This window comes from Bradyrhizobium forestalis, assembly GCF_002795245.1.
Classification (GTDB): domain Bacteria; phylum Pseudomonadota; class Alphaproteobacteria; order Rhizobiales; family Xanthobacteraceae; genus Bradyrhizobium; species Bradyrhizobium forestalis.
In genome coordinates, this window is the sequence record NZ_PGVG01000001.1 from 456,886 (window position 1) to 504,910 (window position 48,025).

Genomic DNA, 48,025 nt, shown 5'->3' on the forward strand with positions numbered 1-48,025 from the left:
TGTCGGCGTGCGCAGCTTCACGGTCGGCGCCAGCTTTGCACGGCGGCGCAATTTCTCCGCGCAGGCGATCCCTTACTTGCGCAAGCTGCGCGATCTCACCCGCGAGACCGCCAATCTCGCCGTGGTCGACGATGAGTTCATCATCGTGCTGACCCGCATGGAAAGCCGCGAGATCATGCGCTCGCTGACCAAGGTCGGCGGGCGTGTCCCCATGGTGACGTCAGGTGTCGGCAAAGCGGTGCTCGCAACCTATTCAGATGAGGACGTCGGCGCCGTCATCCGCCATCACGGCATGCCCCGCCTGACCGAGAAGTCGATCGTGCGGCCGAGTGATCTGTTCAAGGAGCTCGAAAAGATCCGCAAGCAGGGCTTTGCGGTCGATGATGAGGAGGCGCAGGTCGGCCTGCGCTGCGTGGCTGCCGTGGTATACAACGCGCTCGCCGAACCGCTTGCCGCGATCTCCGTATCCGGCATGACCAGTCGGGTCACCGACGAACGGTTGCCGGAGATCGGGCAAATCGTCCGGGATGTCGCCGCCGAACTGACGGCCGCGCTTGGCGGGGTGATCCCGGCGCCCCGCTAACCGAAGACTCTGGAGGGATCTCACTGGACAGCATCGGCCGTTTTGGTTGATATGCGACCAAACGACACAATGCGGCAAACGTCCGCATGAGCCTGGAGATGCCCCCATGTTTCGATTTCCCGTGCGCCTTGTCGGCGCAGCTGTCGCGCTGACCCTGGCGGCAGCCAATCCGGCCTTTGCCCAGCAGCTCGAGCTCAAGCTGATGGCGCCGGCGGCCCCGGGCGGGGGATGGGACCAGACGGCGCGCTCGATGCAGCAGGCGCTGGTGGCTTCGGGCGTCGCCCGCAGCGTGCAGGTCACCAATGTTCCCGGTGCCGGAGGCAGCGTCGGCATCGCGCAGTTCGTCAACGGCGCCAAGGGCGATGGCAACCAGATGATGGTCAACGGCTTCGTCATGGTTGGCGCGCTCGCCATGAACAAGTCGCCGGTGACGCTGGAGCAGGTGACGCCGATCGCGCGCCTCACCGAGGAAATCCAGGTGATCGTGGTTCCCGCGAATTCGCCGATCAAGAATGCGCAGGATCTGGCCACCGCCGTGAAGGCCGATATCGCCAAGGTGACCTTTGCCGGCGGTTCAGCCGGCGGCGTCGATCATGTGATGGCCGCGTTGTTCGCCAGCGCGGTCGGCGCCGATGCGAAGAAGATCAACTACATCCCGTTCTCCGGCGGCGGCGAGTCGCTGGCTGCGATCCTCGGCGGCAAGGTCACCGCGGGCATTTCGGGCTTGAGCGAATATGAAGGGCAGATCAAGTCCGGCAAGCTGCGCGCGATCGGCGTGACCTCGGAGAAGCGCATCGCAGGCAGCGACATCCCGACCTTTAGGGAGCAAGGCATCGACCTCGTGATCGCGAACTGGCGCTCGGTGGTGGCGCCTCCCGGCATCACGCCGGAGCAGCGCAAGACCCTGAGCGATGCGGTCGAGAAGATGGTGAAGTCTGACGCCTGGAAGGAGATCCTCAAGCAGAAGGGCTGGGAGGACGCCTATCTCGGCGGCGACGCCTTCGCCGACTTCCTGAAGAAGGAAACCGTGCGCGTCACCGACGTGCTGAAATCGGTCGGCCTGGTCAAGTCATGACCTCAGGCGATCCCGTCCAGCCGCCGCGGCGCGTCGACCGCGCCGGCCTCGTCATCGCGGCATTGCTTGCGGCACTCGCCGCGGTGCTGGTCTGGGACTCGCGCGGCCTGCAATCTGCCGCCATGTACGGGATGGGGCCGGAGGCGATGCCCGTCGTGGTCGCCAGCGGCCTTGCGCTGCTCGCGATCGGCAATTTCATCGACGCGCTGCGCGGCAATCTGCCGGCGCGTGAGAGTTCCGATCCCGTGCCGGTGGTCTTGATCCTCATTGGCCTTGCGCTTCTGATCGCCATCATCGGCTTCGGCGGCGGCTTCATCCTGGCGACGTCGGCGCTGTTCGTGACGACGTCGGCGGCTTTCGGACGCCGTGCCATCCTCATCGACGCCATCATCGCCCTCGCGATGTCGACCCTCATCTATCTCGCGTTCGACCGGTTGTTGACGCTGAGCCTGCCTGCCGGCCCGCTGGAGCGATTGCTGTGATGGATACCTTTGCGGCGCTGGCGCATGGCATGGCAGTCGCCGTCCAGCCGATGAACCTGCTTTACGCGCTGATCGGCGTGTTCCTCGGCACGGCTGTGGGCGTGCTGCCCGGCATCGGCCCGGCCCTGACGGTCGCATTGCTGCTGCCGGTGACCTACAAGCTCGATCCCGGCGGCTCGCTGATCATGTTCGCCGGCATCTATTATGGCGGCATGTATGGTGGCTCGACCACCGCGATCCTCATCAACACGCCCGGCGAAAGTGCCTCGATGGCGACCGCGCTCGAGGGCAACAAGATGGCCAAGGCCGGCCGCGGCGGCCCGGCGCTTGCGACCTCTGCGATCGGCTCCTTCGTCGCCGGCACCATTGCCACCATCGGGCTGGCGTTCCTCGCGCCATGGCTGGTCGATTTCGCCGTGCGCTTTGGCCCGGAGGATTACTTCGCGCTGATGTGCGTCGCCTTCGTGACGGTGTCGGCGACCTTCGGCGATTCCCCAGTCCGCGGCCTGACGAGCCTGTTCATCGGCCTGACGCTCGGCCTCGTCGGCATCGACAAGCTCACCGGCCAGGCGCGGCTTGCGTTTGGCGTCCCCGAACTGCTCGACGGCGTCGAGGTGACGACGCTTGCGGTCGGCCTGTTCGCGGTCGGCGAGGCGCTCTACGTCGCATCGCGCCGCCACCACACCGAGGAGAAGCTCGAGCCGGTGCGCGGCTCACTGTGGATGACGAGGGAAGACTGGAAGCGGTCGTGGAAGCCATGGCTGCGCGGCACCATGTTCGGCTTCCCGATCGGCGCGCTGCCCGCCGGCGGCGCCGAGATCCCGACCTTCCTGTCCTATTCGACTGAGAAGCGTCTGACGAACCATCCGGAGGAATTCGGCAAGGGCGCGATCGAAGGTGTCGCCGGACCGGAAGCCGCCAACAACGCCTCCGCCGCCGGCACGCTGGTGCCGCTGCTGACGCTGGGACTGCCGACCTCGGCGACCGCCGCGATGATGCTGGCGGGCTTCCAGCAATACGGCCTCAACCCGGGCCCGCTGCTGTTCGCCGAGCGGCCCGACCTGGTGTGGGGCCTGATCGCCAGCCTGTTCATCGCCAACATGATGCTGCTGGTGCTCAACCTGCCGCTGGTCGGCTTGTGGGTGCGGCTGCTCGCCATCCCGCAGCCGTGGCTCTATGCCGGCATCCTCGTGTTCGCAACCATGGGCACGATCGCGGCAAAGCCGTCGGTGGTCGAATTGTCGATGCTGGCCGGCTTCGGTGTGCTCGGCTTCCTGATGCGCCGGTTCGATTTCCCGATCGCGCCGGTCGTGGTCGGCCTGATCCTCGGCCCGATCGCCGAGAGCCAGCTCCGCCGCGCGCTCGCGATCAGCCTCGGCGATCCCATGACGCTGCTGCAGAGCCCGATCTCGGCGACGCTGCTCGGTGTCGCGCTGATCGCGCTATTGGCGCCGTTCGTGCTGAAGGGGCTCGGCCGGTTCAAGGCGAATGAGGATTAGATGTTCCGACGCACGCATGTTCTAATGCTGCGTCCATCCCGTGGGGAACGCCATGCCGTCGGAAATTCGCTCGCCCCGTCTCGCCGTCCTAATCGACGCTGACAATACGTCGGCGAAAATCGCAGATGGGCTGTTCGAGGAAATTGCAAAGATCGGCGAGGCCAGCGTTCGCCGCATCTACGGCGATTTCTCCAATGCCCGCTCGAAGGCCTGGGCCGACATTTTGGCGAAGCACGCCATCATCCCGCAGCAGCAATTCGCTTATACGACCGGCAAGAATGCGTCCGACATCACGCTCGTGATCGACGCGATGGATCTGCTGCATAGCGGCCGCTTCGATGGCTTCTGCCTCGTCTCCTCGGACAGCGATTTTACCCGTCTGGCGTCACGCATCCGCGAGCACGGCATCGACGTGTTCGGGTTCGGCGAGCAGAAGACGCCGGAAAGTTTTCGGCAGGCGTGCCGCAAATTCGTCTACACCGAGAATTTGCGGGGCGGCGCGCCGAATTCGCAGGATGCGGCTGCTCGTCCGAATTCGCTCCAGTCTCCCGAAGCCGTGACCCCTCTCATCAAGAAGGTCATCGCCCAAATGGAAAGCGAAGATGGATGGGTGTCGCTCGGCGAAGTTGGAACACATCTCGTCAATCTTGCGTCCGACTTCGATCCGAGAACTTACGGCTCGCGCAAGCTGAGCGATCTGGTGCGGAAGACGAACGCTTTCGAAATCGACAAGCCCAATGGCGGCGCAGGTGGCTCCCTGCGAATTCGCGTCAAGCCTGCGGCCGAGCCGGCGCCGAAACGACGATCCTCTCGAAAGCCGGCGGCCGCGAGCGAGTAAGGTGCTGAGGACCTCGTCCTTTTCCGTCGCGTTCGGCCATAGTCCCGGCTCGCTGCCAGCGTCACACGGCCAACCTTACCCAATGCGTAAGCAAAGGTGCCGTTTTATTTGATCTTGCCCCTCGTACACGCACTGCGCAACCATCGCTGGGCTGTCTCTGTTTCGCGAGAACTCCGATGACCAAACTCACCCGTTTCTCCGTCGCACCGCTGCACGCGGTGACGCGTCGCCTGGCCGACGTCGCCTCGGGACGCGCGGCGCCCGATCTCGTCATCACTGGCGCTCGGGTGCTCTCGACCTATTCGGAGCGTATCCATGCGAACCGCGAGGTCTGGATCACCGGTGGCCGCATTGCCGCCGTGAAGCCGACCGGAGCAGCGAAGAAGACTTGGAGCAGTGTGTCACTCTACGACGCCGCAGGCGGCATCATCGCGCCGGGGCTGGTCGATCCGCACATCCATATCGAATCCTCGATGGTCACGGCCTGCGCCTATGCCGAGGCCGCGCTGCTCAACGGCACCACCACGATCTTCTGTGATAGCCACGAGATCGGTAATGTCATGGACGTCGCCGGCGTTGAGGCGATGCTGGAGGACGCGCGCGAGGCGCCGCTCTCGATCTTCCTGACGGTGCCGAGCACGGTGCCGGCGACATCCGCGGAGCTGGAGACGGCGGGCGGCGATCTCACGCCGGACAAGATCGCCGGCCTGTTCGACCGCTGGCCCGAAGCGGTGGCGCTCGGCGAGAAAATGGACTTTGTCCCGGTTACGATGGGCGACGAGCGCAGCCACGCCATTCTCGCGGCCGCTTTGAAGCGGGGACGTCCGGTATCCGGCCATGTCTACGGCCGCGAATTCGTCGCGGCCTACGCGGCAAGCGGCGTCACCGACACCCATGAGGCGATCGACCGCGACATCGCCGACGATCTGCTCGATGCCGGCGTCTGGGTGTTTTTGCGCGGCGGGCCGCCAACGACGCCCTGGCACTCGCTGCCGCAGGCGATCCGGACGATCACCGAGCTCGGGGCCTCGCACAAGCGCACGGCCGTGTGCACCGACGATCGCGACGCCGACGATTTGCTTCTGTTCGGCCTCGATTGGGTCGTGCGGGAGGCAGTGAAGGCGGGGATGTCGCCGGAGCAGGCGTGGTCAATGGGCTCGCTGCATGGCGCCACGCGCTTCGGCATGGAGGGCGATATCGGCGGGCTCGGCGGCGGCCGCCGCGCCGATCTCGTGCTGATGGACGACCAGCTCAAGCCGCAATGCACCTGGTACGGCGGTGAGCTCGTGGTCGAGCACCGCAAGATCACGCCGCGTCTCGATCAGGCGTTGTCGCAGCGCTATCAATATCCCAGGGCGGCCTACGCGACGGTGAAACTGCCGGAGAAGATGAAGCTGACGCCGGAGCTGCCGGCGAAGGCCTGCACCGTCAACGCGATCAAGACCGCGCTCCCCGGCATCACGCTGATCCATGAGAAGGTCGCGATCGAACCGGCCAAGGACTGGCCGTCGCTATTCGCACGCTACGGCCTGTGCTTCGTTACCGTGGTCGAGCGCCATGGCAAATCTGCGGGCAACGTCGCCTACGGCCTGCTCAAGGATTTCGGCCTTAAGCGCGGCGCGGTCGCCTCCAGCGTCGGGCATGACAGCCACAACCTCATCGTCGCCGGTACGAACGAGGACGATATGCAGGTCGCTATAGCTGCGATCAAGGAGCAGCAGGGCGGCGTTTGCGTCGTCGCCGACGGCGAGGTGAGGGCGCTGGTCCCGCTGCCGATCGCGGGCCTGCTCTCCGACAAGCGCGTCACGGAAGTGGCCGAAGAGGTCAAGGCGCTGAAGAAGGAATGGGCCGAGGCTGGCTGCACCATCCCCTACATGGGCTTCAATTTGATTCCGCTATCGGTCATTCCGGAAATTCGCATCACCGACAAGGGACTCGTGCTGGTGCCGCAGATGGAATTGGCGCCGCTGTTCGAGTGATCCGCTTTCACGCGTTCCTCGATCTAACCGATTGAGAACGGCGTGGTTTTTCCACGGCTGCCGCATCGTGGAAAATAAAATCGATCTCGTTGAGATCGGCTTCTGCGCACCTGATGATCTCGCTCGCTGACGCAATTGAGCGAGGTCCGATATGGCGAAAATGCGAGCTGTCGATGCGGCCGTGCGTATCCTGGAGAAGGAAGGCATCTCGACCGCCTTCGGAGTTCCCGGCGCTGCGATCAATCCGCTTTACTCTGCGCTGAAGAAGCGCGGCTCGATCCGCCACATCCTGGCGCGTCATGTCGAGGGCGCCTCGCACATGGCCGAGGGCTATACCCGAGCGAAGGCCGGCAATATCGGCGTTTGCATCGGCACCTCGGGGCCGGCCGGCACCGACATGATCACCGGGCTCTATTCGGCGATTGCCGATTCCATTCCGATCCTCTGCATCACCGGTCAGGCGCCGCGGGCGCGGCTCTACAAGGAAGACTTCCAGGCCGTCGACATCGAGGCGATCGCAAAGCCCGTGACCAAATGGGCGGTGACGGTGCGTGAGCCGGCGCTGGTGCCGCGCGTGTTCAGCCAGGCCTTTCATGTGATGCGGTCGGGCCGGCCGGGGCCGGTGCTGATCGACATGCCGCTCGACGTGCAGCTCGCCGAGATCGAGTTCGACGACGAGACCTATGAGCCGTTGCCGGTCTACAAGCCCACAGCCACGCGCAAGCAAGTCGAGAAGGCGTTGGAGATGCTCAACGCGGCCGAGCGGCCGCTGATCGTCGCGGGCGGCGGCATCATCAACGCCGATGCCTCGGATCTGTTGGTCGAATTCGCCGAGATCGCCAACGTGCCTGTCGTGCCAACGCTGATGGGGTGGGGCGCGATCCCCGACGATCACGTGCTGATGGCCGGCATGGTCGGCCTTCAGACCAGCCATCGCTACGGCAACGCCACGCTGCTCGAATCCGACTTCGTGCTCGGCATCGGCAACCGCTGGGCCAACCGCCACACCGGCTCGGTCGAAACCTACACCAAGGGCCGCAAATTCGTTCACGTGGACATCGAGCCGACCCAGATCGGGCGCGTGTTCAATCCCGATCTCGGCATCGTCTCGGACGCCAAGGCCGCGCTGGAACTGTTCGTCACCGTCGCCAGGGAGTGGCGCCGGTCAGGCAGGCTCCGCGAGCGCCAGGCGTGGCCGGCGGCCTGCCGCGATCGCAAGAAGACGATGCTGCGCAAGAGCCATTTCGATAACGTTCCGATCAAGCCGCAGCGCGTCTATGAGGAGATGAACAAGGCGTTCGGCCGCGACACCACCTATGTCACCGTGATCGGCCTGTCGCAGATTGCCGGCGCGCAATTTTTGGGCGTCTACAAGCCGCGCAACTGGATCAACGCGGGGCAGGCAGGCCCGCTCGGCTGGACGCTGCCCGCTGCGCTCGGTGTGCGGGCGGCATGTCCGGATCGCGAGATCGTCGCGCTTTCCGGCGACTACGACTTCCAGTTCCTGATCGAGGAGCTCGCGGTCGGCGCGCAGTTCAATCTGCCCTACATCCACGTCGTTGTGAACAATTCCTATCTGGGGCTGATCCGCCAGGCCCAGCGCGGCTTCGACATGGATTACCATGTCCAGCTCTCTTTCGAGAACATCAACGCGCCGGAGATCGGCGTTTACGGCGTCGACCATGTCGCGGTCGCCGAAGGCCTCGGCTGCAAGGCAATCCGCGTCACCGACCCGAAGGACACGCAGGCGGCGTTCGCCACCGCGCGCGAACTGATGGCCAAGCACCGCGTGCCCGTGGTGGTCGAGTTCATCCTCGAACGCGTCACCAACATCGCGATGGGCACCGAGATCGACAACATCGTCGAGTTCGAGGAGGTGCTGGATCTGGCGCTCGACGAGGTCGGGACCACACGCGTGTTGCAACCGGCGGAATGAGGGAGAGCGTCATGCCGAAATTCGCCGCCAACCTCACCATGCTCTTCAACGAGATGCCGTTCCTCGACCGCTTCGCTGCGGCGAAAGCGGCGGGTTTTGCCGGGGTTGAATATCTCTTCCCCTATGATTTCGACAAGGCGCAGCTGCGCGAGCAGCTCGAGGCCCACGGCCTGACGCAGGTGCTGCACAATCTGCCGGCGGGCAACTGGGCGGGGGGCGAACGCGGCATCGCGATCCTGCCCGACCGCGCCGCCGAATTCCGCGACGGCGTGTTCCGCGCCATCGACTACGCCAAGGCGCTCGATTGCGACCAGCTCAACTGCCTCGTCGGCATCGCGTCTGCTGAGGCCGATCCGCGCGAGCTTCAGGAGACGCTGGTCGGAAACCTGCGCTTTGCCGCCTCGACGCTGGCGCGGGAGAACATCAAGCTGCTGGTCGAGCCGATCAACACGCTCGACATTCCCGGCTTCTATCTGAGCGGCACCGAGCAGGCAGTGCAGCTGATCTCGGAAGTGCGCTCGAACAACCTCTTCATCCAGTACGACATCTATCACATGCAGATCATGGAGGGCGATCTCGCCCGCACCATGCAGGAATATCTACCCCAGATCGCCCACATCCAGCTCGCCGACAATCCCGGCCGCCAGGAGCCCGGCACCGGCGAGATCAACTATCCCTTCCTGTTCCGCCATCTCGATGCGATCGGTTATCGCGGCTGGATCGGCTGCGAATACAAGCCACGCACAACCACGCTGGAAGGCCTGTCGTGGCACGCAGCACAGACGTTTGAGACGTAGAGGATATCGAAGCCGCGGTGACGGTGCGCTCCCTCTCCCGCTTGCGGGAGAGGGCTGGGGAGAGGGTGTCTCCGCAATGGGACTTTTGCGGTGGAAATCCCAACGCGGAGAGAGTCCTCACCCGGCACTGCGTGCCGACCTCTCCCGCAAGCGGGAGAGGTGAGCGGAGCCCGCGGATCGACCTAACAAATCGAGAGGAAACAACTGACATGACCAACATCGGCTTCATCGGACTTGGCACCATGGGACGGCCGATGGCCGGCCACCTCCTGGCCGCGGGCCATCGCGTTCTCCTGCATGACGTTGCGCCGATCGCGCCTGAGCTGATTGCCGCGGGCGGCATCGCCTGCAAGTCGGCGAGGGAGGTCGCGGAGGAGGCGAATGCCGTGATCATCATGGTGCCGGATACGCCGCATGTCGAAGCGGTTCTGTTCGGCAAGGACGGCGTCGCGAGCGGCATCTCCAAGGGCAAGATCGTCGTCGACATGAGCTCGATCTCGCCGCTGGCGACGAAGGAGTTCGCCAAGAAGATCGAGGCGCTCGGCGCCGATTATCTCGATGCGCCGGTGTCGGGCGGGGAGGTCGGGGCCAAGGCTGCGAGCCTCACCATCATGGTCGGCGGGCCGGAGCGGGCGTTTGGCACCATGAAGCCGATCTTCGACAAGATGGGCAAGAACGTCACCCATGTCGGCGCCAATGGTGACGGGCAGACGACGAAGGTCGCCAACCAGATCATCGTCGCGCTCACGATCGAGGCGGTGAGCGAAGCGCTGTTGTTCGCATCCAAGGCCGGCGCGAACCCGGCGCTGGTGCGCAAGGCGTTGATGGGCGGTTTTGCCTCATCGCGGATTCTCGAAGTGCATGGCGAGCGCATGGTGAAGCGCAATTTCGATCCGGGCTTTCGCATCGAGCTGCACCAGAAAGATCTCAACCTCGCGCTCGAAGGCGCGCGTGCGCTCGGCCTGTCGCTGCCGAGCACGGCGGTGGCGCAGCAATTGTTCTCGTCCTGCACCGCGCATGGCGGCAAGGCCTGGGATCATTCAGCCATGGTGCGGGCGCTGGAACTGATGGCGGGACACGAGATCGCAGCTAGCTGAACTGTTACGCGGTAACACTCTCCAGATGTGTGATGCATCTTTCGTCGCGGGGGAACCGGAACAATGCTCGGGCCCCGCGGGTTGAGATACATAACAATCACTGGAGGCGTAAGGACATGAAAACCCGTCTTGCGATTACGTTGGCTGCCGCGTCGCTGCTGGCGTCGAGTGCAGCCTTTGCCCAGTCGACGACCGAACAGGGCGCCAGGGAAGGCGCGCGCGCGGGCGGTGACATCGGCGGGCCGGTCGGCGCGATGGTCGGCGGCACCGTCGGTGCGGCCGTTGGCGCGGGTCTCGAAATTCCGAATGCGATTCTCGGCGGAATCCCGCGCAGCGACTCCGTCGTGATCCGCGAGCGCGTGGTGGTCGGCGAGCCGCTGCCGCCGACGGTGGTGTTGCGCCCGGTGCCGAACTACACCGAATATCACTACGCGGTCGTGAACGATCGGCGCGTGATCGTCGAGCCGCGCACACGCCGCGTCGTCAAGATCATCGACTGATTTCGCGCAAGCTATCCGTTGAAAACATGGGCCCTGCGGCGCGTCACTCCGCGGGGCCTTCGCTCGTCAAGGCCGAATTTGTGCGAAGCCAGGCTATGGCCCAATCGGTAGCGGCCGCGAGTGCAAAGCCGATACAGGCGGTGAGCGCGTCGACCAGAAAATCCTCCAGCCGCGCATGGCGGCCGGGTGCCCAAAATTGCATCAGTTCGAGCACGCCGATCAGGACGACCGCTGCCCCCGCGGTCAGCAGGCGTCGCTGCCGATAGGCGAGGCCGAAGGCCAATCCCACCAGGATGAAGGCAAGCGCATGTTCGCCGTCCTGGCCGAGGGCGGAATGAGGCCGCAGGCCGGGGGGACCTAGAGTGGCGAAAGTGACGGCGGCCGCGAGCAGCCAGGCAAAGGTACGAATGAAAGAGGACATCCGGACCGCTTAGCACGGATTTGGTCGGGTTGTCGCGAGGCTGGTATCAGATCGCCGTGTAGTTAATGATAAAATGTTAGAGCGGCTCGCGCACGCCCAGGCCGTGCATGAAGCGTTCCCGGATCTGCACGGGATCGCGGCGGGTGGTGCCCACGCCCGGCTTATCGTCGATCCTGACGGCGATCAGGCTGGGCTCCGAGGCAGCCATCGCATCGTCCACCAGCCGCTCGAAATCCTCCTCGTCCGCGGCCCAGGCGCTGTTGGCAAGACCGGAGCCGATGGCGATGGCGACGATGTCGGCAACGTTCGCTGCCGGTGTCGGCTGCGCGCCGGTGATTTGGTAGATGCCGTTGTCCATCACGATCATCGTGAGGTTCTTCGGCTTCAGGGTTGCAATCGTCGACAGTGCGCCGAGCTGCATCAGCAGCGAGCCATCGCCTTCGAGGGCGAAGACGCGGCGGTCGGGCTGCGCCAGCGCCACGCCGAGCGCGATCGGAAAGGCGAGCCCCATGCTGCCCAGCATGTAGAAGTTCTGCGGGCGGTGGCCGGCGGCCCAGAGATCGAAATTGGTGTTGCCGATGCCGCCGATCACGGCTTCCTCGTCCCTGAGCTTGGCGATCAGGCGCGAGGTGACGTCGAACCGGTTCATCACCTTGGTGTTGCGATTGTCCAATTCTTGATTCATTTGGCTGGCCTCACTTCTCGAAGACCTTGCCGCCCGTGAGCAGCGGGTTGAGAATCAGCGCCACCGGCGCCTGCGTGGTGACGGCCTGCTTGATCGAGCGGTCGGCGATGAATTCGAGCTCGTCGAGCCGGGTGATGGTGTGATGCTCCAGCGCCAGCGAGTCCAGCACCGGGCGCATGGTGCGGCAGACCAGCGACTGGCCGTAGTTGAACTCGCCGAGCGTGCCGCGCTCGGACACGAACATGATCAGCGGAATCTGGTAGGGCACCGCGAGCGAGGCCAGCACGTTGGCGAGCGTGGCAAAGCCGGAGGTTTGCATCAGCACCGCGCCGCGCCGTCCACCCATCCAGGCGCCCGAGACGATACCGACCGCTTCCTCCTCGCGGGCGGTGGCGAAGGTGGTGAAGAAGGGATCGGCGTGCAGGTTCTTGATCAGCGGCGTCAGCACGCGGTCGGGCACGTAAGGGATCAGGCTGACATCGTTCCGCTTTAGGGTCTGCAGGACGATGCTGTGCCAGCTTCTGTCGCTGCTCCCCTGCGTCTGCTGTTCCGCAATCGCCATTGCGTTCTCCCTTGCGCCGCGCATGCTTCTTGGCTCTGGCGGTCGCGGCGGTCTGCCGAACTTGACGCGGGCAGCGGGATTGTCAACATGTCCGGGCCGGTACCGTGATCTGCGCCAGATGGCCTGCCGTGGCCGGCGCCGCCATGGCATAAGCCGTCATAACCAGAAAACGGGAGGGGCACGGACGGGCGCGCATCGCGCTGACCTTGCGGATCTCCCACGAGAGAGCCGGAAGGGGTCCTGATGTCCGTCAACAGCAAGCGCGTCTTCTATGTCAAATACCTGGCCAATCCGATCTATGTCGACATCCTGAAGGCGCGGCCCGACGTCCGGCTCGATCGCATCGAGAACGAGAGCCCTGACGATGTCTACGCGCCGATCCTGAGCGCGGCCCATGTCTATCAGATCGGCGCGGCCCGAGACGAGCTGGCGCCGCATTTCCATGTCGACGCCGCGTTCCTGAAGCGCACGCCGAACCTCCTGCTCGTGTCCAGCAATGGCGCGGGCTTCGACCCCGTTGATGTCGAGGCCTGCACGGACGCCGGCGTCGTGGTCGTCAACCAGTCCGGCGGCAACGCCCATTCGGTTGCCGAGCATGCGCTGGCGATGATGCTGACGCTGTCCAAGCGCATCATCCAGTCCGACCGCCGCCTGCGCCGGGAGCGCGACGTCAACCGCAACGATCTCGTCGGCAACGAGGTCGAGCACAAGACCGTCGGCATTATCGGCCTCGGCAATGTCGGTCGCCGCATCGCCGCGCTGTGCAAGGGCCTGCTCGGCATGAAGGTGCTGGCCTATGATCCGTATCTCACCGCCGAGGTGATGGCGGAGCGGGGCGGCGAGAAGGTCGAGCTCGACGAGCTGCTGCGCCGCGCCGATTTCGTCTCGATCTCCTGCCCGCTGAACAAGGGCAGCCGCAACATGATCAGCGTGCGCGAATTCGCGCTGATGCAACCGCATGCCTATTTCATCACCACGGCGCGCGGCTTCATCCACGACGAGGATGCGTTGCTGCAGGCGCTGCGCGACAAGCGCATCGCCGGCGCGGGCCTCGACGTCTGGTCCAAGGAGCCGCCGCCGCCGGAGCATCCGCTGCTCCAGCTCGACAACGTGCTGGCAAGCCCGCACACCGCCGGCGTCACGATCGAGGCGCGCCAGAACATGGGCCGTATCGCCGCCGAACAGGTGCTGGATGTGCTCGACGGCAAGCGCCCGCCGCGCATCATCAATCCCGAGGTCTGGCCGCGCTATGCCGAGCGCTTCAAGCAGGCTTTTGGCGTGACTCCGGGGTAGGGCGCGCGAAGGCTATTGCGCGCCAGCCATTGGTTACCGCGAGGGAAATACAGAGGGACGCATCTTATCGATGGCGTGAATGAACGCGTATGACTTGTCCTGTAAGTCAGGGTTCATGAGCATACTTTCGATTGCGACATCCGGACTTTCTGCGGCGAGCTTGCGCGTGAGCGTGGCCGCGAGCAACATCGCCAATGTCCGTACGACCGGCCCACTGCCAGCATCAGGCGGATCGGGCACATCGGCCGGTGCAGGCATTGCTCCGACGTTTCCCGCGGCCTACGTGCCGCTGCGAGTCGATCAGGTCTCTCAGTCGAGCGGCTCGACGCCGGGCGGCACGGTCGCGACCGTGTCGACGGTGTCGCCGAGCTATGCCGCGCAATCCGACCCGAGCGCTCCCTTCGCAAACCAGGACGGCCTAGTCGCCGCGCCGAACGTCGATCTCGCCAATGAGTTCGTTCAGCTGGCGACCGCAAAGTACAGCTTTGTTGCCAATGCGAAGGTCATTCAAGCTTACGCCGAGACGGAAGACACACTCCTCGATATCAAGACGTGATGGCTGACGTCGGACCATGTCTCGCCAGCCTTCGCTCGTCCGCCTCCGCCAGAGTGACGCCGCAGTAGGGCGCCTACCCCAGCTCTGTGCCGAGCTGCTTGAACACGGCCTCGCAGGTCATGAGGTCGAGATGACCGCCGCCGGCGTTCTTGAAGAACGTGATATCTGACGGCGACGTTCGTCCCTGCACCCGGCCGCCCGCGAGATCGTAGAGGTCGCCGAGCACGTCGGCTTCGCTGATCGCACCGCTGGCGATCGGCTGCAGGATATCGCCGACACCGTGGAAGGCGGACTCTCTGCGATCCACGAAGACACGCGACAGCTTGGCCGCTTCGTCGTCGGCCTCGCGGGTTTGCGGCGTGTAGCCGCCGACGAGATCCAAGTGCGTGCCTGGCTGCAAATTGCGCCCTTTGATCAGCGGCTGATGCGCGCGGGTGCAAGTGGTGATAACGTTAGCCTCGCGCGTCGCGGCGTCGAGATCCGTGACTGTCTCCGCCTTCACGCCGTTCTCCGCCAGTCGTCTGGCAAGGTCGGTGGCCCGGTCCGGGTTGCGGTTCCAAATCAGCACGCGTTGCAGCGATGGCCGCACAGTGCGATGACCCCGGATTAGCCATTCGGACATCTCGCCGGCCCCGACGCAGAGCAGCGTCTCGGGATTGGGCGGGGCGAGCAGTTTCGTGGCCAGCGCGGAGTCGGCCGCGGTGCGCCAATGCGTGATCTCGGTGCCGTCCATCGCCGCCAATGGCTGTCCATTGGTGCCGTCGAACAGCACGCACACGGCCTGCACTGCCGGCATCCTGCCTTCGGCCAGATTGGCCGGGAAGCTCGTGAACATCTTGCTCGCCATGTAGCGGCCGGGATCGACGGCACTGCGGATGACGTATTGCCCTTTCTCGTCGCCAAGGAAGGCGTCCAGCACCTCCATCTTGGGCCGGCGGTGCGCCTCTTCCAGGGCCGCGATGAGGATCGGAAACGTCAGAACGTTCGTGACTTCGGTATCGGAGACAAAGTGCAAAGGCAAAATCCTCATGGGCGACCGGCTCTTGCCCATAAACCCGCGCGGTGGGTTCCGCAACGAATCTCGGTCAGGACTGCCCGGTCTTGATCCGCGTCAAAATCTCCTTCCCCCGTCGGGCCTAAATGGGACTAGAGTGCTGCCGAGGCAGCAGGAGGTCCCATGTCTACCTATGTCGTCAGGTTCATGAAGGACGTGCTCGGCGAGTACGGCCGGCAGTGCGAGGTCTGTCAGGGCACGCTCGAGATCGACGCCGCGGACGAGGACGAGGCCGCGGAGCGGGCGAAAGCAAAGTTCTGCAAGGACCAGGCGTTGCATCACTGGTCGCTGCATGCCGATCGCATCCACGTCAGACCGGCTGACTTTCCGTCCTGAGGTTCAACGGCCGGGTGCGGTGACAGGCGGGGGCGCCGTCGTCCCCGCGCCGAGCGAGCGTTGCACCATGACGGTGTCGGACCAGCGGCCGTGACGATAGGCGACGCCGCAAAGCAGGCCGGCGCGCGCGAAGCCGAATTTTTCGTGCAGCGCCAGCGAGGGCGCGTTGTCGGCGTCGATGTAACCGATCAACTGGCGGAAGCCGGCCGCCGCGCAGGCGTCGATCAATTCCTGGAGCAATAGCCGTCCGACTCCGCGGCCGAGATGGGCGTGGTGGACGTAGATCGAATGCTTGGCCGTGTAGCGATAAGCCGGGCGCTTACGGAACAGCACGGCATAGGCATAGCCGACGACCTCGCCGCGGAAGGTTGCAACCAGATGCGGCAGGCGGGTCTGCTTCAGGTTCTTGCGCCGGTCGCGTAGATCGTTCGGCTCCGGCGCACCGGTTCCCTCGACATCGCGCGGCACACCAGTGCGGACGTGATGGCGGTAGATCGCCAGCATCGCCTCGACATCGCCCTCGCGTGACGGCCTGACCAGAACGGGCTCGTCACTCGCGCGCGCTGCTGTTTCGTGCATCGGCGCCTACTCGGCAACGACATAAGTGTAGAGCCCGATGCGCCCGTTCGCATCGATCTCCTTGTAGACGCCCTGGATCTCGACATCGAAGCCCGGGAATGTGTTGAAGCAGGTCTCGAACATCTTGAGATAATCGATCATGGGCTTTGCCCGTTCCGTCAGCCGCTCGCCGGGCACGATGGTGGCGATGCCGGGCGGATAGACCACGAAGGGCGTGGTGGCGATGCGGCCGGCGATCGCCTCGATCGGGAGGTAGTCGACGTCGTTCTTGAACAGATAGCGCGCGGCATCGCGGGGCGACATCGCGATCTCAGGCATGTGCTCGGGCATGAACTGCCGGACCTGGAGCGCGCTGACATCGGCGGCGCGGAAGAATCGGTGCATGTCGCCGCAAAGGTCGCGCAGTCGCACGCCGGCATAGCGCGCCTGCCGGCGCTGATAAAATTCCGGGATCGCGTCGGCCAGTAGCGCATTGTCGTCATGCAGCCTCTTGAACGCGACGAGGCCGGAGATCAGCGTGCCGGCCTTGCTTGCCTCGACGCCGGGGGTGAGCAGGAAGAGCAGGGAGTTGAGGTCGTTCTTTTCGGGGACGATGCGGTTCTCGCGCAAATATTGCGCGACGACCGGCGCGGGGATGCCGTGCTCGGCATAGGTGCCCGTGGCGCGGTCGAATCCGGGCGTGAGCAGCGTCAGCTTGTTCGGATCGGTCATGGCAAAGCCTTCCGCGAGATCGGGAAAGCCGTGCCAGTTGGTATCGGGAGAGAGCTGCCACAGCTCAGGATTGGTGGCGAGCTCGTCGGTGGAGAGGGTCTCCCAGGCGACGTTATGCGCCGCGCCGGGGCGGCTGACATCCGGAATGGCGATACGGTCGGGAACGAAGGGTTCGAAGAACCAGCGCCGGTCCGGGTTTTGCTCATTCTCCTCGAACTCCCGGCGCATCGCGCGGATTTTCTTGCGCAGCTCGATACCAAGCCGGATCGTGTCGTCCCACAGCACTTCACCGGAGCGGCCCTTCATCATCTGTGCGCCGACGTCGAGCGAGGCGAACAGCGGGTAGAAGGGCGAGGTCGAGGCGTGCTGCATGAAGCTCTCGTTGAAGCGGCGGTGCTCGACGCGCCGTTTCTGGCCGCGGATGTGACGGTCCTTGATGTGGATCTGCGAGGCCTGCGAGAAGCTCGCGAGCTGCTTGTGGGTCGACTGCGTCGCGATGATGCCGGGGGCTTCGGGCGGAAGATTTGCCAACCCCATGGCGAAGCGGCCGGCATAGAGCGGGTGAAATTTCATGAAGCCGGCCCAGGCCTCGTCGAACAGGATGTAATCGCAGAGATGGCCGATGCGCTTGATGATCATCTCGGCGCTGTGGATTGAGCCATCATAGGTGCACTGTTCGACCACGGCGACGCGGAACGGCCGCTCCTTGCGCCAGGCGTCGCGGTCCTTCACGAGGGGATGGTTGCGGATCGCCTCGCGCAGGGCCTTCTCGTCGAGCCTGTCCCAGCGCATCGGGCCGATCAGGCCCCAGGCGTTGCGGACGGTCGGCACATAGACCGGGATGCCGCCATTGATCATCAGCGCGCCGTGATGGGCGGCCTTGTGGTTGTTGCGGTCGAACAGCACGAGATCACCATCGGTGACGAGGGCGCCGAGCGCGACCTTGTTGGAGGTCGAGGTGCCGTTGAGCACGAAATAGGTCTTTTCCGCGCCGAAGATCGCCGCCGCTTCCTTCTGCGCCTTCAGCGCCGGTCCCTCATGGGTGAGGAGGTCACCGAGGTCGAGTACGGAATTGTCGAGGTCGTCGCGGAACACGGATTCGCCGAGATGCTCGACGAACACGCGCCCGATCGGGCTGCGGTTGTAGAACACCCCGCCATTGTGGCCCGGACAGGTCCAGAGCTGGTTGCCCTCCTCGGCATAGTCGACCAGAGCGCCGAAGAACGGCGTCTTCAGCGTCTCGGCATATTGCTTGAGCCGGCTGATCAGGTTCTTGGCGATGAACGGAGGCGTCTCCTCGGACAGGAAGACATAGCCGTCGATGAAGTCGAGCACCTCGACCGGCAGGTCTTCGAAGCGCTTGCGCCGGATCAAGAGGATGATCGGGAAGTCGAGGCCGCGGCGGCGCATCAGGTTGATCAGCGATGAGGTCTTGCCCTCCAGCCCCTTCTTGCCCCAGTCCACCACCATGCAGCCGATCGCGGCATCGGTCTGCACCGCCATCTCGGCATCCTCCAGCTTGCGAGCCCGGACCACCTCGAAGCCGGAGCGCTGGATCTCCTCGATGATCTGGTTGAAGCGGACGCCTTCGAGGTCGTCGGCGTCGAACATGGGTGCTGCGAACAGGAAGTTGAAGCGCTTGAAATAGTCCATGTCGGGTCCCGAGTGTGGCAGAGACACAGCTCTCGGCACATTCGATGACAGTTGGATGACAGGAGCGAGATTGGCTTGGCGGCGCTTTGAGCCGATCCGTCATCCTGAGGCGCGAGCGATGGGGCGCGGAGCGCCCCCATCGGCAGCCTCGAAGGATGAACGGCCGGGTTGCAGCAGCTGGGCTGTCGCCCTTCGAGGCCCATATGCGGCGCGTTCGCACCGCATATGAGCACCTCAGGGTGACGATCATTCAGTCGGACTTGTGGAAATACTCGTTCGCAAACAACGCGTCCGTTCAGTCCAGCAGCTTGTCCAGCGTGATCGGGAAGCGCCGGACGCGCTTGCCGGTGGCATGATAGACGGCGTTCGCAATTGCCGCAGGCACGCCGACGATGCCGATTTCGCCAAGACCCTTGACGCCCAGCCTGTTGATGCGGTCGTCGGGCTCATCGACGAAGATGACGTCGATGTCGTGAATGTCGGCGTTCACGGGAACGTGGTACTCGGCGATGTCAGCGTTCATGATGCGGCCGAAGCGGTGATCCATCATCGTTTCCTCGTGCAGCGCCATCCCAATTCCCCAGACCACGCCGCCCATGATCTGGCTGCGGCCCGTCTTGGTGTTCAGGATGCGACCGGCAGCGACTGCACTCACGACCCGCGTGACGCGGATGACGCCGAGCTGCTCGTCGACCTTCACCTCGGCGAAAACCGCCGAATGCGTGTTGCGGGCGTGCGATTTGTCCTCCGCGAACTGGTTGAGCTTCTCCTTTTCGATCCGCTCGAGCTTGCTGTGGCGCATGACATCCGCAATCGAGACGGCAGCCCCATTCGGGTCGTTGCTGGCGATCATGCCGTCGACCAGGGTGACCTTGGTGGCGTCGAGGTCAGCGAGCTGCGAGCCCGGCAGTGCCTTGGCGAGACGTGCGAGCTCCTGGCGAATGTCTTCGGCCGCTCCCAACACGGCATGCGCGCTGGACGCCGCCATCCAGGAGCCGCCCTCGACGGGGGCTTGCGGCAAGGTCGAGTCGGCGAGCCTGACGCTGATGTTCTCGATCGGCAGCCCGAGAGCATCGGCCGCCACCTGCGCCACGATGGTGTACGTCCCGGTGCCGATATCGGACGCGGCGCAAGAGACCTCGGCGTGGCCGTTGGCCGTCAACACGATGCGGACGGCGACCGGCATCTGCAGCGCCTCCCACACCCCTGTCGCCATGCCCCAGCCGACCAGATCCTTGCCGTCGTGCATGGAGCGCGGCGCAGGGGTGCGCCGGTCCCAGCCGAAGGCTTCCGCGCCACGGGCGTAGCATTGGCGCAACTGCTTGCTGGTATAGGGCAGGTCTTCGCTCTGGTCGCGTTCCGAGTAGCACTTCAGGCGCAGCTCGATCGGGTCGAGCTTTAGCGCGACGGCCAATTCGTCCATGGCACATTCGAGCGCGCAGACGCCCGTTGCCGCACCCGGCGCGCGCATGTCGCAGGGCGTCGATACGTCGAGCTCGACCAGCTTGTGGGAAAAGCGGCTGTTCGGGCTCTTGTAGAGCTGGTCGGCCCAACCGGTGTCGTTGCGGGAAAAGTCCTCGAAACGCGAGGTAACGGCAATGGCTTCATGGGTGACGGCATCAAGCGTGCCGTCGGGGCTTGCCCCGAGCGCGACATGCTCGATGGTCATCGGCCGATAGCCAAGCCCATACATCTGCCGCCGTGTCAGCACGACGCGGACGGAGCGCTTGAGCGCGACCGCGGCCAGCGTCGCCAGCACCACCTGGTATTGAGGCCGCAGACCGGAACCGAACGCGCCGCCGACATAGGGCGAGACCACGCGGATGTCGTCCCGCTTCCTGCCGAAAACGCTGCAGAGAAACTTCTGGACGTTCTGGACGCCTTGGGTCTTGTCGTAGACGGTCAGCTTCCCGTTGCCGTCCCAGACGGCTGTTGTCGCATACAGCTCCATCGGGTTGTGATGCTCGCTCGGCATGACGTAGTCCGCCTCGTGCTGGACGGCCGCCCGCGTCAGCGCTGCTGCCGCGTCACCGCGCGGCTTGTGCGGCTGATCCACTCTGGCGGCCTTGCCGCGTTCGGATTCGAGATCGGTTGCAAACGCCTCCTGGTCGTATTCAACGCGAACGCGGGTTGCCGCGAATTTGGCGGTTTCCCAGTCCTCCGCCACGACCAGCGCGATCGGCTGGCCGTTGAAATTGATCCTGTCGTCATAAAGCGGGCGGAACGGCGAGCCCTTCTCCGGTGCCACCTCGTCCTTCCAGGCTTCGTCCTTATCGGCGAGGGGCGGGCGATGCGCGTGGGTGAGCACGTCGACGACGCCCTCGACCCTCAGCGCCTCGCTGGTGTCGAGGCGAGCGATGCGCCCGCGCGGAATGGTGGCCGCGACGACGAAGCCATGGAGGAGGCGGTCCGCCGCAAATTCGCCGGCATACTTCGCGGCTCCAGTGACCTTGGCCCGGCCGTCGACGCGCGACGTTGGTGTTCCGACATAGGCGTTCATCGGGCCCTCATGCGATCTTCTTGTGAGCTTGCGATTGCGGCGTGGCGCTTGCGGCCTGCATCAGCGTACGCACGACGGCTCGGCGCGCCAGCTCGATCTTGAATCCGTTATGGGAATGAGCGGTTGCTCCCTGCAGCAACAGGTCGGCGGCGCGGCCAAAATGATCCGGCGTTGCCGCCTGGCCGCGCAATGCTGCTTCGGCCTCGAGGCTTCGCCAGGGCTTGTGAGCCACGCCGCCGAGCGCAAGGCGCGCTTCGCTGATTGCGTTGCCCTCCAGTTCGAGCGCGGCCGCGACCGAGACCAAGGCAAAGGCGTAGGACAGCCGGTCGCGGATTTTCAGATAGCTGTAGTTCCGGGCAAAGCCGCGCGGCGGCAGCTCGATGGCGGTAATGATCTCGCCGTCGCCGAGATTTGTATCGAGATGGGGCTTGTCGTCCGGAAGCCGGTGGAAATCTGTCAGCGCGACGGTGCGCTGACCCGAGGAGCCTGCGATGTGCACGAGCGCGCCGAGCGCGGCCAGCGCCACGCTCATGTCGGACGGATTGGTCGCGATGCAGGAGTTGCTGGTGCCGAGGATTGCGTGGTTGCGGTTGAGGCCATCGATTGCCGAGCAGCCCGTGCCGGGGCTTCGCTTGTTGCAGGGTGTTGCTGTGTCATAGAAGTAGGGGCAGCGCGTTCGTTGCATCAGATTGCCGCCGACCGAAGCCATGTTCCGCAGTTGCGCGGAGGCGCCGGCCAGGATGGCACTGGCGAGCAGGGGATAGCGCTGCTCGACCAGCGGATGGTAGGCGAGGTCCGAATTCGGCACCAGGGCGCCGATGCGCAGGCCGCCGTCGGCGGTCTCCTCGATGTCGCGGAGCGGCAGGCGGGAGATGTCGATCAACCGGGAGGGCCGTTCGACATTCTCCTTCATCAGGTCAATCAGGTTGGTGCCGCCGGCAATCAGCTTCGCGGCTGGATCGGCGGCGAGCAGGCGGATGGCGTCGGCGACGTCCCTTGCGCGGGAATATTGGAAGTTGTTCATGACCGGCTCATTGCCTGCTCGATCGCAGCCACGATGTTGGGGTAGGCGCCGCAGCGACAGAGATTTCCGCTCATCAGCTCCCGGATCTCGTCGGCATCCCGCGCACGGCCTTCGGCCAACAGGCCCGCGGCAGAGCAAATCTGTCCCGGTGTACAATAGCCGCACTGAAAGGCATCATGGTCGATGAAGGCCTGTTGCAGGGGATGCAACATGCCGTCCCTGGCCAAGCCTTCGATCGTCGTGATCTCGGCGCCATCCTTCATGACGGCGAGAGTCAGGCAGGAATTGACCCGCCTTCCGTCGATCAGCACGGTGCAGGCGCCGCATTGGCCGTGATCGCAGCCCTTCTTGGTGCCGGTCAATTCCAGGCGGTCACGCAGGGCATCCAGAAGCGTGGTCCACGGCGCGACCTCGAGTGTACGCCTTGCGCCATTGACGACGAGGTTGATCGGAATGCGTTCGGGGATCTGATCCGTGAGATCGGCCATGTTCTGTTCCCTGCGGAAAGGCCGAGCTCGGCAAATTGTGGATGTGACGCGAGAATGCGTTGCCGCCGCTGGCCAATAGCGCCCAACGGATGACCGGTTGCTTGGTTCCCGACCGGCTCCCGGTCGCTGGGATGAGATCAGCGCTTCTCGCCGAACACCACGGTCGGCACGGCGCGGTTGACGATCTCGCGCAGCGCGAAGCTCGATTGCACCCGCGCGACGCGGGGCAGGCGGGACAACTCGGTGCGGTGGATGCGCTCGAAATCCTGGATATCGCGGGCGAGCACGATCAAGATGTAGTCGTCGGTCCCCGACATCAGGAAGCAGCGCACGACGGAGGGACACTTCACCACCTCCGCCTCGAACGCCTTCAGTGCCTCGTCGCTCTGGCTCTCCAGCGCGATGCGAACCAGCACGGTGGTGGTGAGACCGAACTGGGCGAGGTCGAGCGCGGCCTGGTAGGCCTGGATGTAGCCGTCGTCCTCCAGCGCCTTCTGCCGCCGCGCCAGCGCTGTGCTCGACAATCCGACCTTGTTGGCAAGCTCGGTGTGGCTGGCTCGCGCATTGGTCGTGAGTTCCGCGAGAATCGCGAGGTCTTTCCGATCGAGGGCCAAGGTTTCGTTTCCAGCGTCAAGGGACCTTTCCGCGCCGGAAACCGGCGCGGGCGCAGCCAAACTAGCGGATATTTGCACGGAACCAAACCGACCCTTTCGCTACGATCAACAATGAAATCAAAGCATTGGCGAGGGAGATCAAGATGCGCGTCGGTGTGCCCAAGGAGATCAAGGTGCAGGAATATCGCGTCGGGCTCACCCCGGGCGCGGTCCGCGAATATGTCGCCGCCGGGCACCAGGTGACGGTCGAGACCGGTGCCGGCAGTGGCATCGGCGCGTCCGACGAGGTGTATCGGCGGGCAGGGGCGTCCATTGCCGAGACCGCCCGCGAGATCTTCGCCAAGTCCGACATGATCGTAAAGGTGAAGGAACCGCAGAAGAGCGAATGGGTCCAGCTCCGCGAAAACCAGATCCTGTTCACCTATCTTCACCTCGCGCCGGATCCGGAACAGGCCAAGGGCCTGATTTGCTCCGGCTGCAGCGCGATCGCCTATGAAACCGTCACGGATGCGAGCGGTCACCTCCCGCTGCTCGCCCCGATGAGCGAAGTCGCCGGTCGCCTCGCGATCGAGGCCGCCGGCGCCGCGCTCAGGCGCTCGGCCGGCGGCCGCGGCTTGCTCTTGGGTGGCGTGCCCGGCGTGCAGCCGGCACGCGTCGTCGTGCTCGGGGGCGGCGTGGTCGGAACGCAGGCCGCGCGCATGGCGGCCGGCCTTGGCGCGGAAGTCACCGTGATCGACCGCTCGCTCCCCCGGCTTCGGCAGCTCGATGATCTCTTTATGGGACGCGTGCGGACGCGCTTTTCGACGATCGAGTCTGTCGAGGAGGAGGTGTTCGCCGCCGACGTCGTGATCGGCGCGGTGCTGGTGCCGGGCGCGAGCGCGCCGAAGCTCGTGACGCGCGCCATGCTGAAATCGATGCGGCCTGGGGCCGTTCTGGTCGACGTCGCGATCGACCAGGGCGGCTGCTTCGAGACCTCTCATCCGACCACGCACGCCGAGCCAACCTACGAGGTCGACGGCGTCGTGCATTATTGCGTCGCCAACATGCCGGGCGCGGTGCCGGTAACCTCGAGCCAGGCACTGAACAACGCAACGCTGCCGTTCGGCCTGATGCTCGCGAACAAGGGTTTTGCGGCGGTGCTGGAAAATCCTCACTTGCGCAACGGGCTCAACGTGCACCGCGGGCGCATCACCAACAAGGCGGTAGCGGAGAGTCTGGGGCTGGAGTTTGCTCCGGTGGAGAGCGGGCTGGCGGCTTAGGGCGCGGCTTGGACCGACGCTCTATCTCCTTCTTCCTTCTCCCCTTACGGGAGAAGGTGGACCGGCATCGTGGTGCTACCACCCATCACGACCTACCCCTTCGTCAGCTTGTACTGCCCCAGATCCGGATCGTGCGTCATCCGCCAATAATCCACGAACCGCCACGGCATCGCCGAGAACACGCGACCGCTTGAATTGCGATAGTACGTTGTCATGCCCGGATGGGTCCAGATCATGGCCTCGTGCTCGGCATCGACCTTGCGGACATAGTCGTCGAGCACGTCCTGGCGAACATCGATGGCCGCGATATCCCGCTCGATCATGTCAACAAGACACGCCGAGATGTAGCGGCTCTGGCATTCCGACTGGAAGATCACGCTGCCGCCATGGGCCGGTCCTGAATTCGGGCCGAGCATGCAGAAGAAGTTTGGAAAGCCGGGCACGGTGAGGCCGAGAAATGCGGTCGGATTGTCGTTGCTCCAGGCTTCGCGCAAATCCATGCCATCGCGGCCGCGTATGTTGAGGCGCGCGGCCATCTCCGTCACCTTGAAGCCGGTGGCGACAACGATGATGTCGGCCGGGCGCTGCTTGCCGTCGGCGGTGACGATGCCGCTTTCGTCAAAATGATCGATCGCGTCGGTCACGAGCTCGACATTCGGCCGCGTGAGCGTCTTGAACCAGTTGTTGTCGAGCAGGATGCGTTTGCCATAGGGCGGATAGGTCGGCACGCATTTCTCGATCAGGTCCGGTCGGCCCTGTAGCTCCGACAGGATAAAGTCCGTCAGCTCCTGACGGTGCCGGTCGTTGCCCTTATTGACCGCGCGGTCCGGATGCGGCCAGGCCGGATCCTTGCGCAGGAACGGCAGCAGGCCGTCGCCGTAGCGCCAGAACATGTTGAAGCGGTACCACTGCACATAGAACGGCAGGTGCGCGAGCAGCCAGCGCGCGCCCTCGCTGATCGGATCGGAATAGCCTTTCACCGGGCGCGCCCATTGCGCGCTGCGCTGATAGACCGTGATGGAGGCGACGCGACCCGCGATCGAGGGCACCAGCTGCATCGCGGTCGCACCGGTGCCGATCACGGCGACATGCTTGCCGTCGAGCTTGATATCGTTCGACCACAGTGCTGAATGCAGGATCGTTCCCTTGAAGTCCTCCTCGCCCTTGAAGTGCGCGCGGGAGGGATCGTTGAGCTGGCCGATGGCTGAGACCAGCGCGGTGGATTCAAAGATCTCTTCGCCCTCCCTGGTCTTCAGCGTTGAGATCCAGCGCCGCTTAGCCTCGTCCCAGCGCGACGAGGTCAGCTCGGTGTTGACGCGCAGATGCTTGCGGATGCCGTATTCCTCGGCGACCTTCAGCAGATAGCCGAGCAGCTCCTCACGCTGACAGAAATAGCGCGTCCACGCATTGCGCGAGCCGAACGAATAGGAATAGGAGTGGTTCGGCGTATCGACGCCGCAGCCGGGATAGCGGTTGATCCACCAGGTGCCGCCGAGCTCTCCGTTCTTCTCGACGATGGTGTAGGGGATGCCGAGATGTCCGAGCGCGACGCCAAGCGCGATGGCGCAGACGCCGCCGCCGACGATCAGCACGTGCTGGTCCGCGAGCTTGTCGTCGGAAGGGCGCGTCGTCCAGCGCGCCTCACGCGGCACAAAACCCATCTCCTCGCGCATCAGGGGCGCGTATTCCGGCGCGACGTTCTCGCCGAGGCAGGCGCGCATCATCCTCAGCAGCAATTTCTCGCCGGGGTCGGTGATGACGGGCTTTGGCGTGCCGTCGGCAAACAGTTTGATCACGGCAGCGCGGATCTCGTCCTGGATCTCGCGGGGCATCCCGGCCTCGGGATCGGGAATGAGGCGGATATCGCGCTTGGGCAAGTACGGCGGTTCGAGCCATTTCTCATCGCCCGTCATATGCACCAGCACCATCAGCAGGCAGCGGATATCGCCCCCGGCAATCGCAGAAGTGAGATCGAGCGGCTTGTGTGGAGATGCGATGTTCATGGCGTGTCCTGATCGCCGGAGGCAGTGAAGAGGCCGCGCGTCATCAGCTTGCGATAGGCGGAGATGACGTGGTCGGGCACGGCGGTGACGCCGCTGTCCGAATAGGAATAGCGGCGGCTGAGATAGCCGCGGGCGCCCATCAGCATGTGGACGATGGCCTCGAATTCCTCGTCGCTGTAATCCTCGATCGCGCCGGCGATGCGTGCGCGCCGCAGGATGCGGACATAGGCGACTGAGATGTTGTCGAGATGCTTCTGGTAGCCGTGAGGTGCAAAGAATTCGGCCTCGTTGAGGATGCGCAAAAATTCCGGCACCTCGCGGATGAAATCGAAGAAGGCGGAGAAGCGCTCGATCTCCTGCCGCGCCGCGTGCGCATTGCCGGTGCGGGCGCGGATGAACTCGACCATGTCGAGGCCGATCTTGGGGAGCAGCTGGTCGAGCAGCTCCTGGCGGTTCTCGAAATGATTGTAGAAGGTGCCTTGCGCGACGCCGGCCTGTTCGGTGATGCGGGCGACGGAGGCTTCGGCATAGCCGTGCTTGCCCACGACCTTCGTGGCGGCGTCGAAGATCTTCTGCTTGGTCCAGGCGTTGCGCTCGACGCGGTTGAGCTTTGTCACCTTGGCGTTCACTTGCGTCATTCAGACGTCTCCAGTTCGGCGCGCAGCACGCGCTTCAGGATCTTGCCACTGGGATTGCGGGGGAGACTGTCACGGATGACAAGCTGTTTCGGCACCTTGAAGCTCGCCAGCCGCGCGCGGCAGTGCTCGGTGAGGGCAGGAAGGTCGAGACTGGCGCCTTCAGTCAGCACGACGATGGCAACTGGCCGCTCGCCCCAGCGCGCATCGCGCAGGCCGATCACCGCAACCTCGCGCACCTCAGGCAGATCGTAGATGACGCGTTCGACCTCGGAGGAGGCGATGTTCTCGCCGCCCGAGATGATCATGTCCTTCTTGCGGTCGGTCAGGTAGAGAAAGCCCTCGTCGTCGAGGTAGCCGATATCGCCGCTGCGGAACCAGTCGCCGAAAAAGGCGGACGCCGTCTTCTCCGGATCCTTCCAATAGCCGCGCGTGATCTTGGGACCACGCAGGCAGATCTCGCCATTGACGTTCGGCGGCACCGCCTTGCCGTCCTCGTCGCGGATCTCGATCTCGACATGGGCGATGGCGCGCCCGGTGGAGCCGATCTTCTCGATCTCGCGCCCGGCCTCCATGAAAGTGTCGCCGCCGACGGTCTCGGTGAGGCCGTAGGCATCGATGTAGCGCGCGTTGCGGAAGTGTTCGGAGAAGGCGCGGATGCGAACCTCCGGCGTCTTCTCGCCGCCGCCGATCGCCCATTGCAGGCTGGAGACGTCGTAACGATCGCGGGTCGGGCAGGTGAGCATCGCCGTGGTCATGACCGGCGCGAACCAGGCGGCGTTGAGCTTGTCCTCCGCGATGGCCGCAAGCGCCGTCTCAGCCTCGAAATTGCGCTCGATGCGGATGAAGCCGCCGTGCCAGAGCACGGCGATGCCGGGCAGGTCGAGTGCGCCGACGTGATAGAGCGGGCCGACCACGAGAAGGCGCGTATCGGCACTGAGGCCGAGCGCGATCGTCTGGTCGGCCGACTTCCAGTAGAAATTATCGTAAGAGAGCATCACGCCCTTGGGGCGGTCGGTCGTGCCCGACGTGTACATCAGCCGCATCAGGTCTGATGGCTGACGGACGTGCATCGGCGCGGGCTCCGCGTCGCCGGCAAGGCACGTGACGCTCTGCTGCGCGGCTTCGTCGAGTACGACGATGCTCGCGCCTGCGGCATTCGCCGCCAATTCCTCATCGACGATCAGAAGGCGCGCGCCGGCATTGCCGGCGATGTAGCCGACCTCGTCGCGCGAGAGGCGGAAGTTGATCGGCAGAAACACCGCGCCGAGATGGCTTGTGGCGAAGACGAGCTCAAGAAAGGCCGCGCTGTTCTTCATCAGCACAGCCACGACACCGCCGGGACCGATGCCCTGCGCGGCGAGCCAGCCGGCGACCTTGCGAATACGCGCGTCGAGCGCGGCGTAGGAGATCTCCTCGCCGCGGTATTTCAGCGCGGGCCGCTCCGGCGTGCGCCGGGCATGGAAGGCGATGAAGCTCGACAGGTTGATCATTTTCGCTGGTTTCGGACCGGTTGCCGGTCTCGTTCCTCCCGATATGAATGCTGACTCATAATTCATGTTTGTCTTGACGTCACCCCCTGCCTCTGAAATTGTTGAGGTCACGGAGACGAGACGATCTCCGGCAAGGGACCAGGAAAACGCCGACCCGAAAGAGGGAGGGGAAAATGACGAGAACCCGCAGGCCGGGCATCAGCCGCCGTTCAACACTGGCGCTGATGGGCGCCGGTGCGATGACATTTGCCGCGCCCTGGGTGGCGCGCGCCCAGGCCAAGACCATCAAGGTCGGCATGCCGACGATTCTGTCGGGGCGCGTCGCGCAGCTCGGCACGTCCTCGCGCAATGCGGTAATGCTCGAGGTCGAGAAGGTCAACGCTGCCGGCGGTCTTGCAGGCCGGCAGATCGAGATGGTGATCCGCGACTCCAAGGGCCAGCCGCAGGAAGCCGCCCGCGTCGCGCGCGAGCTCGTCAACACCGACGGCTGCGAGCTGCTGATCGACGCCGAGGCCTCGTCCGGCGCCTTCGCGGTGCACGAGGTCGCGCGCGATCTCGGCGTGTTCTGCATCCATACCAATTCGGAAACCTCGGCGCTGACCGCGGATCCCAAGCAACACATTCCCAACGCGTTCCGCACCGCGCGACAGGGCGTGCACGATTCCATCGTCGGCGGCAGCTACGCCGCAGCGATCGCCAAGGCGAAGGGCTTGAAGAAATGGGCGACCTGTTCGCCAGACTATGCCTATGGCCGCGACACCACGGCGGAGTTCACGCTGTACCTCAAGCGCTTTGCGCCCGAGGTCGAGATCATCAGCGAGTCCTGGCCAAAACTGTTCCAACCCGACTACACCGAGGTGGTGACCAAGATCCTGCAGGCCAAGCCGCAAGCGCTCTATTCCTGCCTGTGGGGCGGCGATCTCACCTCCTATATCGACCAGGCCAACATCTATGCGATGTTCGGCCAGATGGAGGTGTTCGCGGTCAACATGGCCGACTACACCGCGCTCACCGTGGTGAAGAACCTGCCGAAGGGCATCCACTCCGGCAACCGCTACATCAAGACGTTCCCGACGACGCCGGAGAATGCGGCCTGGGGCGACGCCTACAAGGCCAAGTTCAATGAATATCCGACCAACTGGTCGTGGGAGAACGCCACTGCCATCATGCTGATGGCGGAAGCCGCGAAGAAGGCGAACTCCGCCGACGGCAAGAAGATCGCAGAGGCGCTGAAGGGCCTCACCATCAAGTGCCCGTTCGGCGCCGACGGCACCGTGACGATGCGCGGCGACGACCACACGCTGGTCGGCTACGCCATCGGCTGGGGCACTACGATCCCGCAGGAACCGTACGTGCCCGAGATCAAGGCCGGCGACTGGAAGACCATCTTCGAACTCGAAGCCGAGTGGAAGAAGAGCAAGGGTTACGCCTGATCTGATGTGCGGCGGAGGCGGGCGACCGTCTCCGCCGTTTTCGTTTGGCCTTCGCGCCACATCAGGCGCGCTGCAATGAAAGTGCTCCCGTGGATCTCGACGCGCTTGCCGGCTGTCTCTCCAGTTCCGCCTGCCTGGTGACGCAGACCACCAGCGGCCTCATCATCGGCATGTTGCTGTTCCTGGTCGCGGTCGGGCTAACGCTGATCTTCGGCGTGCTCAAGGTGGTCAATTTCAGCCACGGCGCCTTCTACATGTTCGGCGCCTACTTTGCGATGACGGCCTATCAGCTCACCGGCAGCTTTGCGCTGGCGATGCTGGCGGGTGCGGCGGGCACCGCGATCCTTGGCCTGATCTTCGAGCGCGTCTTCATGAGCCGCGTCTATGGCGCCGACGTCCTGATGCAGCTCCTCGTCTGCTACGCCTTCGTGCTGATCTTCGACGATGTCGTGCGCATCATCTGGGGACCGGAATTCAAGTCGATGGGCATGCCGTCCGCCTTCCAGGTGATGCCGCTGTTCGTCGCCGGCGGCGTGGTGCCGCCTTATTATCTGTTGCTGATCGGCATCGCGCTGGTCGCGGCCATCGTGCTCGGGATCGGATTGTCGCGCAGCCGCATCGGCAAGGTGATCCGCGCCGCCGCGCATAATCCCGGCATGGTGTCGGCGCTCGGCATCAACACCGGCCTGATCTATGGCGGTGTGTTCGCGCTCGGCGGCATGCTGGCGGGCCTTGCCGGTGCGCTTGCCGCTCCGGTGCGCTCGCTCACGCCCGGTATGGGATTTTCCGTGCTGATCGAATCCTTCATCGTCACCGTGATCGGCGGTATGGGCTCGATCCTGGGCGCGTTGATCGGCGCGCTGCTGCTCGGCCTCATCAGATCGTTCGGCTCGCTCGGCTTTCCCTTGTTCACGGAAGGCTTGATGTACCTCTTCATGGTGATCGTGCTGGTCTCGAAACCCACCGGCCTGTTCGGCAAGGAGGCGGCATGACCGAGCCGGAGGCCGGCCGCGCGCAAACGCTGGTGCCGGCGCGCAACGGTGCGGCGCTGCAACGCTATCGCGACGTGCTGATCGCGCTGATCGCCTTCGCCGTGCTGGCGAGCCTGCCGCTGTTCACGGGCAGCAAGGCGCTGCTCGATTTCGTCATCCGCTGCTCGGCCTACGGCCTGTTCGCGACCTCGCTCAATCTGCTGGTCGGCTACACCGGCCTGACCTCGTTCGGCCACGGCATGTTCTTCGGCTTAGGGGCTTACAGCTTCGGCCTGATCATGCAGAAGCTCGGTGTGCCCATTCCGGTCGCCTTCGTCGCGACGCTGGCGATCACGGCAGTCGTTGCCGCCATCATCGGGGCAATCTGCGTGCGGCTGAAGGAGATCTATTTCGCCTTCGTCACGCTCGCCTTCCAGATGCTGATCCACTCGACCATCCTGTCCTGGGCCTCCTTCACCGGCGGCGACCAGGGCCTGCGCGGCGGCATTCCAAGGCCCGCGTCCCTCGGCATCCATCTGTCCAATCACGTCCATCTCTATGTCACGAGTTGTGCGCTGCTGATCCTCGGCCTGCTCGCGATGCGCCAGATCGCGCAATCGCCGTTCGGCTACACCCTGCGCATGATCCGCGACAATGCCGCGCGCGCGAGCTTCCTCGGCATCGACGTCTGGCGCGCAAAACTCACCGTGTTCGTGCTGGCGGCGCTGTTCGCGTCGATGGGCGGCATGGTGATGGCGTTGTTCGTGTCCGGCGCCTATCCGGAATTCGCCTATTGGACCATCTCGGGCGAGGCCATCTTCATCAACATGCTCGGCGGCGTCTCGACCTTCCTCGGGCCGATGGTGGGCACGGTGCTGCTGCTTCTGCTCAACGACACCGTGACGCGGTTCACCGAATACCACGGCATCGTGCTCGGCGTGGTCATCCTGTTCTTCGCGCTGGGCCTGCGCAAGGGCCTGCTCGATTTCGTCGCCGAATGGTACGCGCACCGGCGCGAGACAGGCGAGGGGCGCTAGCCATGCTCGAGATCCGCAACCTCGTAAAGTCCTTCGGCGGCGTGAAGGCGACCAACGATGTCTCGCTCGACTTCCCTGATGGCTCGCTCACGGCGGTGATCGGCCCGAACGGCGCGGGCAAGAGCACGTTCTTCAACCTGATCACCGGCGCCTTGGAGCCGGATTTCGGACAGGTGCTGCTCGACGGTGTCGATCTCGCCGGTCGTTCGCCGCCGGAGATCGTTCGCCACGGCATCGGCCGCGCCTTCCAGGTCGCCAGCATCTTCAAGTCGCTGACGGTAGAGGAGACCATGCTCGCTGCCGTCAGCGCCGACCAGCGCACCTCGGCGGTGCTGCACAAGCGCTTTCCGCTCCCCGAGATGCGCGACCGCGCCGAGCATGTGATGGAGCTGCTGGGCCTTGCGGGAAAACGCCATCGCACCGCGGCGACGCTGTCGCATGGCGACCAGAAGCTTCTCGACATCGCGCTGGCACTGGTGCTCGAGCCGAAAGTGCTGCTGCTGGACGAGCCCACCGCCGGCATGGGCCCGGAGGAACGCTGGCGCATGATCGACAAGGTGCGCGAGCTCTGGGAGAGCCAGAAGATCACCGTCGTCTTCATCGAGCACGACATGGACATCGTGTTCAAGATCGCGCCGAAGATCGTCGTGCTCTGCTACGGCCGCATCCTCGCGACCGGCACGCCCGACGAGATCCGCAACGACAGCGCCGTGATCGACGCCTATCTCGGCACTGAACATGCGGGAGCCGCCGCATGAGCGAGGCCGTCATCGAAGTCGCCGACCTGGACGTCTATTACGGCACCAGCCAGATCCTGTTCGGCGTCGGCCTCACGGTGCGGCAGGGCGAGACCATGGCGCTGCTCGGCCGCAACGGCGCGGGCAAATCGACGACGATGAAGGCGATCATGGGCCTCGCGCCGCCACGGCGGGGCAAGGTCAGCCTGCGCGGCGTGGTGATTTCGGGCCAGAAGCCGCACACCATCGCGCGTGCGGGTCTCGGCTTCGTGCCGGAGGATCGCCAGATCTTTCCCGAGCACACGGTCGAGGACAATCTCGTCATCGGTCGAAAGAAGGGGCCAGAGGGCCAGGACGAATGGCCGATCAAGCGCATCTACGAGGTCTTCCCGCTCTTGGAGCCACTGCGCCATCGCATTGCGGGGCGCCTCTCCGGCGGCGAGCAGCAGATGCTGGCGATCGCGCGCACGCTGATGGGCAATCCGGCGCTGCTGCTGCTTGACGAGCCAAGTGAGGGCCTTGCGCCGATCATCGTGCAGCGGATCGGTGAATTGTTGCGGCAGCTCCGCCAGCTCGGTTCGACCGTGCTGATTGCCGAGCAGAACATGCATTTCTGCCTGGGCCTCGCCAGCCACGCCACCGTCATCGACAAGGGCCAGATCGTCTATACGGCTGGGATCGAGGAGCTGAAGGCCAACGACGCGATCCGGCGGCGTTATCTGGCCCTGTAAGCCGGACGCGGGTGTCCAAATCGGCCGGAAGAAGAAAACTATCGCCGTGCTGCTGTCGGGAGGAAGGAGTTTCCCCTCCCGGGGGCAAAAACGCCAATCGCTTCCATTGCCGTTTGGGGCCGAAACGACGACATTCCCATCAGAATTTGATGGATCGGCTACGGTCATGGAACGCACTGGATTTGAGCCCTTCGGCGAGCAGCTGGTGTCCGCAACGGACGCCCAGCCGAAATCGCGCACGTCGAAGCTCCTGCTGCGGGCCGGCACCACGCTGTTCTGGTCGCTGGTTGCGGGCATCGTGCTTGCCCGCGCCGCCTTCTTCGAGCCCGGTATCTATGACGGCTTCAGCCGCGTCGCGTCGCTCGCCAAGAGCCTGATCTTCTGAGCCGTTTATTCCGGGCTGAGGATAGAACTTCCTTCGGCCCTGATATGCCGAAAACTTATTCCCCAATCGAACATCGCTGCGTATAAATCCTTCTCCCCTGGGAGAGATTTGTGTCGCAGAATCAAGCATCCAGCCCGGCCGATTCCAAGCCGGCCACCGCCGCGAGCCGCATTGCGGCGCTGATTCCGGGTATCCTCCTCTGTATCGCTGTCGCCGGCGTGTCGGCCCTGCTGGAGCGGGCGGAACTGGGCGTGTTCGAGCATCCCTATGTCGAGGCGCTGGTCATGGCGATCCTGCTCGGGATGGCGCTTCGCAGCTTCTGGAAGCCCGCGCCGCGCTGGCAGGCGGGCATCGCCTTCAGCGCAAAACAGCTCCTCGAAGTTGCCGTCATGCTGCTTGGCGCCTCGATCAGCTTCGCCGCCATCGCCGCCTCGGGCATCGCGCTGCTCGCGTCGATCGCCGCGGTCGTGGTGGTCGCGCTCTGCGTCTCCTTCGGCCTCAGCCGGATGTTGGGGCTGTCGACGCGTTTGTCGATCCTGATCGCCTGCGGCAATTCGATCTGCGGCAATTCGGCAATCGCGGCCGTGGCGCCGATCATCGGCGCCAACAACGACGAGATCGCATCCTCGATCTCCTTCACCGCGATCCTCGGCGTGATGATGGTGCTGGGCCTGCCGCTGCTGATCCCACTGCTGCAACTGTCCGCCACGCAATACGGCATCCTCGCGGGCCTGACCGTCTACGCCGTGCCGCAGGTGCTGGCCGCAACAGTGCCGGCCGGGCTCGTCTCCACGCAGATAGGCACGCTGGTCAAGCTGATGCGTGTCCTGATGCTCGGCCCCGTCGTTGTCGGCCTGTCGCTGGTCGCCTCGCGCTGGCACAGCGATGCCAAGAAGACCAATGTCGGATTCTTCCGCTTGGTGCCGTGGTTCATCCTTGGCTTCCTCGCGCTGGCGACCCTGCGTTCGCTCGAGATCGTGCCGGCCACGGTGGTCGGCCCGGTGACGAAGATCACGAGCTTTCTCACGGTGGTGTCGATGGCGGCGCTCGGCCTCGGTGTCGATGTGCGGGTGCTGGCGAATGTCGGCGGCCGGGTGACGGCCGCCGTGACGCTGTCGCTGATGCTGCTGCTGGGGATCAGCATCGTATTGGTGCATTGGTTCAAGTGAGGCCGGGGCCGCGCTTGCCCTCTTCCTCGTGGGCGCGGGTGAGGCGCCGCGTTAGCGGCGACGGTATTGAGACGAATCCGGCCCATTATAACCACCCGACATGCGTCGGCGGCCCTCGCGTCACGTCGCGCGGCGACTATTGCCGAGAGAGTCGCAGCGCCTTCACGAGCGCAGACAGCGCAGCGGGCTGATGCTGACGGCTCGGATAGTACATGAAGAAACCGGGCGTCGGCGGCGTCCAGTCCTCCAGGACACGGATGAGCTGCCGCTTCGCAACGTATCCTGCGACCTGACCTTCATAGGCGAGACCGAGGCCAACTCCATTGAGCGCCGCCTGAATCACCAGGTCGGTATCATCGACGATGAGCGGGCCGTTCACGCCGATCGTGACCGACTGCCGTCCGCGTTCGAACTCCCACCGATACGGACCGCCCGGAAGACGAAGGGTTATGCATCGATGGTCATTCAGATCCTTTGGCTTTTGCGGAATGCATCGTGACGCGAAATAGCTGGGCGATCCCACCACGGCCAATCGCAATTCCGCCGTGACCCGCACGGCGATCATGTCCCTTTGGATGTACTCGCCGAGCTGAATGCCGGCATCGAATTCGCCGGCAACGAGGTCTACGGGGCCAGTGACGGTGACGACGTCGAGAACGATGTCGGGATAGGCCTCCGCGAATGCCGTGAGCCGCGGCAACAGCACCATCACGGCGGCCGAGCGTGACATTGCGATCCGAAGGCGTCCAGCAGGTCGGTGCCGAATGCTTCGGGCTCTGTCGAGGGCACTGGCGATTTGCTCAAGTGCGGGAGACAAGTCTTTCAAAAGAGCCGCCCCGGCAGCGGTCGGTGCGACGCTCTTCGTCGTCCGCGCGAGAAGCTGCAACTCGAGCCGCTGCTCGAGCCCTCGGATCGCGTGGCTCAGGGCAGATTGAGACACACCTAGTCTTGCCGCCGCCCGTGTAAAGCTCCGCTCGCGCGCGACCATCGCAAACGTAGCGAGTTCGTTCAGTTCGTTTCTCATGATTTATGAATATCGCTCATGGCTCCATCCTGTGGAGCACGTATACCCCCATAAGCCGCTTTGTCCTAGCTTGGCCAACGAGACGCGACGCACTTCTCGGCAAATGCCGGCTTGCTCGACGCTCGGCACCGGGAATGGCCGGACCGCACCAATCGGTTCGGCGTAACAGCTTTTTCAGGATGGCCCATGGATACGGATGCTTCCGCGTTGCGCTCAAAGGCGCAGACCTGCTTCGACGCCGCCTATGAACCGCTCCAGATCGCGGTATTGGCCCCATGATCGTGACATCGCATAGCGATAATGTCCTCTGCGGCACCTCGGGAGGATGGCGCATCTGGTCTCTCTCGGACGGCTATGTCGAGATGCCGGCGGACCTCTTGCGGGACCCACAGAACAGCCCGGTGCTGCAAGCGGTGCGGGCAGGGGCGCTTCGTCTCTCCGTCAATTGCTTTGCGCTTGCAGGCCCTGGCGCTGAGGGCGTTCTCATCGACAGCGGAGGAGGGGGCTGGGCACCGACAGTGGGGCGTCTCGAGCAGACCATGGCGGAAGCCGGGATCGACCCGGCTTCGATCACGCTGTTGGCGCTCACCCACGCTCATCAGGATCATGTGCACGGGCTCTTGACCTCCGACGGCAGAGTGCTCTTTCCGAACCTGAAGGCGATCATCAATGCCGAGAGGGCCGTGGAGAGTTTTCTTGCTGAAATGCACCTGGCGCGGTTCCGGCCCTTGTTGAAGCCTGTCCGGAATGGCGACCAGGTGGCAGGGCGATTAAGGGTGATTGACCTGCCCGGTCATGCTCCCGGTCACATTGGCTACGCGTTGGACACGAACGAGGACCGCTTCCTGTTCTTCGGGGACGTCGTTCACGTGCCTGCCTTGCAGTTCGACAATCCCACGTTCAGTTGGGGCTATGACGACGATCAACCGACCGCACGCGCAACCCGCCTGAAGGTTTTCCATGACGCGGCCGCGACAGGGACGTGGATCGCCGGCGCGCATCTTGGCCGGCCGGGCATCGGCCGCGTGGTACGCAGGGGCGAAGTATACGGCTATGAGCCGCCACGAGGCTGAACGAACGTGCGATTTCGCCCACAAGAGGAGAAAGGAAGCGGGCGTGTCGAGAAAGTCTAGATCACGTCCGCCAGCGAATGCCCATGCAACTCGATGTTTAGCCCCTGCATGCCCATGTCGTTGATCTCGCCGCCCATCGCTTTCAGGCTTTCCTCGCGGATCAGCGACATCAGCCCGCGGCGCAGCGCCAGGAATTCCGACGACATCATCATGGATTGCTGCCGCGGCCGCTCCAGCGGGATCGGGATCTCCGCCTTGATCGAGCCAGGACGCGCGGTCATGCAGTAGACGCGGTCCGACAGGAAGATCGCCTCGTCGATGTCGTGGGTGACGAACAGCACCGAGATCTTCAGCCGCTGCCACATGTTGGTGAGGATCTGCTGCATGATGACGCGCGTCTGCGCGTCGAGCGCGCCGAACGGCTCGTCCAGCAGCAGCACCTTCGGTCCGGTCGCGAGCGCTCGCACGATGCCGACGCGCTGCTTCATGCCGCCGGAGAGCTTTTCCGGATAGTGCTTCTCGAACGCCTCCAGCCCGGCAAGCCCGAGCAGGGTGCGCGCGGCGCGCTCGCGCTGCGAGCGAGACATGCCGCGCATCTTCAGGCCGAACTCGACGTTCTCCCGCACCGTCTTCCAGGGAAACAGCGAGTATTGCTGGAACACCATGCCGCGCTCGGCGCTGGGGCCGTTGACGCGCTCGCCGTCGACGGTGACGATTCCCGTGGTCGGCTTGAGGAAGCCGGCAACTGCGTTGAGCAGCGTCGACTTCCCGCAGCCGGAAGGGCCGACGATCGAGACGAACTCGCCGGGCCTGACATGGATCTGGGTGTCGGTGACGGCCTGAACCGGTCCCTCGATGGTCTCGTAGGCGAGCGAGAAGCTCTTGACCTCGATATGGCCTTGCGGGGCCTTGGCAGCGATCTCGTTCATCGTGACCTCCACGGCATCACCAATTGCCCGGCGCCGCGGATCAACAGGCTCGATCCAAGCCCGAGCACGCCGATCGCGATCATGCCAAGCGCGATATCGGCATACTGAACCAGCGAATAGGCTTCCCAGGTGAAATAGCCGATACCGTACTGGCCCGAGATCATCTCGGCGGCGATCAGCGACACCCAGGCCACGCCCATGCCGACGGTGAGGCCGGTGAAGATGTGCGGCATGGAGGCCGGGAAATACACCTCGCGGAAGATCGAGCGCTCGCGTGCGCCGAGACATTGCGCGGCGCGCACCAGCACCGGATCGACCAGCGACATGCCATGCAGCGTGTTGACCAGGATCGGGAAGAACGAGCCGAGGAAAGTGATGAAGACGATGCTCTGCTCGTTGGTCGGCCACAGCATGATCGCCATCGGCACCCAGGCGATTGCCGGGATCGGCCGCAGCACTTCGGCGACCGGGAAGACCACCTCGTGCACCAGCTTGAAGCGGCCCATGATCAGGCCGAGCGGCACCCCAATCATCGCCGCCAGCGAGAAGCCGATGAAGATGCGCCGGCAGCTGAGCAGGATATGCATCAGGAATTTGGGATCGTGCATCGCCTTGGTGAAACTGGAATAGACCGCGAGCGGCGAGGGCACGTTGGTGAAGCGCACAAAGAACACGACGCGATAGGTCGTGAGCAGATGCCAGACCAGGAGGAACGCGAGCAGCGAAATGATGCCAATCGCGGTGGCGCGCAGACCCGCCCGATTGAGCCGATACCAGCGCAGCGCGAGCGTGCCGAAGGAGGCGGGTAGCGCGGGCGGCGTAGCGGCGGGCGCGGAGCCCGCCTCTGCAATGGCTGTTGCCGGCATGCTGTCCTCGGGATGTCTGACGAGGGCGGGACTGCTCACGTCTTGCCTCCGCCAACCGCCGCTTTCACCGCGTCCTCGAAGCCGAGCACCTTGCCGCTGATCTTGGCTGCATAGGCTTCAGCGTCCTTCTTCAGCAGGAACGGTGCGACTTCGCCATTGCCAACTGCGAAGAAGGCTTGGTCGGCGAACAGCTTGATGCCGCGCGTGGTGTCGAAGACATAGGCGACGTTGATCTTCTTGCCCTTGGACTTGAAGTCGGCGTAGGCACCGAGAGTGCAGCTGGCCGACGAGAAGGGCAGAATACCGGCATCATCCACCCAGACCTCGCCGGCCTTGCGCGGATCGGCGATCGGCTTCTTGCAGAAGGCATCTTCGCCGGAGACTTCATAATTCTTCGTGCTTGCAAGCTGCGCGTCGTAGTCGAGCTTCATCTCGGCATAGGCCTTGCGGATGTAGCTGTCGTCGACCCACTTCTTTGGATCAAACTCCTTCATGCGGCCGAGGTTTTGCAGCACCTTCACGTCGGCGATGGCGGCATCGATCAGCGCCGGCTTGATCGTGGGATCGGTGGTCATGTTGCCGCTGGGGCCGAGGAAGATGTAGACGACCTCCTTGCTGATGCCGGTCCATTCCTGGATCTTTTCGGCGGCGAGCTTGGGATCGTCGCGCAGCCACTGATTGGCGGCGATCACCGCCTTGAAGTAGGCGACGACGACTTCGGGATATTTTTCGGCGAAATCGGTGCGGACGACAATGCCGTGGAAGGTCGGCAAGTTCGTCTCGACGCCGTCGAAGATCTTTCGCGCGAAGCCGCGGAAGGGCAACAGCTCGGCGAAGGGGACGAAGTCGGCGTGGGCGTCGATCTTCTTTTCCTGGAGATTGGTTGAGCCGACCTCGGGGCTCTGGCTGACGAGCTGGAAGAAGTCGGATGCATAGTCGCGGTCCTGCATCGCCTTTAGCACCATGCCGTGCGCGGCAGAACCGAAGGGCACGCTGACCAGCTTGCCCTTGAGATCGGCGAGGTCGTAGTAGGGCGAATCCTTGTGAACGACCATGCCATTGCCGGAGCCGGACAGGCTGTAGGCGGCGACGCCCATCAGCCGGCTCTTGCTCTCGGGGTTGCTCTCGAAGGTGAAGCCGTTCACGATCAGCGGATAGTCGCCCATCATGCCGATCTGCAGCTTGTTCGCCATCATCGCATTGGTGACGGGCGGACCGGAGGTGAAGTTCTGCCACTCCAACTCGAACTTGATGTTGGCGTATTTGCCGTCTTTCGGCAGATATTTCTCGAGCAGATGCAATTGGCGGATGACGACGCCTGCGGTCACCGTGTTGGTCGTGGTGTCCTGCGTTCCGATGCCGAGCGTGACGGTTTCCGCCGAAACCGGCTGCGTGACGAGTAGCGCCAGCGACGTCACCGACATCGCGATCGAGAGCGTGGGAAGATGGCGGACCATTCTCATCCTCATTCGGTTGGATGTGCTGTGGTTGCCATGATTGGGTGAGGGCGCAGGCAGGGCAAATCCGGAGTGACCGTCGCAGTCGATTAGTTGCCGGGAAAAGCTGATTGCATACTCCTTGAGCAGTCCTGCACTATAAAGCCGCTTACCTGTGCACCGGCCATGGTCGCCGGCCCCCTTAATCCGACGCCTGGCCGCGCATCTCCTCCAGCACGTCGGTCCGGCACACCACGATCTGCGAGCGCTTGGTCAGGACGATTCCCTTCTCCTGCATCCGCTTCAGGCTGATCGTGACCCATTGCCTGGTGGCCCCGACCATGTGGGCGATGTCGGCGTGGGTGAAGGCGGCGGCGATCACGGTGCCGTCTGCATCCTCGACGCCGTAGAGTTCGACGAGATGGAGCAAGAGATGCGCAAGACGCTGCGTGATCGAGCGCGTTCCCAGCATCTGGGCCAGCGCCGAATAACACTTGCCCTTGAAGGTGAGGCCCTCGATCAGGCCAATCGCGAGGTTCGGGATCTCTGCGGCAAGGGACCGCAGTTCCTTTCCGGGCAGGTGCACGACGCTGCAATTGCTGGAGGCAACGCCCGACCATTGATGCACGGTGCCCTCGAACACTTCGGGACCGCCGACGAAATTGCCGACATGCCAATAGGCCAGCGTGATCTCGCGCCCGAGCGGCGAGGTGTAGAACACCCGGATGCGGCCGCTCTCGATCAGCCAGATGCCGTCATGCTTGCCGCCCTGGCTGAACAGCGTCTGGCCGCGGTTGAGCACCTTGCGGCGACCCTGCTTCAGCACCAACTCCCGCTCGCGCGGTGAGAGCTTGTCCATCAACGGTGGTGGACCGCCGATCCATTGCTGGTTCTCGGTGAGCAGCAACGAGGAGCTGCCGGCAGGCCGCATCGTTGCGGGAACAGCCCCGCGAACCGCATTCGCCGCCTGCAACATCACCTGCCTCCGGAACGTTCAAATCGTTCTAAAGAGGAGCAATGTCCGTGCCAGATGGGGGTGGGGAGCGTAGCTGCGGGGTGGCTTATGGCGCGCTGTCGCCACCCACACCGGCGTCATCGCCCGCGAAGGCGGGCGATCCAGTATTCCAGAGACCTCAGTGGGATACGGAGAGGCCGCGGCGTACTGGATGCCCCGGTCAAGCCGGGGCATGACACCGAGAACTGGATTATCGCTCCGCCAGGCTCAGCAAATACGGCTTCGGATAAATGCCCCGGTTGTGCCCGTCCGAGAACGCGATGTTCAGGCCGTAGCCGAGATCGCCAATCTCCGTGATCGCAATTCCCGGAAACGCGTCCGGAAAGCGGCCGTCGAAGCGGGCGCGGGTGCAGTGGGCGCATTTGCAGGATAGGCGGAGTGTTTCGGCAGGGACGCTGAGTGCGTCGTCCTGCGTGGTGCGGACGAGGAGCGATGCCAGATCGGCGCTGGCTTCATAATCGGCAACGGTCGGCGCCACCAATGCGGTCATGCTCATGACGAACCTCCGACTTCTATCTATGTCGGCGCGGGTGCGCGCGAAAAGCAACTAATTGCCGGCGCGGGCATGACCGCGTGCCTTCTCTTCTATCAACGCCCGTGAAATGTGAAACTAATCGACCGGGAATTTCACTTCCGAATTGCCGGACTCTCCTCTCTCCGAGACCTTGGCGTCATAGACAAGGAGAGATCATGAGCGCATTTCAGAAGGAAACGGTTCTGTCGGTCAGGCACTGGACCGACTCTCTGTTCAGCTTCACCGCGACGCGCGATCCCGGCTTCCGTTTCCAGAACGGCCAGTTCGCGATGATCGGGCTGGAGGTCGAGGGCAAGCCGTTGATGCGGGCCTACAGCATGGCCAGCGCCAACCACGAGGAGGCGCTCGAGTTCTTCTCGATCAAGGTGCAGGACGGGCCACTGACCTCGCGCCTTCAGAAAATCAGGGAGGGCGACATCATCCTGGTCGGCCGCAAGGCGACGGGCACGCTGATCACCGGCAATCTCATTCCCGGCAAGCGCCTGTTACTGCTCTCGACCGGCACGGGACTCGCGCCCTTCGCCAGCCTGATCAAGGACCCCGACGTCTACGAGAATTACGAGACGATCGTGCTCGCCCATGGCTGCCGCCAGATCCCGGAACTCGCCTATGGCGAGCACCTCGTCGCGGGCCTGCGCCGCCACGAATTCTTCGGCCCCCTGATCCGCGACAAGCTGGTCTACTATCCGACCGTGACCCGTGAGCCGTTCCGCAACCGCGGCCGCATCACCGATCTAATTGCCTCGAACCAGCTGTTCGACGATATCAGCCAGTCCGGCCTCGACATCGAGACCGACCGCATCATGCTGTGCGGCAGCCCGGCGATGCTCGAGGAACTCCACGCGATGCTCACCGCGCGCGGCTTCGTCGAAGGCAATCACAGCCAGCCCGGCCATTTCGTGATCGAGAAGGCGTTCGTCGAGCGCTGAGGCACAAATCGCGTCCCAGCGACAACTAATTGCTATCGCCGGGACGTCGACTGAACAAATCTGCTGCAGAGGCGCCGGGATCGGCGAACCAGGAGCAAGTGATGGCACTAGATCAGATCGTCGACGGACTTTCGGAGGTTTCCTGCGATGTGCTGGTGATCGGCGGTGGCACGGCCGGCCCGATGGCGGCGCTGAAGGCGAAGCTGAAGAACCCGAAGGCCAATGTCGTCCTGCTCGAAAAGGCCAATGTCAAACGTTCCGGCGCGATCTCGATGGGCATGGACGGGCTGAACAATGCCGTCATTCCCGGCTACGCGACGCCCGAGCAGTACACCAAGGAAATCACCATCGCCAATGACGGCATCGTCGACCAGAAGGCTGTCTATAAATACGCGCAGAACTGCTTTGGCATCATCGAGGAGCTCGACAGCTTCGGCATCCGCTTCCTGAAGAACGAGAACGGCGATTATGCCGTCAAGAAGGTGCATCATATCGGCACCTATGTGCTGCCGATGCCGAACGGGGAGACCGTGAAGAAGGCGCTGTATCGGCAACTCCGCCGCGCCCGGATCCTGATCTCCAACCGCTACATGGCGACGCGGCTGCTCAAGTCGACCGACGGTCGCATCGCCGGTGCGATCTCCGTCAACACCCGCACGGCCGAGATGCTGGTGATCAAGGCCAAGGCCGTGATCCTCTGCATGGGCGCTGCCGGCCGCCTCGGGCTGCCGACCTCCGGCTACATGTTCGGCACTTACGAGAACGCCGCCAATTCCGGCGACGGCTATGCCATGGCCTATCACGCTGGCGCAGCGCTCGCGAACCTCGAATGCTTCCAGATCAACCCGCTGATCAAGGACTATAATGGCCCGGCCTGCGCCTATGTCGCCGGCCCGTTCGGCGCATATACGGCGAACAACGAAGGCTCGCGCTTCATCGAATGCGACTACTGGTCCGGCCAGATGATGCTCGAGTTCTACAACGAGCTCTTGTCCGGCAAGGGGCCGGTGTTCCTCCAGCTCAAGCATCTCCACCCCGACACCATCTCCGAGATCGAATCGACGCTGCACAAGGTCGAGCGTCCGACGCGCGGTCTGTTCCAGCAGGGTCGCGGCGTCGACTACCGCAGCGAGTCCATCGAGATGCACATCTCCGAGATCGGCTTCTGCTCCGGCCACAGTGCCTCCGGCGTGTTCGTCGACGACAACGCCCGCACCACCGTGCCCGGCCTCTATGCCGCGGGCGACATGGCGAGCGTGCCGCACAATTACATGCTGGGTGCCTTCACCAATGGCTCGGTCGCGGGCATCGATGCGATGGAGTTCGCCGACAGCCACGATTTTGCGGAGTTCGACGCCGCCGACGTCGCCATGGAGCGCGACCGCGTGCTGGCGCCGACCAAGCGCGAGGACGGCATCCCGCCGAACCAGATCGAGTACAAGACCCGGCGCCTCGTCAACGATTATCTCCAGCCGCCGAAGGTCACGCGCAAATACGAGCTCGGCATGCGCCGCCTCGCGGAAGCGCGGGAGGACATGCAGGAGCGCATGATCGCGCGCAACGCGCACGAGCTGCTGCGCGCCCTCGAAGTGCAGTCGATCATGGATTGCGCCGACATGGCCGCGCACGCCTCGCTCTATCGCGAGGAGAGCCGCTGGGGCCTCTATCACTGGCGCACGGATTTTCCGGAGAAGGACAACGAGAACTGGTTCTGCCACACGCTGCTGAGCAAGCGCGACGGCAAGATGACCAGCGAGAAGCGCGCAGTCGAGCCGTACGTCGTGCCGATCGCGGACGACGAGAAGGATCTGTACGACAAGCAGCGCATCCGCGCCTCGGCCTGATCCACCAGAATACTGCAATAGGAGACATCAAATGCCTCTCGCGTCCTATCAGACATCGGTTCCGGTGGTCGTCGACGACGCCAAATGCATCGCGGACAAGGGCTGCACGGTGTGCGTCGACGTCTGTCCGCTCGACGTGCTGCGCATCAGCGACATGACCAACAAGGCCTACATGGCCTATGACGAGTGCTGGTACTGCATGCCCTGCGAGGCCGATTGCCCGACCGGCGCCGTCACCGTCAACATTCCCTATCTGTTGAGGTGATCATGTCGAGCCCGTTCGAGTCCTACGACGATCTCGAAGACGCCGACGAGCGGCTTCAGGCCGCCGATCCCGCCGAGCGCCGCGTCGCCATCATCGCGCTCGGCCATTCCGGCGATCCCGCGGCGGTAGGGCATCTCGCCAACATGGTCGCCGACCCCGATGCCGGCGTGCGCCAGCAGGTCGCGATGGCGCTCGGCGAGTTCGACGGGCCGGAGGCCGCGAGCGCGTTGGTGCAGCTGTTGGTCGACCCCGAGAGAATTGTCGCGGCGGCCGCGGCCGACAGCATGGCCGAGTTCAAGGATCCGGCCTGTGCCGGGATCATCCTGCCGCTGGTGAAGCATGCCCACGCCTTCGTCCGCATGGGCGCATTGCGTGCGCTGAAGGAATTGCGCTGCAAGGATACGCTGAAGCCGGCACTGGAAGCGCTCCAGGACACTGACGCTGCCGTGCGCGTGCAGGCGATCGGCGTGATCGGCTTCCTCAAGCTGGAAGAATCGATCCCGGCGCTGACCGCGCTGATCAACGATCCCGACGTCCATGTCCGCCGTGCCGCCGTGAGCGCGTTGGCCTTCTCGCAGATGAAGCCTGCGGCGGAGACCATCACGCGCGCACTGAAGGACGCGCATTGGATGGTACGTGAGATGGCCGCGGAGACGTTGGGTCTTAACGTGAACGGTTCGTCGGCCGCCGACCAGCTCATCGCCTGCCTCGCCGACGAGTTCTGGCAGGTTCGGTTGAAGGCGATCCGCAGCCTCGGCAAGATCAAGAGCGAGCGCGCGGTGCGGCCGATCGGCAACTGCGTCAACCACGACCAGGCCAATTTGCGGAAGGAAGCCGCTGCGGCATTGGGCGAGATTGCGCATTCCGACGGCGAGGTATTTCTCGCCGTCATCGCCGACGATCCAGATCCCGATGTGCGCAAGAACGCGCGCTGGGCGCTGCAGCAAATCGCGGCGCGAAAGGCGCGGGCAGGGGCATAGCCGCCGCACTGGACTTCCCGCGCCAGACGTTTATTGGTCTTCGCCGATGGGACCGGCCGCTGGTTGAATGCGGCTGGTCCTGAGAATCAGCGAGGACGCGGCCATGACGACATTGACGGTGAAAGACCTTCTCCCCGAGGATGGAACGCGGGGAACGCTGGCCGGTCGTGTCTGGCTGCCACAGGTGAATGGTCCGGCCGTTGTTGCTGTACGCGGCGACGGCGTGTTCGACGTCACCGCCAAGTTTCCGACCATCAGCGCGCTCTGCGAAGAGGACAATCCCGCCGAGGCACTTGCTGCGGTCAGGGGCGAGCGCATCGGCGATCTCGAAGCCATTGTCGCCAACACCGCGCCCGATGGTCGTGATCCCAGGAAGCCGTGGCTGCTCGCGCCAGTCGATCTCCAGACCCTGAAAGCCGCCGGCGTCACCTTCGCCATCTCGATGCTGGAACGCGTCATCGAGGAGCGCGCCAAGGGCAACCCGGCCTCGGCCGAGGCGATCCGCAAGGAGGTGACGCGGCTGATCGGCGACGATCTGTCGAAGCTCAAGCCGGGCTCGGACCAGGCGATGCATCTGAAGCGGGTGCTGATCGATCAGAACGCCTGGAGCCAGTATCTCGAAGTCGGCATCGGCCCGGATGCCGAGGTCTTCACGAAAGCGCCGACCCTGTCATCGGTCGGCACCGGCATGGATGCCGGGCTGCATCCGAAATCGACCTGGAACAACCCGGAGCCCGAGCTCGTGCTGTTCGTCTCCAGCCGCGGCAAGATCGTCGGCGGATCGCTCGGCAACGACGTGAACCTGCGCGACTTCGAAGGACGCTCGGCGCTGCTGTTGTCGAAGGCCAAGGACAACAATGCCTCGTGCTCCATCGGTCCGCTGCTGCGCCTGTTCGACGACACCTTCACTCTCGACGATGCGCGAAAACTCGATATCAGCCTGAACGTGACAGGCACGGATGGCTTCGTCCTCGACGGCCATTCCTCGATCAGCAAGATCAGCCGCGATCCGACCGATCTCGTCGCGCAGACCATCGGCAAGATCCATCAATACCCCGATGGCTTCGTTCTCTTCCTCGGCACCATGTTCGCGCCCGTGAAGGATCGCGACGCATCGGGGCAGGGTTTTACGCACAAGCGCGACGACATCGTCACCATCGCGGCGCCTGAGCTCGGCAAGCTCGTCAACCGCATGCGCACCAGCGATGAGTGCGAGCCGTGGACGTTTGGCATTGGCGCGCTGATGAAGAACCTGGCGGAGCGGAAGCTGATCTAGCGGTCGGCTCTTTGACTTCTCTTCGGTCATGCCCGGGCTTGTCCTGGCTTGTCCCGGGCATCCACGTCTTCACGCGCTGTACAAAGATCGTGGGTACCCGGGACGAGCCCACGGCTGTCCGGTTCATTGGAAGTATAGTCCAAGGTTCAACTGATTTTGGTTGATTGGGACGGATTGCCGTAGTTCGAGCAAGTTGTTGATCGGCCGTCTGTGCATGAGATTTGTGCGGACGAGCCGGGCAAATTCGAGGGGACTGTGCACGGCTTTTTGAGCGAGCTGGGCCATGCGCAGGAGGAGGAACGCGATCAGGGCGATGGCGACCTGAATCCGAACGGCGTTTTCGGAGACGCCGACAAAGTGCCTAATTCGAAGGGTCTGCTTGACCCAGCGGAAGAACAGTTCGATCTGCCAGCGTTGTTTGTAGAGTTCTGCGATCTCTTCTGCTGGCGCGTCGAGATCATTTGTCACGATACGCAGTTGCTTGCCGTTCTCTATGATGACGCGGATCTCCCGGACCGGAACCTGCAGCGGATTCTTGCGGCTGTTGGCGAGGCGGGCCGGCAGGTGACCGATCCGGTCGCCCACAACATTACTGCTCTTGGAGACATGGTTCTCCGCGACCACGTTGAACGGAGTGTTCTTCTTCAGACGCGTCACGAAGCGGCAGCCAGCCTCATCGAGCCTCGCCCACCAGCCATAATCGTAGTAGCCGAGGTCGTAGACATAGGTTGCGCCCGG

47 protein-coding genes (1 of these 47 cut by a window edge) are annotated in these 48,025 nt (G+C 64.1%); 27 read left to right on the forward strand and 20 right to left on the reverse strand.

All coding sequences use genetic code 11. The features are described from left to right. From CVM73_RS02055 to CVM73_RS02100, 10 genes are all read left to right on the forward strand, one after another. Window positions 1–583: the 3' portion of an IclR family transcriptional regulator gene (locus CVM73_RS02055; RefSeq protein WP_167406571.1), read on the forward strand. Its footprint begins 260 nt before the window's first position; the window shows 583 of its 843 coding nt (coding positions 261–843); the start codon falls outside the window, past its left edge; the stop codon is at window positions 581–583. 106 nt (window positions 584–689) lie between these two features. After that, window positions 690–1,658, forward strand: coding sequence for a Bug family tripartite tricarboxylate transporter substrate binding protein (locus tag CVM73_RS02060; RefSeq protein ID WP_100230332.1), 969 nt, complete (start codon window positions 690–692; stop codon window positions 1,656–1,658). After that, window positions 1,655–2,140 (forward strand): tripartite tricarboxylate transporter TctB family protein, encoded by a 486-nt coding sequence (locus CVM73_RS02065; RefSeq protein WP_100230333.1) that lies wholly within the window; start codon window positions 1,655–1,657, stop codon window positions 2,138–2,140. Before CVM73_RS02060 ends, CVM73_RS02065 begins: the two co-directional genes overlap by 4 nt. After that, window positions 2,140–3,639, forward strand: coding sequence for a tripartite tricarboxylate transporter permease (locus tag CVM73_RS02070; protein ID WP_100230334.1), 1,500 nt, complete (start codon window positions 2,140–2,142; stop codon window positions 3,637–3,639). The genes CVM73_RS02065 and CVM73_RS02070 overlap by 1 nt, the downstream gene beginning before the upstream one ends. A gap of 52 nt (window positions 3,640–3,691) precedes the next feature. Continuing rightward, window positions 3,692–4,477 carry an NYN domain-containing protein gene (locus tag CVM73_RS02075; protein ID WP_100230335.1) on the forward strand — a complete coding sequence of 262 codons (786 nt, stop codon included), beginning with the start codon at window positions 3,692–3,694 and terminating at the stop codon, window positions 4,475–4,477. Between the two features lie 176 nt (window positions 4,478–4,653). Beyond that, window positions 4,654–6,456 (forward strand): adenine deaminase, encoded by a 1,803-nt coding sequence (locus CVM73_RS02080; protein WP_100230336.1) that lies wholly within the window; start codon window positions 4,654–4,656, stop codon window positions 6,454–6,456. Window positions 6,457–6,607: 151 nt separating this feature from the next. Next, the gene (gcl, locus tag CVM73_RS02085) at window positions 6,608–8,392 is read left to right on the forward strand and encodes a glyoxylate carboligase (RefSeq protein ID WP_100230337.1); all 1,785 of its coding nucleotides are present in this window, start codon (window positions 6,608–6,610) and stop codon (window positions 8,390–8,392) included. 11 nt (window positions 8,393–8,403) lie between these two features. Beyond that, on the forward strand, window positions 8,404–9,189 hold the full coding sequence (gene hyi / locus CVM73_RS02090; protein WP_100230338.1) for a hydroxypyruvate isomerase: 786 nt from the start codon (window positions 8,404–8,406) through the stop codon (window positions 9,187–9,189). Between the two features lie 209 nt (window positions 9,190–9,398). Further along, a complete protein-coding gene (locus CVM73_RS02095) occupies window positions 9,399–10,286 on the forward strand; it encodes a 2-hydroxy-3-oxopropionate reductase (protein WP_100230339.1) in 888 nt (295 codons plus the stop codon). Between the two features lie 116 nt (window positions 10,287–10,402). Further along, window positions 10,403–10,786, forward strand: a complete 384-nt coding sequence (locus CVM73_RS02100) for a DUF1236 domain-containing protein (RefSeq protein ID WP_100230340.1) — start codon at window positions 10,403–10,405, stop codon at window positions 10,784–10,786. Window positions 10,787–10,829: 43 nt separating this feature from the next. Here CVM73_RS02100 and CVM73_RS02105 read toward each other — a convergent pair whose 3' ends face one another. From CVM73_RS02105 to CVM73_RS02115, 3 genes are all read right to left on the reverse strand, one after another. Continuing rightward, window positions 10,830–11,207: a VanZ family protein gene (locus CVM73_RS02105; RefSeq protein ID WP_100230341.1), complete on the reverse strand. Its 378-nt coding sequence runs from the start codon at window positions 11,205–11,207 to the stop codon at window positions 10,830–10,832. 76 nt (window positions 11,208–11,283) lie between these two features. Next, complete coding sequence (locus CVM73_RS02110) at window positions 11,284–11,892, reverse strand: thiamine pyrophosphate-dependent enzyme (protein ID WP_100230342.1); 609 nt, start codon at window positions 11,890–11,892, stop codon at window positions 11,284–11,286. A 10-nt stretch (window positions 11,893–11,902) separates the two neighbouring features. Next, window positions 11,903–12,454, reverse strand: a complete 552-nt coding sequence (locus CVM73_RS02115; RefSeq protein WP_167406556.1) for a thiamine pyrophosphate-binding protein — start codon at window positions 12,452–12,454, stop codon at window positions 11,903–11,905. Between the two features lie 243 nt (window positions 12,455–12,697). Here CVM73_RS02115 and CVM73_RS02120 point away from each other — a divergent pair, with 243 nt between their 5' ends. Continuing rightward, window positions 12,698–13,747, forward strand: a complete 1,050-nt coding sequence (locus CVM73_RS02120; RefSeq protein ID WP_100230344.1) for a hydroxyacid dehydrogenase — start codon at window positions 12,698–12,700, stop codon at window positions 13,745–13,747. 115 nt (window positions 13,748–13,862) lie between these two features. Continuing rightward, the gene (locus tag CVM73_RS02125; protein WP_100230345.1) at window positions 13,863–14,303 is read left to right on the forward strand and encodes a flagellar basal body rod protein FlgC; all 441 of its coding nucleotides are present in this window, start codon (window positions 13,863–13,865) and stop codon (window positions 14,301–14,303) included. A 73-nt stretch (window positions 14,304–14,376) separates the two neighbouring features. Here CVM73_RS02125 and CVM73_RS02130 read toward each other — a convergent pair whose 3' ends face one another. After that, window positions 14,377–15,354 (reverse strand): ornithine cyclodeaminase family protein, encoded by a 978-nt coding sequence (locus CVM73_RS02130; protein ID WP_245452189.1) that lies wholly within the window; start codon window positions 15,352–15,354, stop codon window positions 14,377–14,379. Between the two features lie 126 nt (window positions 15,355–15,480). Here CVM73_RS02130 and CVM73_RS39940 point away from each other — a divergent pair, with 126 nt between their 5' ends. Next, entirely contained in the window at window positions 15,481–15,693 is a 213-nt protein-coding gene (locus CVM73_RS39940; RefSeq protein WP_167406557.1) for a hypothetical protein, read from the forward strand. Between the two features lie 3 nt (window positions 15,694–15,696). Here CVM73_RS39940 and CVM73_RS02140 read toward each other — a convergent pair whose 3' ends face one another. The 6 genes from CVM73_RS02140 to CVM73_RS02165 form a co-directional block, all read right to left on the reverse strand. Beyond that, complete coding sequence (locus CVM73_RS02140; protein ID WP_100230348.1) at window positions 15,697–16,272, reverse strand: GNAT family N-acetyltransferase; 576 nt, start codon at window positions 16,270–16,272, stop codon at window positions 15,697–15,699. Window positions 16,273–16,278: 6 nt separating this feature from the next. Next, a complete protein-coding gene (locus CVM73_RS02145; RefSeq protein ID WP_100230349.1) occupies window positions 16,279–18,636 on the reverse strand; it encodes an Orn/Lys/Arg family decarboxylase in 2,358 nt (785 codons plus the stop codon). 295 nt (window positions 18,637–18,931) lie between these two features. Next, window positions 18,932–21,136 carry a xanthine dehydrogenase family protein molybdopterin-binding subunit gene (locus tag CVM73_RS02150; protein ID WP_100230350.1) on the reverse strand — a complete coding sequence of 735 codons (2,205 nt, stop codon included), beginning with the start codon at window positions 21,134–21,136 and terminating at the stop codon, window positions 18,932–18,934. A 7-nt stretch (window positions 21,137–21,143) separates the two neighbouring features. After that, window positions 21,144–22,160, reverse strand: coding sequence for an FAD binding domain-containing protein (locus tag CVM73_RS02155; RefSeq protein WP_100230351.1), 1,017 nt, complete (start codon window positions 22,158–22,160; stop codon window positions 21,144–21,146). Next, window positions 22,157–22,648: a (2Fe-2S)-binding protein gene (locus tag CVM73_RS02160; protein WP_100230352.1), complete on the reverse strand. Its 492-nt coding sequence runs from the start codon at window positions 22,646–22,648 to the stop codon at window positions 22,157–22,159. The genes CVM73_RS02155 and CVM73_RS02160 overlap by 4 nt, the downstream gene beginning before the upstream one ends. A 137-nt stretch (window positions 22,649–22,785) precedes the next feature. Then, window positions 22,786–23,262: an Lrp/AsnC family transcriptional regulator gene (locus CVM73_RS02165; RefSeq protein ID WP_167406558.1), complete on the reverse strand. Its 477-nt coding sequence runs from the start codon at window positions 23,260–23,262 to the stop codon at window positions 22,786–22,788. Window positions 23,263–23,405: 143 nt separating this feature from the next. Here CVM73_RS02165 and ald point away from each other — a divergent pair, with 143 nt between their 5' ends. After that, window positions 23,406–24,521, forward strand: coding sequence for an alanine dehydrogenase (gene ald, locus CVM73_RS02170; protein ID WP_100230410.1), 1,116 nt, complete (start codon window positions 23,406–23,408; stop codon window positions 24,519–24,521). A 92-nt stretch (window positions 24,522–24,613) separates the two neighbouring features. Here ald and CVM73_RS02175 read toward each other — a convergent pair whose 3' ends face one another. Genes CVM73_RS02175 through CVM73_RS02185 form a run of 3 tightly spaced genes read right to left on the reverse strand, consistent with a single transcriptional unit; the run spans window position 24,614 to window position 28,652 of the window. After that, complete coding sequence (locus CVM73_RS02175) at window positions 24,614–26,524, reverse strand: flavin-containing monooxygenase (protein WP_100230354.1); 1,911 nt, start codon at window positions 26,522–26,524, stop codon at window positions 24,614–24,616. Then, window positions 26,521–27,162 carry a TetR/AcrR family transcriptional regulator gene (locus CVM73_RS02180; RefSeq protein ID WP_100230355.1) on the reverse strand — a complete coding sequence of 214 codons (642 nt, stop codon included), beginning with the start codon at window positions 27,160–27,162 and terminating at the stop codon, window positions 26,521–26,523. The genes CVM73_RS02175 and CVM73_RS02180 overlap by 4 nt, the downstream gene beginning before the upstream one ends. After that, on the reverse strand, window positions 27,159–28,652 hold the full coding sequence (locus CVM73_RS02185) for an AMP-binding protein (protein WP_100230356.1): 1,494 nt from the start codon (window positions 28,650–28,652) through the stop codon (window positions 27,159–27,161). The genes CVM73_RS02180 and CVM73_RS02185 overlap by 4 nt, the downstream gene beginning before the upstream one ends. A 173-nt stretch (window positions 28,653–28,825) precedes the next feature. On the opposite strand from CVM73_RS02185, the gene CVM73_RS02190 reads away from it, so the two are divergent. The 7 genes from CVM73_RS02190 to CVM73_RS02220 all read left to right on the forward strand — a co-directional run bounded on the left by CVM73_RS02190 (window position 28,826) and on the right by CVM73_RS02220 (window position 35,115). Next, entirely contained in the window at window positions 28,826–30,085 is a 1,260-nt protein-coding gene (locus CVM73_RS02190) for an ABC transporter substrate-binding protein (protein ID WP_100230357.1), read from the forward strand. An 89-nt stretch (window positions 30,086–30,174) separates the two neighbouring features. Next, the gene (locus tag CVM73_RS02195; protein ID WP_100230358.1) at window positions 30,175–31,077 is read left to right on the forward strand and encodes a branched-chain amino acid ABC transporter permease; all 903 of its coding nucleotides are present in this window, start codon (window positions 30,175–30,177) and stop codon (window positions 31,075–31,077) included. After that, window positions 31,074–32,093 (forward strand): branched-chain amino acid ABC transporter permease, encoded by a 1,020-nt coding sequence (locus CVM73_RS02200; RefSeq protein WP_100230359.1) that lies wholly within the window; start codon window positions 31,074–31,076, stop codon window positions 32,091–32,093. The genes CVM73_RS02195 and CVM73_RS02200 overlap by 4 nt, the downstream gene beginning before the upstream one ends. Window positions 32,094–32,095: 2 nt before the next feature. Next, the gene (locus CVM73_RS02205) at window positions 32,096–32,851 is read left to right on the forward strand and encodes an ABC transporter ATP-binding protein (protein WP_100230360.1); all 756 of its coding nucleotides are present in this window, start codon (window positions 32,096–32,098) and stop codon (window positions 32,849–32,851) included. After that, window positions 32,848–33,561 (forward strand): ABC transporter ATP-binding protein, encoded by a 714-nt coding sequence (locus CVM73_RS02210; protein ID WP_100230361.1) that lies wholly within the window; start codon window positions 32,848–32,850, stop codon window positions 33,559–33,561. The genes CVM73_RS02205 and CVM73_RS02210 overlap by 4 nt, the downstream gene beginning before the upstream one ends. Window positions 33,562–33,727: 166 nt before the next feature. Further along, window positions 33,728–33,946, forward strand: coding sequence for a hypothetical protein (locus CVM73_RS02215; RefSeq protein ID WP_167406559.1), 219 nt, complete (start codon window positions 33,728–33,730; stop codon window positions 33,944–33,946). 110 nt (window positions 33,947–34,056) lie between these two features. Then, window positions 34,057–35,115, forward strand: a complete 1,059-nt coding sequence (locus CVM73_RS02220) for a YeiH family protein (RefSeq protein WP_100230362.1) — start codon at window positions 34,057–34,059, stop codon at window positions 35,113–35,115. 136 nt (window positions 35,116–35,251) lie between these two features. On the opposite strand, the gene CVM73_RS02225 is transcribed toward CVM73_RS02220, so the two are convergent. Next, window positions 35,252–36,139: a LysR family transcriptional regulator gene (locus CVM73_RS02225; protein ID WP_100230363.1), complete on the reverse strand. Its 888-nt coding sequence runs from the start codon at window positions 36,137–36,139 to the stop codon at window positions 35,252–35,254. A 275-nt stretch (window positions 36,140–36,414) separates the two neighbouring features. Between CVM73_RS02225 and CVM73_RS02230 the strand changes: the two genes are divergently transcribed. After that, window positions 36,415–37,212 (forward strand): MBL fold metallo-hydrolase, encoded by a 798-nt coding sequence (locus CVM73_RS02230; protein WP_100230364.1) that lies wholly within the window; start codon window positions 36,415–36,417, stop codon window positions 37,210–37,212. A gap of 56 nt (window positions 37,213–37,268) precedes the next feature. On the opposite strand, the gene CVM73_RS02235 is transcribed toward CVM73_RS02230, so the two are convergent. From CVM73_RS02235 to CVM73_RS02260, 5 genes are all read right to left on the reverse strand, one after another. Then, window positions 37,269–38,141, reverse strand: a complete 873-nt coding sequence (locus CVM73_RS02235) for an ABC transporter ATP-binding protein (RefSeq protein WP_167406560.1) — start codon at window positions 38,139–38,141, stop codon at window positions 37,269–37,271. Then, window positions 38,138–39,046, reverse strand: coding sequence for an ABC transporter permease (locus tag CVM73_RS02240; protein WP_100230366.1), 909 nt, complete (start codon window positions 39,044–39,046; stop codon window positions 38,138–38,140). Before CVM73_RS02240 ends, CVM73_RS02235 begins: the two co-directional genes overlap by 4 nt. Continuing rightward, window positions 39,043–40,464 carry an ABC transporter substrate-binding protein gene (locus CVM73_RS02245; protein ID WP_167406561.1) on the reverse strand — a complete coding sequence of 474 codons (1,422 nt, stop codon included), beginning with the start codon at window positions 40,462–40,464 and terminating at the stop codon, window positions 39,043–39,045. The genes CVM73_RS02240 and CVM73_RS02245 overlap by 4 nt, the downstream gene beginning before the upstream one ends. A 181-nt stretch (window positions 40,465–40,645) precedes the next feature. Then, complete coding sequence (locus tag CVM73_RS02250) at window positions 40,646–41,419, reverse strand: Crp/Fnr family transcriptional regulator (protein WP_208639158.1); 774 nt, start codon at window positions 41,417–41,419, stop codon at window positions 40,646–40,648. Window positions 41,420–41,648: 229 nt separating this feature from the next. After that, window positions 41,649–41,954 carry a gamma-butyrobetaine hydroxylase-like domain-containing protein gene (locus CVM73_RS02260; RefSeq protein ID WP_100230370.1) on the reverse strand — a complete coding sequence of 102 codons (306 nt, stop codon included), beginning with the start codon at window positions 41,952–41,954 and terminating at the stop codon, window positions 41,649–41,651. A gap of 194 nt (window positions 41,955–42,148) precedes the next feature. On the opposite strand from CVM73_RS02260, the gene CVM73_RS02265 reads away from it, so the two are divergent. The 5 genes from CVM73_RS02265 to CVM73_RS02285 all read left to right on the forward strand — a co-directional run bounded on the left by CVM73_RS02265 (window position 42,149) and on the right by CVM73_RS02285 (window position 47,287). Then, complete coding sequence (locus CVM73_RS02265) at window positions 42,149–42,922, forward strand: ferredoxin--NADP reductase (protein WP_100230371.1); 774 nt, start codon at window positions 42,149–42,151, stop codon at window positions 42,920–42,922. Window positions 42,923–43,023: 101 nt separating this feature from the next. Beyond that, the gene (locus CVM73_RS02270; RefSeq protein WP_100230372.1) at window positions 43,024–44,766 is read left to right on the forward strand and encodes a fumarate reductase/succinate dehydrogenase flavoprotein subunit; all 1,743 of its coding nucleotides are present in this window, start codon (window positions 43,024–43,026) and stop codon (window positions 44,764–44,766) included. 31 nt (window positions 44,767–44,797) lie between these two features. Further along, window positions 44,798–45,031 (forward strand): 4Fe-4S dicluster domain-containing protein, encoded by a 234-nt coding sequence (locus CVM73_RS02275; protein ID WP_007593252.1) that lies wholly within the window; start codon window positions 44,798–44,800, stop codon window positions 45,029–45,031. Window positions 45,032–45,033: 2 nt separating this feature from the next. Next, a complete protein-coding gene (locus CVM73_RS02280; RefSeq protein WP_167406562.1) occupies window positions 45,034–46,011 on the forward strand; it encodes a HEAT repeat domain-containing protein in 978 nt (325 codons plus the stop codon). A 103-nt stretch (window positions 46,012–46,114) separates the two neighbouring features. Beyond that, complete coding sequence (locus tag CVM73_RS02285) at window positions 46,115–47,287, forward strand: fumarylacetoacetate hydrolase family protein (RefSeq protein ID WP_100230412.1); 1,173 nt, start codon at window positions 46,115–46,117, stop codon at window positions 47,285–47,287. Between the two features lie 123 nt (window positions 47,288–47,410). On the opposite strand, the gene CVM73_RS02290 is transcribed toward CVM73_RS02285, so the two are convergent. Then, a partial coding sequence (locus tag CVM73_RS02290) for an IS4 family transposase (RefSeq protein WP_146006558.1) occupies window positions 47,411–48,025 on the reverse strand: 615 nt, incomplete at its 5' end.

Excerpts from the sequence above, each read along its gene's own strand:
- CVM73_RS39940 (WP_167406557.1), top strand. The coding sequence starts at position 15,481 with ATGTCTACCTATGTCGTCAGGTTCATGAAGGACGTGCTCGGCGAGTAC.
- CVM73_RS02160 (WP_100230352.1), bottom strand. The coding sequence starts at position 22,648 with ATGGCCGATCTCACGGATCAGATCCCCGAACGCATTCCGATCAACCTC.
- CVM73_RS02245 (WP_167406561.1), bottom strand. The coding sequence starts at position 40,464 with ATGGTCCGCCATCTTCCCACGCTCTCGATCGCGATGTCGGTGACGTCG.
- CVM73_RS02175 (WP_100230354.1), bottom strand. The coding sequence starts at position 26,524 with ATGAACATCGCATCTCCACACAAGCCGCTCGATCTCACTTCTGCGATT.
- CVM73_RS02150 (WP_100230350.1), bottom strand. The coding sequence starts at position 21,136 with ATGAACGCCTATGTCGGAACACCAACGTCGCGCGTCGACGGCCGGGCC.
- CVM73_RS02110 (WP_100230342.1), bottom strand. The coding sequence starts at position 11,892 with ATGAATCAAGAATTGGACAATCGCAACACCAAGGTGATGAACCGGTTC.
- CVM73_RS02155 (WP_100230351.1), bottom strand. The coding sequence starts at position 22,160 with ATGAACAACTTCCAATATTCCCGCGCAAGGGACGTCGCCGACGCCATC.
- CVM73_RS02120 (WP_100230344.1), top strand. The coding sequence starts at position 12,698 with ATGTCCGTCAACAGCAAGCGCGTCTTCTATGTCAAATACCTGGCCAAT.
- CVM73_RS02280 (WP_167406562.1), top strand. The coding sequence starts at position 45,034 with ATGTCGAGCCCGTTCGAGTCCTACGACGATCTCGAAGACGCCGACGAG.
- ald (WP_100230410.1), top strand. The coding sequence starts at position 23,406 with ATGCGCGTCGGTGTGCCCAAGGAGATCAAGGTGCAGGAATATCGCGTC.
- CVM73_RS02265 (WP_100230371.1), top strand. The coding sequence starts at position 42,149 with ATGAGCGCATTTCAGAAGGAAACGGTTCTGTCGGTCAGGCACTGGACC.
- CVM73_RS02095 (WP_100230339.1), top strand. The coding sequence starts at position 9,399 with ATGACCAACATCGGCTTCATCGGACTTGGCACCATGGGACGGCCGATG.
- CVM73_RS02225 (WP_100230363.1), bottom strand. The coding sequence starts at position 36,139 with ATGAGAAACGAACTGAACGAACTCGCTACGTTTGCGATGGTCGCGCGC.
- CVM73_RS02100 (WP_100230340.1), top strand. The coding sequence starts at position 10,403 with ATGAAAACCCGTCTTGCGATTACGTTGGCTGCCGCGTCGCTGCTGGCG.
- CVM73_RS02270 (WP_100230372.1), top strand. The coding sequence starts at position 43,024 with ATGGCACTAGATCAGATCGTCGACGGACTTTCGGAGGTTTCCTGCGAT.
- CVM73_RS02060 (WP_100230332.1), top strand. The coding sequence starts at position 690 with ATGTTTCGATTTCCCGTGCGCCTTGTCGGCGCAGCTGTCGCGCTGACC.
- CVM73_RS02215 (WP_167406559.1), top strand. The coding sequence starts at position 33,728 with ATGGAACGCACTGGATTTGAGCCCTTCGGCGAGCAGCTGGTGTCCGCA.
- CVM73_RS02285 (WP_100230412.1), top strand. The coding sequence starts at position 46,115 with ATGACGACATTGACGGTGAAAGACCTTCTCCCCGAGGATGGAACGCGG.
- CVM73_RS02125 (WP_100230345.1), top strand. The coding sequence starts at position 13,863 with ATGAGCATACTTTCGATTGCGACATCCGGACTTTCTGCGGCGAGCTTG.
- CVM73_RS02180 (WP_100230355.1), bottom strand. The coding sequence starts at position 27,162 with ATGACGCAAGTGAACGCCAAGGTGACAAAGCTCAACCGCGTCGAGCGC.
- CVM73_RS02105 (WP_100230341.1), bottom strand. The coding sequence starts at position 11,207 with ATGTCCTCTTTCATTCGTACCTTTGCCTGGCTGCTCGCGGCCGCCGTC.
- CVM73_RS02075 (WP_100230335.1), top strand. The coding sequence starts at position 3,692 with ATGCCGTCGGAAATTCGCTCGCCCCGTCTCGCCGTCCTAATCGACGCT.
- CVM73_RS02185 (WP_100230356.1), bottom strand. The coding sequence starts at position 28,652 with ATGATCAACCTGTCGAGCTTCATCGCCTTCCATGCCCGGCGCACGCCG.
- CVM73_RS02230 (WP_100230364.1), top strand. The coding sequence starts at position 36,415 with ATGATCGTGACATCGCATAGCGATAATGTCCTCTGCGGCACCTCGGGA.
- CVM73_RS02130 (WP_245452189.1), bottom strand. The coding sequence starts at position 15,354 with ATGGGCAAGAGCCGGTCGCCCATGAGGATTTTGCCTTTGCACTTTGTC.
- CVM73_RS02210 (WP_100230361.1), top strand. The coding sequence starts at position 32,848 with ATGAGCGAGGCCGTCATCGAAGTCGCCGACCTGGACGTCTATTACGGC.
- CVM73_RS02250 (WP_208639158.1), bottom strand. The coding sequence starts at position 41,419 with ATGTTGCAGGCGGCGAATGCGGTTCGCGGGGCTGTTCCCGCAACGATG.
- CVM73_RS02235 (WP_167406560.1), bottom strand. The coding sequence starts at position 38,141 with ATGAACGAGATCGCTGCCAAGGCCCCGCAAGGCCATATCGAGGTCAAG.
- CVM73_RS02275 (WP_007593252.1), top strand. The coding sequence starts at position 44,798 with ATGCCTCTCGCGTCCTATCAGACATCGGTTCCGGTGGTCGTCGACGAC.
- CVM73_RS02115 (WP_167406556.1), bottom strand. The coding sequence starts at position 12,454 with ATGGCGATTGCGGAACAGCAGACGCAGGGGAGCAGCGACAGAAGCTGG.
- CVM73_RS02070 (WP_100230334.1), top strand. The coding sequence starts at position 2,140 with ATGGATACCTTTGCGGCGCTGGCGCATGGCATGGCAGTCGCCGTCCAG.
- CVM73_RS02260 (WP_100230370.1), bottom strand. The coding sequence starts at position 41,954 with ATGAGCATGACCGCATTGGTGGCGCCGACCGTTGCCGATTATGAAGCC.
- CVM73_RS02205 (WP_100230360.1), top strand. The coding sequence starts at position 32,096 with ATGCTCGAGATCCGCAACCTCGTAAAGTCCTTCGGCGGCGTGAAGGCG.
- gcl (WP_100230337.1), top strand. The coding sequence starts at position 6,608 with ATGGCGAAAATGCGAGCTGTCGATGCGGCCGTGCGTATCCTGGAGAAG.
- CVM73_RS02145 (WP_100230349.1), bottom strand. The coding sequence starts at position 18,636 with ATGGACTATTTCAAGCGCTTCAACTTCCTGTTCGCAGCACCCATGTTC.
- CVM73_RS02200 (WP_100230359.1), top strand. The coding sequence starts at position 31,074 with ATGACCGAGCCGGAGGCCGGCCGCGCGCAAACGCTGGTGCCGGCGCGC.
- hyi (WP_100230338.1), top strand. The coding sequence starts at position 8,404 with ATGCCGAAATTCGCCGCCAACCTCACCATGCTCTTCAACGAGATGCCG.
- CVM73_RS02065 (WP_100230333.1), top strand. The coding sequence starts at position 1,655 with ATGACCTCAGGCGATCCCGTCCAGCCGCCGCGGCGCGTCGACCGCGCC.
- CVM73_RS02190 (WP_100230357.1), top strand. The coding sequence starts at position 28,826 with ATGACGAGAACCCGCAGGCCGGGCATCAGCCGCCGTTCAACACTGGCG.
- CVM73_RS02140 (WP_100230348.1), bottom strand. The coding sequence starts at position 16,272 with ATGCACGAAACAGCAGCGCGCGCGAGTGACGAGCCCGTTCTGGTCAGG.
- CVM73_RS02080 (WP_100230336.1), top strand. The coding sequence starts at position 4,654 with ATGACCAAACTCACCCGTTTCTCCGTCGCACCGCTGCACGCGGTGACG.